We start from the raw sequence: 57,671 nt of genomic DNA on the forward strand, positions 1-57,671 counted from the left end.
CCGGGCGCGTCTATCTGGGCGGACTCGCGCTGTCGGTGTTCACGTCCTTCGGGCTTTCCAGCGTCGTGGGCGTCAATCCCGGTCATGTGCTGGGCGTGCTGGCGCTGCTCGCGGCCTTCGGCGGCACGCTGCTGGTGCCGCGGCTGCGCTTCCTGGGCAAGCTGGGGCCGTATCTGAAGACCTTCGGGCTCTCCTTCAGCTTCTTCCTGCTGCTGGTGCCCGGCATCAACGAGACGCTCACCCGCCTGCCCGCCGCCCATCCGCTCGCGGCCGGCCCGGAGGACCCGGTGGTGAAAACGGCGTTGCTGGGATGGCTGCTGCTCTTCATCGCCGGATTCGTGGCGCAGAGCGTGCGGCTTCGCCGGGCGCGGCCTCAAGGAGACGGCGCCGGCGATGCGTCGGGGCGGTGAACCGCCCCACCGATCAGAACCGCGAGGGGTTCTGGCATGCGGACTGCGGAGGCGCTTGATCAGCGGACCGGATGGGTACGCCCGTCCTCGTCGCGCCAATAGCGGCCGCCGCGGCCGTCGGAGTAGACCTCGCGGTCCTTGCCTTCGATGAACAGGCGTCCGATGACGGCGCCTGCGACCGCGCCAATAGCCGCGCCGGTCAGCGCGCTGCCGCCGGTGGCCGCACCGACGACCGCGCCGCCGACGGCGCCGACCGCCGCGTTGCGCACGTCTTCATGGCGATGGCGGTCCGACGCACAGCCGACGGCCATGGCCGCGCTGGCGACGACCACGAGCGTGGCCCGGGAGAGAGAGGTGGTGAGAGAGGTTGTCATGATGTCCCCTTCGTTGGTTGATGGGTCAAACAACGTTGCACCGGGGCCTTCGGCGCGCAGCCGAATCGATTGACGCTGGAGCAACGCGGGAGCGATGGCTGGCATCGACCAGAGAGCGGCAAGCGCCATGCCCGCGCGTCCGTTCCCTGAACCGACACAGATCGGAATTACGCTTGGCCCCATGACCAAGCCCTGGACCCCGTCCCGCCGCGGCCTGCTGCAGGCCGCCCTTGCCGCCGGCTGCCTGCCGGCTTTCCTGCGCCGTGCCGATGCCGCCAGCGAGCCGCTCTTCGGGCTTGGGGTCGCCTCCGGCAGCCCGAGGGCGGATCGCGTCGTGCTGTGGACCCGATTGCTGGGCGACGCGCTGCCGGCCGAGGCTGACGTGCAGTGGGAAGTGGCCGAGGACGAGCACTTCAAGTCCATCGTCGCGCGCGGCACCGAGCGGGCCGAGCCCGGAACCGCGCACAGCGTGCACGCCGAGCCGGCCGGATTGCGTCCCGACCGCTGGTATTGGTATCGCTTCCGCGCCTTGGGCCAGCAAAGCCCCGCGGGCCGCACGCGCACCACGCCGGCCGCGGACGCGATGCCCGCCTCGCTGCGTTTCTCGATCGCGTCCTGCCAGCGCTGGGACCACGGCGAGTACGCCGCCTGGAGCGACATGGCCGGACAGGACCTCGACCTGGTGCTCTTCCTCGGCGACTACATCTACGAATCCGCCACCGCCATCGACAGCAAGGCGCCCCGCCGCCACGCCGGCGGCGCCTGCCACACGCTGGACGGCTACCGCGGCCGCTACGCCCAGTACAAGAGCGATCCGCGTCTGCAGGCGATGCATGCCAACGCGCCGTGGATCCTCATCTGGGACGACCACGAGGTCCAGAACGACTGGGCCGGCGATGTGCCGGAAGACCTGGCCCCGGACTTCCATCAACGCCGCATCGCCGCCGCGCAGGCGTACTGGGAGCACCAGCCATTCCCGAAATCGATGCGGCCCAAGGGCGTGGACATCGCGCTCAGCCACCGCGTCGATTGGGGCCGCCTGGCGCGGCTGATCACCATCGACGACCGCTCCTGGCGCGATCGGCAGGTCTGCCCCAAGCCGGGCCGCGGCGGCTCCAACACCGTGAAACTGAAGGACTGTCCCGACCTGCTGAACCCGCGCCGCACGCTGCTCGGCGCGCCGCAAGAGCAATGGCTGCGCGACAGCTGGGACGCGACCCGCCCCTGGAACCTGCTCGCGCAGCAGACGCTGATGGCGCGCTTCAACGCGCAGGACCCGGCCCAGGGACCCGGCCGCTACTGGACCGACGGCTGGGACGGCTACCCCTTCGCCCGCGAGCGCCTGCTGCGCGATCTCGCGTCGCGGCGCGTGCCCAACGCGGTCGTGCTCGGCGGCGACGTCCACGCCAACTATGTCTCCGACCTGAAGCTCGACTGGGACGACGAGAAGGCCGCGGTGCTCGCGAGCGAGTTCTGCGGCACCTCGATCTCCAGCGAAGGCCGCGCGCAGTCGCACGTGGACAAGGCCCTGCCCTTCAACCCGCACATCCGCTACGGCCGCAGCGACCAGCGCGGCTACATGCGCTTCGAACTCCGGCCCGATCGATTGGATGCCGAATTGCGCAGCGTGCGATCGCCCTGGGATGCGGACAGCCCGTCGTTCACCGCGGCGCGCTTCGCGGTCGAAGCGGGACGGCCGGGACCTCAGCCGGCTTGAACGGCTCCCGACCTCCCGCGGCGTCGATGGCCCCATGAGCGGCCCGTCATTCCTCGTCGCGCGAAACAAACTCGCTACACTTCGCGCCTCGTGACCTGGGAGCGCTACCAGCGCCCTGCCCCTTGGTCACGAGTCCCTCCGCCCTTCCCCGCGGAGCGCGAGCCAGCAGGTCCCCGTCCTTCACGGGTCTTCGCCTGCCGCCAGCACCCTCGATTCCCATGCCTCCGGCGCCGCCTCGCGGATCCGGTCGATCTCGCCGTGCCTTGCTCGCCGTCGCCATGCAACGCGGATTCCTTCACCCCGCGCCGCGCGCCTTCCCGCGCCGGCGCCGCGTTGTCTTCGATGTCCATGCCCTCGCGCGCCCTTGCCCGCCCCCCTTCCCTCACCGCCATCGCCATCGCCATCGGCCTGTCGAGCCTGTCCACGGCCCACGCGCTGGAGCCGCCCGCCGCGCCGGACGATGGCCCGCGCCAGATGGACGCCGTCGTCATCTACGGCAGCGTGCAGCGCGACACCGGCTTCGCGCCGACCCAAGGCATCACCGCCGGCAAGGCCGAGATGCGCCTGCTCGAGACCCCGCGCGCCATGAGCGTCGTGACCCGCGAGGTGATGGACTCGCGCCAGATCACCAACCTGCAGCAGGCGCTGCAGACCGTGCCCGGCGTGAGCCCCGTGAACTTCGGCCGCCGCGGCTTCGACGACATCAACATCCGCGGCTTCCGCTCGACCGAGTCCATCCTCATCGACGGCCTGGTGCAGAGCCCCGGCATGTGGACGCGGCTCACCAGCTACGCCTATGAGCGCTTCGAGGTGCTCAAGGGCGCGTCCTCCATCCTCTACGGCCAGGTGCAGCCCGGCGGCCTGGTCAACGCGGTCAGCAAGCGGCCCGAGGCGGTGCGCCGCCTCGACGGCGGCATCGACCTCGGCAGCTTCAACAGCCGCACGCTGTCCGCCGACCTCAACGAGCCGCTGTCCGCGAATGGCCGCACCGCGCTGCGCGTCACCGCGCAGACCTCCGACGGCGACGATGCCACCGACCAGGTCTGGCGCAAGGACCGCTGGATCTCGCCCTCGCTGTCGATCGACTTCGGCCGCGACACCGACTTCGTGATCTTCACCAGCTACTCGAACAGCCGATGGATCCGCCAGCAGGGCACCACGCCCTACGGCACGCTGCTGGCCAACCCCAACGGCACGGTGCGCCGCACGATGTTCACGGGCGACGCCTCCTTCGGCGGCTATGACGTCGAGCAGAAGACCCTCGGCTACAGCCTCGAGCACCGCTTCAATCCGGCGCTGACGCTGCGCCAGGGCGTGCGCTACGAGGAGGAATCGGGCACCGGCAACTTCGTCGCGCTGCAGGCCTTGCAGGCCAACCGCCGCTTGCAGAACCGCTCGGCGACGCGCCAGTACCTGGACTACGACATCCTCGCCACCGACACCTCGCTGCTGGCCAGGCTCGACACCGGCCCGATCGCGCATCAATTCGTCGCCGGCCTCGACGCGCGGCGCGGCCACAGCCGGCAAGGCTCGCGCTCCTGCACGATCGCGCCGCTGGACCTGTTCAACCCGCAGTACGGCGCGCCCGCCACCTGCCCCGCGAACCTGAGCGCTTTCGCTCCGTCGACGCTGACCGCCGCCGGCCTCTACCTGCAGGACCAACTCAAGTTCGGCCAGGGCTGGACCGCGCTGGCGGGCGTGCGCCGCGACCTCTCGCGCGAGCGCATCGAGGACCGCGTCCGCAACACGCAGTCGCTGAAGAACGACGCGGCCACGGTCGGCAGTGCCGGCCTGGTCAAGGAGTTCCTGCCCGGCTGGTCGGCCTACGTCAGCTGGTCCGAATCCTTCCTGCCGGTCAGCGGCCAGGACGTCGATGGCAAGGGCTTCGTGCCCGAGACCGGCAAGCAGTGGGAATGGGGGCTGAAACACGAGTCGGCGGATGGGCGGCTCACCGGCTCGCTCGCGATCTTCGATCTCAAGCGCCAGAACGTCACCACGGCAGATCCCGTCAACGCCGGCTTCAGCGTGCAGACCGGCGAGCAGCAGTCGCGCGGCGTCGAACTCGAGGTCGGCGCGCGCCTCAAGGACGGCCTGAGCCTGACCGCCGGCTATGCCTACACCGACGCCCGCGTCACCCGGGACAACAACGCCGCGATCCTGGGCAAGCCGATCAATCTGCAGCCCCTGCACGCGGCGACGCTGTGGGCGCTCTACAAGCCGACCTGGCTGCCGAACTGGACGCTGGGCCTGGGCGGCCGCGCGGTGAGCCGCCAACGCGGCAGCCTGCCGTTCACGCTGCCGGGCTACGCGGTCGTCGACGCCAGCGTTGGCTACGCCGGCCCGGCCTGGCGCGTCAACGCGGGCTTGAAGAACCTGCTGGACAGGGACTACTTCGACGGCGCGATCAACGCCAACGTCGTGTCCCCCGCGCTGGGCCGCACCTGGACGCTCAGCCTGCAGCTGAGCTACTGAGCGCGCGCGGCGCGCCGGCGGCCGTCAGATCCAGCTCCCAGGTCTCCCCGACCAGGTCGAGCCCGAAGCCGCGGTACGGCTCGCTGCCGGTGAGCTGGTATCCCGCCTTGCGATAGATGTGCTTCGCCGCGTCGAGCTGGCTGTTGGTCCACAGACGCACGCGCCGGTAGCCGGCCTCGCGCGCGAAGCGGTGGCACTCGGCGACCAGGCGATCGCCCAATCCCAGCCCGCGGGCCGAGGGCTCGACCAGCAGCAGGCGCAGCTGCGCGACGCCCTCGACCGGCGCGCGGGTCTGGTCGTCGCGCGCCTGCACCAGCGCCACGCTGCCGATGTTCAGGCCGTCGCGCTCGGCGATCCAGCAGGCCTCGCGGCGCGGATCGAACTGCTCGAGGAAATCGGCCGCGATGCGCGCCACCAGCGCCTCGAAGCTCATGTCGAACTGGTACTCCCGCGCGTACAGCGCGCCGTGCCGCGAGATCACCCATCCCATGTCGCCCGGGCGGTGCGGCCGCAGCAGGAAACCGCCCTTCCCCGGCTTCGCGCCGGGATCCTCGAGCAGCCCCTGCACGCGCCGGAAGGCTTGCAGCAGCTCGGACTGCTGCGCCTCGCCGAGCTGATCGAGCAACTCGCCCACCTGCTCGCGCGAGCGGCGGTCCAGCGGCTTGAACGCCCTGCGGCCCGCAGGACTCAGCGTCAGCAGCGACTGCCGGGCGTCCGTCTCGCTGCGGGAAGCGCGGACCAGGTCGCGCTCCTTGAGGTCGCGCAGCAGCCGGCTGAGATAGCCCGGGTCAAGATCCAGCAGCCGTCCCAGATCGGTCGCGGTGATGCCCGCGCCGCCCTCCAGATGCGCCAGCTCCCAGAGGATGCGGCACTCGGTCAGGCTGAATTCGGAGTCCAGCAATCCCTCGTTGAGCACGCCGATGCGGCGCGTGTAGAAGCGATTGAAGCGGCGGACGGCCTCGATGCGGTCACTGTCGGTCATGGCGCGCATGCTGCGCCATATGCTTGCTTTTGGCAATCAATTGATTGCCTGAAGCGATGGTCGGGAAGTCCGTCTCAATGCCGCTGCGTGCGATTCCCGTACGTCGGGCGCGAGGGGCGGATCGCCGGCGCGTTGTTGCCCGCCACGAAATTGCCCGGCCTTGCCGCCAGCAATACCGCCAGCAGATCGGTCACCTTCAGCGGCTTGTAGAGCAGCCGGTTGAATCCGGCCGCGCCCGCGATCTCATCGGTGATCTCCGGCCCGCCGCCCGTCAGGCACACGTACATCACATGGCGGCCGGCCTCGGCATCGATCAGCTTGGCTTCGGACACCACCTCCAGCCCGTTCATGTCCGGCATGTCGAAGTCGACGAACACCAGCTCCGGCTGGAACAGCTTGGACAGCCGCAATCCGACCCGGCCGCTGTACGCCACCGCCGTCGCGCAGCCATAGCAGCGGAACAGCTCGCTGAGACTGCGCGCGCCCTCGGGATCGTCATCGATCACGAGGACCCTCAGCGCTTGCGACGATGATTCGGACACGGGGCGTTCTCCCTGAATGCAACACGACGCAACAGCAGTGCGCGCGCGACAAAGCCCGGGCGGCATCAGCCGTCCGTCGGCCTTGTCACTCGGCAAGCGGCGTGCCCGCCCCGCCCCTCCAAAACCCAGGGCCCACGGATTTGGCGGCGCGGCTAAAGTCGCCCGGTTGAGCCGCGATCAGACGGCCGGGAGTCGCTTCATGAGCGTCTTGGAAGAAGGGGTGGCCGTGGTCCCGGCCGAGCATCTCAACGCGATGTTGCTGGCGCTGCATGCGCTGCGCCGGGGCGATCCGGACATCCGCCTGCCCTTCCACTGGACCGGCGTGGCCGGCAAGCTCGCCGATGCCTTCAACGAGGTGGTCGAGCAGAACGCCTCGATGGCCGCCGAGCTCGCCCGCCTGCGCCAGGTCGTGGGCAAGGAGGGCCGCCTGAAGCAGCGCGCCGCCCTGCCCGAGATGCGCGGCTTCTGGGGCCAGCAGATCGAGTCGATCAACGCGCTGATCGACGACCTCGTCCACCCGACCAGCGAGGCGGCCCGCGTCATCGGCGCCGTCGCCGAGGGCGACCTCACCAAGTCCATGGCGCTGGAGGTCGACAACCGCCCGCTGCAGGGCGAGTTCCTCCACACCGCCAAGACCATCAACCGCATGGTCGAGCAGCTCGGCGACTTCTCCGCCGAGGTGACCCGCGTCGCGCGCGAGGTCGGCACCGAGGGCAAGCTCGGCGGCCAGGCCAAGGTCAAGGGCGTGGCCGGCACCTGGAAGGACCTGACCGACTCCGTCAACTCGATGGCCGGCAACCTCACCGACCAGGTCCGCAACATCGCCGACGTGACCACCGCCGTCGCGCAGGGCGACCTCTCCAAGAAGATCGAGGTCGACGTCAAGGGCGAATTCCTGACGCTGAAGAACACCATCAACACGATGGTCGACCAGCTGCGCTCGTTCGCGTCGGAAGTGACGCGCGTCGCGCGCGAGGTCGGCACCGAGGGCATCCTGGGCGGCCAGGCGCGCGTCGAGGGTGTGTCCGGCACCTGGAAGGACCTGACCGACTCCGTCAACTCGATGGCCGGCAACCTGACCTCGCAGGTGCGCAACATCGCCGACGTGACCAAGGCCGTGGCCGCCGGCGACCTCTCCAAGAAGATCACCGTCGACGTCAAGGGCGAGATCCTGGAGCTCAAGAACACCGTCAACACGATGGTCGACCAGCTGCGCTCCTTCGCCGCCGAGGTGACCCGCGTCGCGCGCGAGGTCGGCACCGAGGGCAAGCTCGGCGGCCAGGCCGACGTGCAGGGCGTGGCCGGCACCTGGAAGGACCTGACCGAGTCGGTGAACTTCATGGCCGGCAACCTGACCTCGCAGGTGCGCAACATCGCCGAGGTGACCACCGCCGTGGCCGCCGGCGACCTGTCCAAGAAGATCACCGTCGACGTCAAGGGCGAGATCCTGGAGCTCAAGAACACCGTCAACACGATGGTCGACCAGCTGCGCTCCTTCGCCGCCGAGGTGACCCGCGTCGCGCGCGAGGTCGGCACCGAGGGCAAGCTCGGCGGCCAGGCCGACGTGCAGGGCGTGGCGGGTACGTGGAAGGACCTGACCGACTCGGTCAACTCGATGGCGTCCAACCTGACCTCGCAGGTGCGCAACATCGCCGACGTGACCAAGGCCGTGGCCGCCGGCGACCTCTCCAAGAAGATCACCGTCGACGTGCTCGGCGAGATCCTGGAGCTCAAGACCACCATCAACACGATGGTGGACCAGCTCTCGTCCTTCGCCGCCGAGGTGACCCGCGTCGCCCGCGAGGTCGGCACCGAGGGCCGACTCGGCGGCCAGGCGACGGTGCGCGGCGTGTCGGGGACCTGGAAGGACCTGACGGACAACGTGAACTTCATGGCCGGCAACCTGACCGGCCAGGTGCGCGGCATCGCCAAGGTCGTGACCGCCGTGGCCAACGGCGACCTGGCGCAGAAGCTGACCGTCGAGGCCAAGGGCGAGATCGCCGCGCTGGCCGACACCATCAACTCGATGACCGACACGCTGGCCATCTTCGCGGACCAGGTGACCACCGTGGCGCGCGAGGTCGGCGTGGAGGGCAAGCTCGGCGGCCAGGCCAAGGTGCCGGGCGCGTCGGGCACCTGGAAGGGCCTGACCGAGAACGTCAACGAGCTCGCCGCCAACCTGACCACCCAGGTGCGCGCGATCGCGGAGGTCGCCACCGCCGTGACGCAGGGCGACCTGACGCGCTCCATCACGGTCGAGACCCAGGGCGAGGTCGCGTCCCTCAAGGACACGATCAACGAGATGATCCGCAACCTGAAGGACACGACGCAGAAGAACACCGAGCAGGACTGGCTCAAGACCAACCTGGCCAAGTTCAGCCGCATGCTGCAGGGCCAGAAGGACCTGGTCACCGTCGGCCAGCTGATCCTGAGCGAGCTGGCGCCCGTGGTCGGCGTGCAGCAGGCCGAGTTCTACGTGCTCAACATGCGCGGCGAGATGCCGCGCCTGAAGCTGATCGCCAGCTACGCCTCCGGGGGCCTGGCCACGCACGGCAAGGAGCTCTCGCTCGGCCAGGGCCTGGTGGGCCAGTGCGCGCTGGACCAGGAGAAGATCCTGCTGCCCAACGTGCCGGGCAGCGCCTTCCGCGTCGCCTCGGGCCTGAGCGAGACCGCGGCGATGGAGGTGCTGGTGCTGCCGGTGGTCTTCGAGGGCCGCGTGCGCGGCGTGCTCGAACTGGCTTCGCTCGAGCGCTTCAGCTCGACCCACCAGGCCTTCCTGGACCAGCTCACCGAATCGATCGGCATCGTGATCAACACGATCGAGGCCAGCACGCGGACCGAGGACCTGCTGATCCAGTCCCAGTCGCTGGCCGAGGAACTGCAGCGCCGGCAGCAGGAACTGCAGCAGACCAACGGCGAGCTGCAGGAGAAGGCGCAGCTGCTGGCCCACCAGAACCAGGAGGTGGAGCGCAAGAACACCGAGGTCGAGCAGGCGCGCCAGGCGCTGGAGGAGAAGGCCGAGCAGCTGGCGCTGACCTCGAAGTACAAGTCCGAGTTCCTGGCCAACATGTCGCACGAGCTGCGCACGCCGCTGAACTCGCTGCTGATCCTGTCGGACCAGCTCTGCAAGAACAGCGAGGGCAACCTCACGCTCAAGCAGGTCGAGTTCTCCAAGACCATCCACGCGTCCGGCAACGACCTGCTGATGCTGATCAACGACATCCTGGACCTGTCCAAGATCGAGTCCGGCACCGTGGCCGTCGACGTCAGCGAGCTGCGGCTGGACGAGCTGCAGCGCTCGGTGGAGCGCAGCTTCCGCCACTTCGCGGAATCCAAGCACGTGGGCTTCGCCGTCGAGATGGAGCAGCCGCTGCCCAAGTCGCTGGTGACCGACGTCAAGCGGCTGCAGCAGATCATCAAGAACCTGCTGTCCAACGCCTTCAAGTTCACGCACCAGGGCCAGGTGACCTTCAACGTGAGCGCGGCCGCCGACGGCTGGTCGGCCGATCACGAGGTGCTCAACCACGCGGGCCAGGTGATCGCGTTCTCGGTGACGGACACCGGCATCGGCATCTCGTCGGACAAGCAGCAGATCATCTTCGAGGCCTTCCAGCAGGCGGACGGCTCGACCTCGCGCAAGTACGGCGGCACGGGCCTGGGCCTGGCGATCAGCCGCGAGCTGGCGCGGCTGCTGGGCGGCGAGATCAAGCTGGTGAGCGCGCCCGGCCGCGGCTCCACCTTCACGCTGTACCTGCCGCAGCACTACACGCCGGCGCGCACCGCGCGGCAGCGCGCGGCGCCGTCCGAATCCCCGTCCACCCCCGCCGCCAGCGCCGACGCCGGCACCGAAGCGGCGGTCGGCGACGACACGAGGACCGGCACGCCGGCGTCGATCAGCGCGGCGGAGCTCGCCGAGGCCGCGGTCCAGCGCGCCGCGGCGCGCCGTGCGCCGCCCGCCGCCGCCGCGCCGCCGCCGGGCGACCCTTCGCGCACGCAATTGGAGACGGGGCCCGACAGCATCGTCTTCGCCAACGTGGCCAAGGACGACCGCGAGGACATCGGCAGTGGCGACCGGGTGCTGCTGATCGTGGAGAACGACTTGTCCTTCGCCCGCGTGCTGCTCGAGGCGGCGCGCCACGGCGGCATGAAGGGCCTGGTGGCGACGACCGGCGCGGGCGCGCTGGCGATGGCGCAGGAATTCCGGCCGGCGCTGATCACGCTGGACATCTTCCTGCCGGACATGCAGGGCTGGCGCGTGCTGGACCGGCTCAAGTCCGACCCCGACACGCGCCACCTGCCGGTGTGCGTGGTCTCGACGGACGATGCGCGCGAGCGCGCGCTGCAGGCCGGCGCGCTGGGCTTCCTGGCCAAGCCGCTGCAGTCGCGCGACGACGTCGACCGCGCGCTGCGCGATCTGCAGCGCTACCTCGACCGCCCGGTGCGGCGGCTGGCCGTGGCGATGCCCGACGGACCGGGCAGCCTGGCGCTGCTCGCACCGTTGGCGCATGACGTCGAGGCGGTGATCGTGCGCACCGCCGACGAAGCCCGCGAGGTGCTGCCCGGCGTGGACGCGCTGCTGGTGGACGCGGCCTGGTGCCCGTTCGGGCCGCAGGACGTGCTGGACGCGCTGGAACGCCGGCCGGGCACGCTGCCGCTGGCGGTGGTGGCGCTCGATGCGTCTTCCGCGGCCGCGCCAGGGGGCGCGGGCGGTGCCGAGGAGGCTGGCAGCGCGAACCGCTGGTCCAGGCCGCAGGGCCTGCCGGTGCGAACGGCCGCCGGCAGCGACGCGGCGCTGGCCGCGCTGGCGCTGGCGCTGCATCGCGCGCCGGCGGAGATGGGCGATGGGGAGCGGCAGGCGCTGCTCGACGCGCAGCAGGCGCGCTGTCCGCTGGCCGGCAAGAAGGCGCTGATCGTCGACGACGACATGCGCAACATCTTCGCGCTGGCGACGGTGCTGGACGGTCACGGCATGGTGATCGTCTCGGCCGACAACGGCCGCGAGGCGATCCGGCTGGTGCAGGAGGATCCGTCGATCGACATCGTGCTGATGGACATCATGATGCCGGAGATGGATGGCCTGGAGACCATGCAGCAGATCCGCCGCCTGCCGCGCGGCCGCGAGCTGCCGATGATCGCGGTGACGGCCAAGGCGATGAAGGGAGACCGCCAGAAATGCATCGAGGCCGGCGCCTGGGACTACCTCTCCAAGCCCGTCGATCCGGCCAACATGCTGACCGTGCTGCGGGGCTGGCTATGCCACTGAGCGCGCGCGTCCAGCCTCAGACCACTGGCAACCCGGCGCCCTGCGTCCACCCCTGCCCTGCGGCCGCTTCGATCGCCAGCTCCACCAGGGCGCGACGCGCCAGGTCTTGCGCGTTCCAGACCGCGCCATCGGCGAACTCGACGCGTTCGATACCGGCGCCGCCTTCCCCGGCGAACTGGCCTTTGATCAGGACGCTGTCGCTCTGGCTCCACCGCAGCACCAGGTCCTCGCCAAGACGCGTGGCGACGGTCCGCGACGCCGCAAGGGTGGCATCGAGCCGAAGCACGTCGATCTCCGCCGTTCCCGATCCCTCGGGTGAATCGCGAATGACGTCGTGCCCTTGTCCGAGCGCTCGGCAGTAGACATCAGCCCCGATGCCGCCTTCCAGGCGATCGTCGCCGGCGCCGCCCGAGAGCAGATCGTTGCCAGCGCCGCCGACCAGTACATCATCGTCCGCATCCGTGCTGCTTCTCGGGGGGACAAGTTCGTCCGGCGCCGGGGCGCGCAACAGCACCGTTCCAAACTGGGTATCTCGAACCACGATCCGCATCGCCGGCTTCTCCACCGCGGCGGGAGCCGCGTCCCCATAGAGTTGATCGTCACCGTCGCCGCCCATCAACTGATCGTTCCCGACGCCGCCGGCCAGGACATCGTCACCTTGCTGTCCGTACAGATGGTCCGCACCGCCGTTGCCGAACAGCAGATCATTTCCGGGACCGCCCCGGAGAAGGTCTGAACCATGGGGAGTCGCGACGAAAGGCAGTTCGTCGTCACCGAACAGCACGTCGCTTCCCTCGCCGCCGTCGACCACGTCGTTGCCGCCGTTGCCGAAAATCAGGTCGTCACCGCCCTCGCCGCTGAGCACGTCATCGCCGTGGTTTGCTGCAGTCGCACGCAGGAACCCCAGGTTGTCGCCGCTGATCTGGTCGTCCTGCGCCCCTCCATTCACGCGGTCATGCCCCTGCTCGCCATAGAGGACATCCGGGCCGTCGCCTCCTTCGATGTCGTCGTTCCCGCCGCCCGCCACGATCCAGTCGGCACCGGCACCGCCCGACAGGCGGTCGTCGCTGGGTGACGACATGACAGCGGCCGTGCCCAGGAGGCGGTGCACCGTCAATCCGCCGGGCAACACTGCCGGATCTACCCGTTCCACCTCACGGCCCAGCACCGGCGCCTCCCATGTCGGCACCTCATAGGGGCCGAACATGTCCCAGACCAGCCGGTGCCAGACGCGCCGGTTCATCTCAAAGTCCTTGATCAGAAGGTCGTCGCCCGCGCCGCCCTCGGGGGCTCCGGTCGAAGGCGGGACAGGCAACTCGATACCAAGCGGTCGCAAGGCTTCCCGAGGCGTCCGAACCTTGACATGCGCGCCGTCCAGACGGATCCACAACTCCGTGCCGACCCGTTGATAGATCTCACCGTGGCTGCCGATCCATCGGTCCGGCCCATCGACGCGGGCCAGGCCGCCGAGTTCACGCCCATCCAGCACGATGCGGCCCAGGCCATCGCTGTCAACGATCACGTCCCCGTCGGCAACCCGGTAGATATCACGGCCTTCACCGCCGATCAGCAGGTCCGCGCCCGCGCCGCCATCAAGCAGGTCGTCGCCCGTGCCGCCCTCCAGATGGTCGGCGCCACCAAGTCCGAACAGCCGATCCTCGCCATCGCCGCCGAACAGGCGATCGTCCCTCTGCTGCCCCGTCAGCTCATCCGATCCCGCGTCGCCAAACGCGGTGTGGTGCGTGATCGAGATCGGGCGCCTCGGGCGTCGAGCCCCGTCAAACTCGTGCTCAACAGCCGCAGAGCCGGGCGGACTGGTGTGAAAGTCGACACCACCCGCCAGATCCTGAAATCGCCGATACCCACCGGATCGAGTCGCCCCCTGCGTGTTGGCCTCGTTTCGGTCCATGAGCAGTGCCAGCATCTCGGATCGGGCCTCGATCCACTCGTCAGAAATCCCGCGGATGGCCTCGGAGCCGCGATCGGCGCGGTCCTGCTTCCACTCCTCGAAGCGTTCGCCCCAGACGGCGGACAAGGCTGCAGCGAGCGAAGACGAGGCGGCCAAGGCCGGCTCGAGATACAGCGTGAACGGGCTCAATCCGAAAAGCGCGGCGAAGGCGCCGAAGTCCTTGCGCGCCCCGGCCCCGGTGGATCGGTCCGACGCCTCCATCCGCAGATGGACCGACGCATGCGTCAACGCCTGATAGACGGGGCTGTCGCCGATCCGCTTCAGCAGGGCATGGAGCGCGTCCCGACCGCTGTAGCCTTCGGCGTCCTTGACCTCAGCCCAGGTACCGCCGGCTGGATTGCCTTTCAGCCGAGGAGCCTCGGCAGGCCCCAGGCACAGCGTCGCCAGCGCATTGACGATGTTCTCCAGGACGTCCCCTTCGGCACGGCCCTGACCCGATCCCATCAACAGACTGCCATCCTCGGTACGCAAGCTGGAGGCGCGGCGCATCACGGTGGACATCAGCGCCGGCGCGCCATCTTCCGCGGACTCGGGGAGCAAGGCACAGAGCATCCGTTGCACCGCGAGCGAATCGACGAGCAACGCCAGACTGTGCGTGTCGCCGAAGTCCTTGCGATCAAAGTTGTCGACCAGCAACTTGACGTCGCCGTTCTTGATCGACGTGTCGACGACGCTGCGCCCGATGCCGCCGCGGTACGAGGGCTGATCCTCCACGGGCACGCGGACCTCGCGGCCGTAATGCCATTGGCAGTTGGCGACCATCGAGGGCCTGGTCGCGCCGACGACGTCGACCTGGTTCCCCAACGCTGTGTTGCCGTCGGGCACTGCGAGCATGGCCTTCTCGCCGTCGCCCTGCTTGAGGTTCGCAGTGGTCGACGCGGACCTCGTCCGCTTTCCGGTCAGGCGTACGGCCATCCGGTAGTCGAGGTCCAGGGCCTCGATCTGGCTGGCCGGCACTTGTTCAGGCCGTAGCACGCCTGCCGACACGTGCTTCAGTCGCTCGATCTCGTCGCGCAGCGACTTCATGTCCTTCAGCGAGCCCCGCAGCGCGTCGACCAACTCCGACCGGTACGGCACCTTCAGCGATTGGCCGCCGGGCGCATGCACGCGCGAGGCCGGGAAGCGCAGGTTGATCTCGGCTCGCGCCTGCTCGATGGTCCAGCTGCCATCGGCGAGGTGATCGCGCAGATCGCGGTACAGGGCCGCCTCGCGCTCGGAGGCGGAAAGCCGCGAGAGGATCCGGTGTGGTGAGACGCGCAACTGCTCGAAGTCCTCGAGCGCCTGCGCCAGGGTTCCGGTCCTCACCTTGCCCACGCCCGCGCCATTGAAGGTCACGGTCTGCTTCGCCGCCGTCGGATTCATCATGTTGAACGCCGTGGCGAGATGTCCGCCCAGGCTGTAGCCCGTCAGCGAAAACTTGCCATCCTCGACGATCCCTTGCCGTTTCAGATCTCCGTACCACTTCTGGAGATCCGCCAGCTGACCCCATGCGAATCCGGTCTTGCGGATCTCCATGGCGTTGGTCGCCATGTTGTCCCGGACCGCGTCATCGATGAACTCGGTGGACCGCAGGGACATCACCGTCTCCCGTGTCTGCTGATGGCGGAAGACGGTGCCGGAGAAGCCGGAGCGATTACCGATCTCGTGAGCCACAACGCGCCAATCCCTGGCGAAGGCTGAAGCGTCGGCGGCGGGAAACTTGCTGGCCCAGGAGTTGCCGTTCAGCAGCTTCCGCTCCAGGTCTTCAGATGTCGCGTCGGCCGGCTTCAGCTCCGATAGCTTGGCCTCGGCCGCCATCTGCACACGGGACAAGCGGCTCAACTCATTCACGTTCATACGATCCACTCCTACTCCTGCGGTTTGGGAATCAAGACCTGTGCAGCGAACCGGAACGCCTGCCCTGGTTGCACGCTCTCCCCCCCTTCCCACGGGGGCATGCCAGGCAAGGGCGTGAACGGCGGGCAGGCGTCGCGCGCGGCCACTGCCCAAGGGGTTCGGCCGCCGGCGCGGTCACCTTGCCCGGGGTCCCAGAGATAGCCGATCCGCTCGGCGATCACCTCATCGCGCTCCAGGTCCACGACCTGCAACGAGCTGCCGGCAATCCAGTAGTCGCGGTCCTCGCGCGTGGAGAGGTCCTTGAAGCGCAGCCCATACCGCGGTCCAGGCCCGCAGACGCGCTCGCCCGCCAGCATCTGCCCGTTCGTCACGAACTGCTTGCTGTAGGAGCGGTCACCGTATATTTGGATTTCGTCGAGGGCCTGCGCCTGCGCCATGTAGCGGAATCGCCGCATGACGCCAGGATCCGGGAACTCGGCATGGACCGCCCGGTATCGGGGTTCGCGCCCCTTCGGCAATCCGCCCGTTTCCCACGCAGGCCGTTGGAGGAAGGACGCGATGTAACCCTCGCCCACGTGGTCATGGCCGTAGGGATCCCACAGCGCGAACTGCCCGACGGGATGCCACTCCGTGCGGACGTTGATCAGGCGGATTTCCTCGACGTCCCGGACGGTGCGATGGATGACGACACCGGCGCGCTTGCAGCGCTCTTGAAACATCGCCTCCGCACGCGCCAGACGTTGCGACAGGCGGTACGCCGGCAGTGCGATGTTCTTCACGTACAGATAGCCACAGACGCAGGCGCATCCCGCGCCGAGGACCAGCACCGCCGCCAGCCATGGCCGCCACGCCACGTGCCGTCTCGGTCCATCCGTCCCACCGTCCGGGGTCTCGGGTCGCTTCCGGTCCACTGCAGCCGCTCCTGTCGATCTGGAGCATGCTTGGTGAGCCCGCCCGCGCGCCGCGCCATTCGGCGCGCGCTGCACGGCGTCACAAGGTTTCGGAACGCCCATTGGCAACTGGCGTGCCCATGAAACCTCTCCAAAACCCGGGGTCGTTGTCACGGCCACGCAGCTAAAGTCTGCCGGTTGAGCCGCGATCAGACGGCCGGGAGTCGCCTCATGTGCGTCTTGGAAGAAGGGTTGGCCGCGGTCCCGGCCGAACGTCTCAAGGCCGTGCCACTGGCCTCATCGATTGCGTGGCAGGACGGGCCATGCCACTGAGCGCCCTCTTCGACGGCTACGCCACGCCGGACGCCGCCGAGCGCGCCAGCATCCTGATCGTCGACGACCTGCCCGAGAAGCTGCTGGTCTTCGAGACCATCCTGGCCGACCTCGATCAGCACCTGGTCATCGCGCGCTCCGGCAGCGAGGCGCTGCGCGAGGTGCTGCGCCAGCAGTTCGCCGTCATCCTGATGGACGTGAACATGCCGGGCATCGACGGCCTCGAGACGGCCCGGCTGATCCGCGGCTACCGGCGCTCGGCGCACACGCCCATCATCTTCGTCACCGCCTACGCCGACGAGCTGCAGACGGCGCAGGGCTATTCGCTGGGCGCGGTCGACTACATCCTCTCGCCGGTGATCCCCGACGTGCTGCGCAGCAAGGTGCGCGTCTTCGTCGACCTGTTCATCATGCAGCAGCGGCTGCGGCAGCAGGCGCTGGAGCGCATCGCCATCGCGCGCGCCGAGGCCGCGCAGCGCGCCGCCGAGGAGAACACCCGGCGCTCGATCTTCCTGGCCCAGGCCGGCCGCGAGCTGGCCGACTCGCTCGATGCCGAGGTCGCGATGCGGCGCCTGCTGGCGCTGCTGGTGCCGCGCTTCGCGCCGCGCGCGCTGCTGTGGCTGCGCGACGCCGGCCATGGCCACGAGCGCGTGCTGCGCTGCGACGCCCCCATCGCCGCCGGCGAGCCGCCGCTGTTCATCGAGGGCCGCGCGCAGATGCTCTCCGAGGTGCTCTACAACGCGACGCGCACCGCGCTCGAGCAGATGATCCCGTCGCTGCAGCCCGGCACCCAGCCGCCGGAGCCGCCCGGGCTGGACGAGGACAGCGCCGCGTCGCGCGCGCTGCTGCGCCGCGACACGGCCAGCGGCGTCGTGCTGCCGCTGGTGGCCGGCGAGCGCGCGCTCGGCGGCCTGATGCTGGCCGAGCCGCATCAGCCGCCGGACTGGCCGACGCTGGAGGAACTCGCCGGCCGCGCCGCGATCGCCTTCGAGAACGCGCGGCTCTACGGCGCGCTGCAGGCCGAGATCGTCGAGCGCCGCCAGGCCGAGGCCGGCCTGCTCGAGGCCAGCCGCCGCAAGGACGAGTTCCTCGCGATGCTGTCGCATGAACTGCGCAACCCGCTGGCGCCGATCCGCAACGCGATCGAGCTGATGCGGCGGCTGGCCGGCCCCGAGGCGCGGCGCACCGGCGAGGTCGACGACACGCGCCTGGCCAGCGCCGTCGCCGTGACCGACCGCCAGGTCAGGCATCTGACGCGGCTGGTCGACGAGCTGCTCGACGTCGCGCGCATCAGCCAGGGGAAGATCGTGCTCAAGACCGAAACGCTCGACCTGCGCGACGTCGTCCGGCAGGCCGTGGAGCCGGTGCAGTCGCTGATCGACACGCAGCGCCAGCAGCTGCGGCTGTCGCTCCCCGACCGCCCGGTGCCGGTGCGCGGCGACGCGGCGCGGCTGATCCAGGTCGTCACCAACCTGCTGCACAACGCCAGCAAGTACACCGCGCCGGAAGGCCGCATCGAACTGACGCTCGCGCCGGACACCGCCAGCGATGACGCCGGGACGGCCTTCCTGATCAGCGTGCGCGACAACGGCCGCGGCATCGAGCCCACGCTGCTGCCGCATGTGTTCGACCTGTTCGAGCAGGGGCCGCGCGGCCTGGACCGCAACCAGGGCGGCCTGGGCGTGGGCCTGACGCTGGTCCAGCGTCTGGTGCAGCTGCATCACGGCACGGTCCAGGCGCGCAGCGACGGGCCGGACCAGGGCTCCGAGTTCGTCGTGCGCCTGCCCGCCGCGCCCATGGCGGCCGCCGAGGAGCCGGCCGGCGCGTCGGCCGCGGCATCGGGACCGGCGGCGCAGGCCGCCGCCTTGGCGCCCCTCGCGCTGACCGGCGAGGACGGCTGCCGCGTCATGGTCGTGGACGACAACCGCGACGCGGCCGATTCGATGGCGGTGTTCCTTGAACTCGCGGGCCTGGCCACGCAGGTCGAACTCGACGGACCGGGGGCGATCGATGCGGCGTCCGCGCGTCCGCCGGACGTCGTGCTGCTGGACATCGGCCTGCCAGGCCTGGATGGCTATGAGGTCGCGCGCCGCCTGCGCGCCTTGCCCGGCGGCGATCGCTGGCTGCTCATCGCGCTGACCGGCTACGGCCAGCAGGACGACCGCCGCCGCGCGCACGAGGCGGGCTTCGACGTGCATCTCGTCAAGCCGGCCGATCCGGATGCGGTGGTCGAACTGATCCAGGAATGGCGCCAGCGCGACCGCGCCACGCGCCCCGCGGAGGCGTCGACCCGCTGAACAGCGAACGGAACAAGGCCTGACAACCAGGCACTACATCGGACCTTCACTGTTCAAGGACGATGACGATGGCCTGGGTTCTTCTCATCCTCCGCGCCGGCGCGGTCGCGGGCGGTGCCGAGTGACGGCGCTCTGCTTCGCGCCCGGTGGACGGCGCGACGCCGATCTCATCCCCCTGCTTCAACGCGACGAGGACGATCCGTCGGTCCAGGCCCCGGCGGATGTCCCGCGCCACGGCGGTGTGCTCTTCACCGCCCCCGAAGGCGACCCCGCCAGCGTGACGCTGGGCCGGTGCCGGCTCTCCTCCTTCCCGCGGGTGATCGACGACTTCTCGGGCACCAACGTGCCGTCGCTCCTGCGGCTCCTGGCCAAGGCGAAGAACATGGACGGCCCGGACGACATCGCGGGCGCGCTGCCCGCCGCCCTGTCCGGCGCCAGCCAGCACTATGTCGAGATCAGCGTGCTCCTTCTCCTGCTCCCGCTGGTGGGACGGGCGGCGAAGGAGGCGGTGAAGTCCGCCGTCGCGGGCTACGCGCGGGACTATCCCGGGCAGGTGCTGGCGTGCCTCGATGAGCAGGAGCTCATGATCGGCGTCCTCGATCCGGACAACACACGGGACGGTGGCACGCCGGATCCTGGACTTGAACGATTGAAGCAGCTGCACGACGAGGGCGCCGACCGTTTCGAGAAGCGCTCCAGCAAACGCCGGCAAGGCTTCTTTGCCCTGCTCAAGCACAACCTGGCGAACAAGCTGCGCCGCAAGCTGAGCAATGGCGACCTGCGCAAGGCGTTCGAGGACGAGGTGAAGGCGATCCTTGACCAGCGTCTCGAGCAAGATCCGCAGTCGGTGACCTGCGAACTCCTTTATCGCTTCCACCTCCTGAGCAAGGCGGAAACCGGATGCGAACTGGCCAAGCAGGCCCGCCCCGCCGCGCTGCTGACCGCCGCGGGCATGTCCGGCATGGTGGCCGGCATGGTGGAGTCCGTCGCCGCCGCCGCGTCCGACGCGGGCGCGGAGGCCTGCGGGGCCGCGGGGAACATCACCGGGCAGGCCATGGCCTCCGGCGCGGGCAAGATCCTCGAGACCACCGCCACGGGTCTCCTGCTTGGCGCGCAGCTGGCGCAGGGAACCTCGGGCATCTTGAACGGCCGCATCCACCACGCCCAGCGCCAGCAGCTCCTCGAGGACGCGGAGGCCGTGCGCGCGATCGCCCCGCAGTTGCCTGGAGCCACGGCCCGGGTCTTTGAGCAGGACTTCCGGTCGCGCTCGTCCGACGGTCTCCGAAGCCAGGTCTGTGATGCCGGATTGGCGGCCGGCCAGGCCATCATGGCAGGCACGGGCATCGCGACCCTCGCCACGGGCGGCCTGGCGGCGCCGGTTGCGATGCCGCTGGCCGCGTCCGGCGCCACGCTCACCGTGGCGGCCAGCGTGGGAGCGGCGGCCAACGAGACGCGCCAGGACCGCTACCTGGGTGAGGGCGCGGACGCGCCGGTCAAGGCCAAGCTCCGTCAGGGGGACTTCGGCGATCGCCTGCGCACCACGCCGATCGACACGGTCATCGGCGGCGTCTCGACCGACTACCTCAACCATCATCAGTTGGCGGTGCAGACGCGCTTGTGGCGCGACATCCTGAAGGTGCTCAAGGCCGAGCACAAGACGGGTGCCAACGCGCCCGTCTCCGCGGAGCAGCGCCAGCAGCGCGTGCGCGCGCGCAACGAGTCGCGCGGCGCAAAGCGGACGCTGCTCGGCGAAGGCGTCGGGCGCCTGCACGACCTGCGCGAGCAGAGCTATCCGCGGAGCTGGTTCCGGGGCTCCGCGCTGGAGCTCCAGGAGCGCTTGCACCTCCAGCTCCAGCGCCACCCGGCGGCGGCCCTCATCGACGCACTGCCGGGGTTCCGCCGCGAGGTGCTGTTCAAGACGGCCTCCGACCTGACCCGGAGCGCCGATCCCGAGGTCAAGGCCCTGTTCCACGGCGCGGACCGCCGCCTGCGGCCGCGCCTGCACGACGACGCCACCTTCTTCCGGCTCGTGAACGGGAACGCCGAGGTCTACGCGGCCTACCTGCGGCGGCACAACGAGGCCCTGGCGCGCCATCTGGAGCAGGCCAACCTGTTCGCGCGCGCCGACAGCGGCAACGCGCTGGCGGACCTGGCCCACACGAAGCGGCATCTGGACACGGGCCGGTTGTCCGGACGCGCGTCCGGACGCGCCAGGGGATGACGAAAAAGGGGCCGCCTCGCGGCAGCCCCTTCCGGTTCATCCCTCCCCGCTCGCGCGGGGACGCGCGCGGCGATCAGCCGTGCTTCGCGTCGAAGAACTGTTCGTCCTCCGTCGAACCCTTCAGCGCCGCGGTCGACGCCTGTGCCTCGATCGTGGTGGTGACCGCGTCGAAGTAACCCGTGCCCACCTCACGCTGGTGCTTCACCGCGGTGAAGCCCTTCTCGGCGGCGGCGAACTCGGCTTCCTGCAGCTCCACGAACGCGCTCATGTTGTTGCGCGCGTAACCGTAGGCCAGGTTGAACATCGAGTAGTTCAGGCTGTGGAAGCCGGCCAGCGTGATGAACTGGAACTTGTAGCCCATCGCGCCGAGCTCGCGCTGGAACTTGGCGATGGTGGCGTCGTCCAGGTTCTTCTTCCAGTTGAAGCTGGGCGAGCAGTTGTAGGCCAGGAGCTTGCCCGGGAACTTGGCGTGGATGGCCTCGGCGAAGGCCTTGGCGAAGGCCAGGTCGGGCTTGCCGGTCTCGCACCAGATCATGTCGGCATAGGGCGCGTAGGCCAGGCCGCGGCTGATCGCCTGGTCCAGGCCGTTGCGGGTGCGGAAGAAGCCCTCGACGGTGCGCTCGCCGGTGCAGAACGGCTTGTCGTTGTCATCGACGTCGCTGGTGACCAGGTCGCCGGCCTCGGCGTCGGTGCGGGCCAGCAGCACGGTGGGCACGCCCATGGTGTCGGCGGCCAGGCGCGCCGCGACCAGCTTGGCCACCGCCTCCCGCGTCGGCACCAGCACCTTGCCGCCCATGTGGCCGCACTTCTTCGCGGCGGCCAGCTGGTCCTCGAAGTGCACGCCCGAGGCGCCCGCCTCGATCATGGCCTTCATCAGCTCGAAGGCATTCAGCACGCCGCCGAAGCCCGCCTCCGCGTCCGCGACGATCGGCGCGAAGTAGTCGATGTCGCTCTTGCCTTCGCTCCACTGGATCTCGTCGGCGCGCTTGAAGGTGGCGTTGATCTTCTTGACGACCTTCGGCACCGAGTCCACGGAGTACAGCGACTGGTCGGGATACATCTCGCCGTTGCTGTTGGCATCGCCGGCGACCTGCCAGCCCGACAGGTAGATCGCCTTCAGGCCGGCCTTGACCTGCTGCATGGCCTGGTTGCCGGTCAGCGCGCCCAGCGCGTTGATGAAGGGCTCGGTGTTGACCAGGCTCCAGAGCTTCTCCGCGCCGCGCTTGGCCAGCGTGTGCTCGATGGGCAGCGAGCCGCGCAGCCGGACCACGTCCGCCGCCGTGTAGCCGCGCTGGATGCCCTTCCAGCGGGGGTTCTCGGCCCAATCCTTTTCAAGGGCGGCGATCTGCTGTTCGCGGGTCAAGGTCGTCATGGTGAGCTCCTGGTTCGAATGAAGTTGTTGAGGAAGGGGTCGGAAAATCAAAAACCGATGGGCTCAAATCTAGGCGCCTCGCCGCCGCTCGTGGGCGTGAATGTCTTATATAAGACTGATTTTTTAATCCTTACAAATCAACGAGTTGCGAATCAAAAACCGGATCGTGAGAGTAGCTCTTCCATCATGAGAAATCTTGCGGCGGTGCAGCACGCGATGTTTTTGCATGCCGCGAGGCTCTTTTCATGATTTGAAATTCGGCCGGAAATCGAGGCGGTGGCGGAGCTCCCGCGCTTTCACGGCATGAAATCACTGGCCAGCCGCTCATTGGAGTCACTTGCGCCGCCATCGCCGGCAATTCGCGGAGCGATTCGGAACGCCCCGGCCACCGCACTACCGCCTTGTGCCGCGACCTGATTCCAGGCCGCCGCGTGCCGGGACCCGGCCGTGCGTCGCGGCACCGTGGCGATGTCCCGGCACATGCGGCGGCCCTTCCTAGGAGAAAACAATGTTTGCATTGCTTGGCGGTCTGGCTTCCAACGTGGCCGGCAAAGTCGCCACCGACGCGGTGGGTTCCGCGACGAACAGCGTGTCCAACGGCATCAGCGGCCTGGCCCACAAGATGACCGGCGGTCTGATGAACGGCGTGATGGGAACGCTGCGCAAGATGCTCGGCTGATCCCGCATCGCCATGACAAAGGGGCGTCCCACGGGACGCCCCTTTTTCGTTGGCCCGATCCGAAGCCGGATCGGCGGATCTCAGTCGAGCTTGAGCTTCTGCGTCTCGACGACCTTCTTGTAGACCGCGTACTCGGCCTTGATCTGCTCGGTGAACTGCTCCGGCGTGTTGCCGATGACGATGGAGCCGGTCTCCTCGATGCGCTTGCGGACCTCGGGCATCTCGACGGTCTTGCGGGCGGCGTCGTGGATCTTGGCGACCACGTCCTTGGGCAGGTTCTTCGGCCCGAGGATGCCGTAGTACGCCATGCGGTTCACCGGCTCCAGGCCGAGCTCCTTGAAGGTCGGCACGTTGGGCAGCACCGCCAGGCGCTGCGGCGCGGCGACCGCGATCGCGATCAGGCGGCCGTCCTTGATGAAGGGCAGCGCCGACGGCAGGTTGTCGAAGATCATCGGCACCTGGCCGGCGACCGTGTCGTTCAGCGCCGGGCCGGCGCCGCGGTACGGGATGTGGGTGACGAAGACGCCGGTCAGGCTCTTGTAGAGCTCCATCTGCAGGTGGCCGATGCCGCCCGTGCCGGAGGTGGAGTAGCTGTACTTGCCGGGGTTCTTCTTCAGCTCGGCGACGAAGGCCTTGTAGTCCTTGGCCGGGAAGGACGGATGCACCGCGATCACGTTGGGCGTGGCCGCCAGGTTGATGATGGGCGTGAAGTCCGTCAGCGGGTTGTACGGCGTCTTGGGATTGATCGCGGGGTTGGTGGCCGTCGTCGAGACGGTGGCCACGCCCAGCGAATAGCCGTCCGGCGCCGACTTGGCGGTGTCGTTGGCGCCGATGATGCCGCCGCCGCCGGCCTTGTTCTCCACGATCATCGTCTGGCCCAGCGGCCCGGCGATGTGCTGCGCGACGACGCGGGCGACGATGTCGGTGGTGCCGCCCGGGGCGAACGGGACCACCAGCTTCACCGGCCGCGTGGGGTACGACTGGGCGAGCGCCGCGGCGCACGACAGCGAGAGCGTGCCCAGCATCAGGCCGCGTTGAAGGATCGAGCGACGGTTCATGTTCTCCTCGTCTTCCGGAAATGGGATGGATCGATCGGGACAGCTTAAGTATCTCGTCGGTAACAGCGCGCTAGCGGAACTACGTAGAGACCTCACCGGCCGCGCGGCCACCCGCGCTCGCGCCGGAGCCGGCGCCGCGGTCCTGGGCCAGCGCCCAGTCGATGTGTTCGGCCAGCAGCGGCGACGCGTCCGTGCGGGCCGCGGTCAGCGCCGCGGTCATCGCGGCCCGCAGCGCCGGGGCCAGGTCTTGCCGCAGCGCGTTCCCCATGGCCACCGCGAGATTGCGGCGCCAGCGCGCGTGCCCGATGCGGCGGATGGCGGAACCCTCGGTGCGGCGCAGGAAGGCCGCCTCGTCCCAGGCCCAGAGCTCGAGCAGCGTGGCATTGCCCAGCGGCTCGCGCCAGTCGAAGTCCGGCAGCGCGTTCCTGCGCGCGAACTTGTTCCAGGGACAGGCGAGCTGGCAATCGTCGCAGCCGTAGATGCGGTTGCCGATCGCCTCGCGGAACTCGAGCGGGATCGGCCCGTCCTGCTCGATCGTCAGATAGCTGATGCAGCGCCGCGCGTCGAGCCGGTACGGGGCGACGATCGCCCCGGTCGGGCAGGCGTCGAGGCAGGCGCGGCATTGGCCGCAGTGCGCGGTCACCGGCTCGCTGGGCGGGAGCGCGAGGTCCAGGTAGATCTCGCCGAGGAAGACCATCGAGCCGCTGTCGCGATGCAGCGTCAACGTGTGCTTGCCGCGCCAGCCGATGCCGGAGCGGCTCGCGAGCTCGACCTCGAGCACCGGCGCGGAGTCGGTGAACACGCGGTGCCCCGTCGGCCCCAGGCGCTGCTGCAGACGGTCCGCGAGCTGCTGCAGCCGCTGGCGCAGCACCTTGTGATAGTCCCGGCCCCGCGCGTAGAGCGACACCTGCGCGCGCGCCGGCTCGCGCATCGCGGCCCATTCGCGCTCCTGCCAGTGGGGGCCGGCGGCTTCGGGCAGGTAGTCCATGCGCGCGGTCAGGATGCTGATCGTGCCGGGCACCAGCTCGGCCGGACGCGCGCGCTTGAGCCCGTGCGCCGCCATGTACTGCATCTCGCCATGGAAACCGGCCGCCAGCCAGGCCTGCAGACCGGCCTCCGCATCGCTCAAATCGACGTGGGCCACCCCAATCTGTGAGAATCCGAGCTCATGCGCCCAGGCGCGGACCTCGACCATCAGCGCGGCCAGCGCGTCGGGGTCTCGGGAGGGGCTCGGGGTCGCGTCGCCGGACGCGCCGGGCCGCGGGGTGTTGATCAAGGAATTCATCGCTGTTGAGCATTCTAGAAACCCGCCCATTCCGTTGGCCCGACGAGGCCGCCTGCGAACGCTTCGCGCAGGCGCTGGCCCGCTGTCCCCAGATCGCAGACCTGAGCATCGAACTCGATGGCGGACTGGGCGCGGGCAAGACCAGCCTGGTGCGCCACCTGCTGCGCGCGCTGGGCGTCACCGGCCGCATCAAGAGTCCCAGCTACGCCGTCGTCGAGGACTATGCCCCGCCGCTGCTGGGCGGGCTGCCGGCGCACCACTTCGACTTCTACCGCTTCAGCGATCCGCGCGAGTGGGAGGATGCGGGCTTCCGCGACCTGTTCGCGGCGCCGGGGCTCAAGCTCAGCGAATGGCCCGACAAGGCGGCCGGCATGCTGCCGCCGCCTGACCTGAAACTGGTGCTCGAGGTCAACGGCGACGACAGCCGCGACGTTCGAGCCCAAGCCCACACGCCGCGCGGCCGGGCGCTGCTGGAGGAGCTCGAGCGGCAACTGACCGCTGCTCCCGGCCCTGCCGCCGCTTCCGATTGATCCGCACGCGACCGCCCCGCCCCACATGAACGGAGCCATGACCGGACTGCCCTCCCCGCCCCTGGACGATCCGGCGAACCCGCCGGGCGATGCCGCGCCGCCCTCGCGCGACCGCCGCAAGGCGCTGCGGCGCATGGGCGCGGTGGTCTTGAGCTTCCCCGTCCTGCCGGCCGTGCCGGCGCTGGCGGCGAGCGCCGCGAACATCGTCGCGGTGCGGGTCTGGCCCGCCTCGGACTACACCCGCGTGACGATCGAGTCCGACCGCCAGCTGGCCGCCAAGAGCTTCATGGCCGCGAATCCGGACCGCCTGGTCATCGACATCGACGGCCTGGAGCTCAACGCCGGGTTGAAGGAGCTGCTGGGCAAGGTCAAGCCGGACGATCCGTACATCGCCGGCGTGCGCGTGGGCCAGAACCAGCCGCGCGTGGTGCGCATCGTGCTGGACCTGAAGCAGGCGGTGGCGCCGCAGGTGTTCACGATCGAGCCGGTGGCGGCGTACCAGAACCGGCTGGTGCTGGACCTGTATCCGACCCGGGAGCGCGACCCGCTGCTGGATCTGGTGCGCGAGAAGGAAGCCGCCGAGACGGCGGCGGCGCAGTCGGTCAATGACGCGCTGGGCGAGCTGATCGGCCGCATCGACCGGCCGCAGACGGCGGCCTCCGCCGCGGCGACGGCCGCGAGCGCCGCCGCTGTAGCCCCTGCGAGACCGGCCAGCGCCGTCGCGAAGATCGAGACGCCGCCGCCGCCGGCGCCGCCGCTGAAGGAGGTCGCGCCCGAGATGAGCCAGGCGAAGCTGGACCGGCTGATCGTCATCGCGATCGATCCGGGGCATGGCGGCGAGGACCCGGGGGCGATCGGCCCGTCGGGCCTGCGCGAGAAGGACATCGTGCTGGCGATCGGCAAGAAGCTGCGCGACCGGCTGAACTCCAACCCGCGCATCCGCGTGATGATGACGCGCGACGCGGACTTCTTCGTCCCGCTGGGCGAGCGGGTGCGCAAGGCGCGTCGGGTGCAGGCCGATCTGTTCGTGTCGATCCATGCGGACGCCTTCATCACGCCGAAGGCGCGGGGCGCGTCGGTCTTCGCGCTGTCCACGGGCGGCGCGAGCTCGACGGCGGCGCGCTGGATGGCGGACAAGGAGAACGCGGCCGACGTGATCGGCGGCGTCAACAGCAAGGCGGTGAAGGACGAGGGCGTGCTGCGCGCGATGCTGGACATGAGCACCTCGGCGCAGATCAAGGACAGCCTGAAGCTGGGCGGCGAGGTGCTGGGGCAGATCGGCAAGCTGGCCAAGCTGCACAAGGGCAGCGTCGAGCAGGCCGGCTTCGCGGTGCTGAAGGCGCCGGACGTGCCGTCGATCCTGGTGGAGACGGGTTTCATCTCGAACCCGGAGGAGGAGTCGCGGCTGCGCGACCCGGACTACCAGGACGACCTGGTCAAGGCGCTGGCGACGGGCATCGCGCGCTACTTCGCGAAGAACCCGCCGCTGGCGGCGAGGCATCGGGCGCTGTGAGCGCGCTCAGGCGCGGCGGCGCACCTTTGCCTTGCCGGACTTGACCGCCGAGGGCGCGCCATCGGGCGACAGCGTTCCCAGTCCGTCCAGGACGATCACCACACCGGCCGCCGTGCGGATCGTGAGCTGAAGTTCCGCCCCCATGGCGGAGACGTACTTCCGCAGCGTGGACAAGAGCATGTCGCTCCGCTTCTCCAGTTGGGTCACCGCGTTCTGCTTGATCTGGAGCACATCCGCCAGCTCGGTCTGGGTCTTCTCCAAGGCCCGGCGGGCATCGGCCAGGGTGTCGGCATAGCGGATCATGTCGTCCGCCATTTCCCGCCCCTTCGCCTCGACCCATGCCCGTTCGTCCGGCGGCAGGTCCGCGATGATGGTTTTCAAGCTACGACCCATCTTCAACTCCTTTGCAGCTTCGTCAGGCCATCGACCGCACGAGCCAGCAACTCGGCGAACCGGCGATCCGCCACCTGGATGAGTTGCTTGTAGAACGCAGCCTGACTCCTGCCCTGCTTCGCCCCGGCCACCAGGACGCAAGCGCGCCGGTCCGGATCGAAGGCAAAAGCCGCTCGCCAGATTTCCCGTCCCGCCCTCGCGGTGAAGCGCAGTTCCTTCATGTTGGCGAATTTCGAGCCATGAAGGACATCGGCGTGCGGCCTGCCAGTACGCGGTCCTGCATGTTCGACGGCGCGCATCGCGCCGATCAGTCCCACGCGGACCTCTCGGTCCAGCTGCTCGAACTCGACATCGAACTCGTCGTGGAGGTAGACCTCCCAGGCTTGCCTTGTGCAGTCAATCGAAGCGCTCACCATAATCCTTGCGTGATATCACGTCAAGGTGATGGTAGAGGGCTCGATGCCGCCCGACGGCATCTCTCCCCCAACACGGCGGTCATTCCACCCGTCAGGGGGCTGACGTCAGCTTGCCGCAAGCGGCAATCAGTCCATGGCGACGATTCGTGCCTTCGGCCACCGCTCCGCGTACCGCTTCGCCGCGATGCGGTCCCTGAAGTTCTGTTCGCTGGCCCGCGTCGGATTGCGGCGCACCACCATGTCGAAGAGGTCATCGAGCCCATGGGGCGCGATCACCTGGATCGCGTCATCGGCATCGAGCCAGAGCGCGACCGAGGTCGCGTACTCCGGCCAACTGCCGACAGCTTCCTCGAGCGAGCGCAACGGCGCCACGGCATGGCCGAAATACGACTCGAACCAGAGATGCACGGCCGCCTGGTTGGTCACCTCCCACGGCAGGCCGGGGAGACGGCCGGACAGCTGACGCTGGAGTTCAGCGTCGCGCTCGGCACGCAGGTCGGCGGGATCGAAGAACGCGACGTCGACATCGGACAAGGCCGATGGCCGCTCATGCCCGCTCAGCGCATCCCACACGAGGTTGCGGATGGCGCCGGCACCGATGCACCAGGACTCGAGGCCCAGCGAGCGCACGGCGCGCAGCGCATCCATGAGCCAAGGAGTGCCGCGCGCGAGCTCGATGAGCCGCGCGCGATGATCGGCGATCACTTGCCCAGCTGCGTCGGCATCGGCGGCGCCGCGGTGCGCTGGATCGGCTTCCACGACTTCAGCCGCTCCAGCACGTTCGCCACCGCCGCCTCGAGCTGGACATCCCGGCCCGCGTTCACCGCCACCGGATCCAGGTCCACGTCGATGTCCGGCGAAACGCCTTCGTTCTCGATGCGCCACTCGCCTTCCGGCGTGAAGAAGCGGAAGAACGGCACCACCAGGAAGCCGCCATCGATCAGCCCCGGATTCGCCGAGATCCCGATCAGCCCGCCCCAGGTCCGCTTGCCGATCAGCGGCCCCAGCCCCGTGCGCTTGAACGCATACGGCATGAAGTCGCCGCCCGAGCCCGCGTCCTGGTCGATCAGCATCGCCTTGGGCCCATAGATCGCGCCGGCCGGCGTGTCGTAGATCAGGCCGTCGCGGTCCTTCCAGCTGCCCAGGTAGCCGCGGTTCAGCAGCTCGATCACGTAGTTCGCCGCCTGGCCGCCGCCATTGCGGCGGTCATCGACGATCAGCGCCGGCTTGTCGACCTGCGCGAAGAACATCCGGTTGAAGTGCTGGAAACCCGGACCCGCCGTGTCCGGCATGTAGACGTAGGCGATCTTGCCGCCGCTCAGGCGATCCACTTCCTCGCGGTTGTGATCGATCCAGGCCCACTGGCGCAGCCGGCCCTCGGTGGCGATCGGCTCGACCGTGACGCGCCGCGCGCCCTGCCCGTTCGCGCTGGCCGACACCGTCAGCTGCACCTGCTTGCCGACCGTGTTCTCCAGCTGCTGGTACAGGTTGTGGGCGCCATCCACCGGCTGGCCGTTGACCGCCAGCAGGTAGTCGCCCTCCTTCACGCCCACGCCCGGCGCGGCCAGCGGCGCCTTCAGGTAGGGATCCCAGCGATCGCCCTTGAAGATCCTCTTGATGCGGTACTTGCCGCCATCCACGCTGAAGTCCGCGCCCAGCAGACCCACCGGGACCTTGGCCTCCTGCTGCACGTCGCCGCCGCCGATGCGGTTGTGGCCCACCTGCAGCTCGCCGATCATCTCGACCAGCAGATCGTTCAGGTCCTCACGGCGCTGCACGCCGGCCACCAGCGGCGCGTAGCGCTTGTACACGCCCTGCCAGTCCAGGCCGTGCAGCTTCGGGTCGTAGAAGAACTCCTTCTCCATCCACCAGGTCTCGTCGAAGATCTGGCGCCATTCCGCGCGCGGATCGATGCGCGTGCGCAGGCCCGACAGGTCCAGGCTCTTGGTGTCGAGCTTCTCGCGCGCGTCGGCCACCTCCAGCCGTCCGCCGCCCAGGTTCAGCAGGATCTTCTTGCCGTCGGCGCTGAGGCTGTAGTCCTGCACCTGCGGCTTGACCAGCTTGGCCTTCTTCTCCTCGAAGTCGAAGCGGTACAGCTCGCCCTTGCCGCCGTCGCCGCCCTCGGCGTCGATCGACACGCCGGGCTGCCGGCGCTCGATGTAGAACAGCGCGCCGTCGTCCGCGACGCCCAGGTTGTCGTAGCGCGCCGTCGCCACCGGCAGGCCGACGATGCGATCCTTCAGGCCCGCGAAGTCGATGCGCACCGGCTTGGCCTTGGGCTTGGCATCCTTGCCGTCGTCCTTGCCGGACTTCCCGCCCTTCTCTTCCTTGCCGTCCTTGGCGTCCTTGCCGTCGCCCTGGCCCTTCGCGTCCTTGTCGCCGTCCTTCTCCCCGTCCTTGCCCTTGCCGGACTTGTCGGCGTCGCCGTCCTTCTTGTCCTTGCCGTCCTTGCCGTCTTCATCGCCGGCCTTGGGCTCCAGCGGCGACTTGCCGTCGGCGCGCAGCACGGCGGCGTACAGGCCCATGCGCAGCGAGCGCTCCTGCGTCGACATGTCCAGGCCCACCTGCGCCGGCCCCGAGTTGACCGACGCGGCGAAGAACAGCAGGTCGCCCTTGGTCGAGAACACCGGCAGGTTGGCGTGGCTCAGGCCATCGGTGACCAGGTGCTGCTGACCGGTCTGGAAGTCGACGACCTTGATCTGGCTGAAGAAGTTCCTGCCCACCACGGTGTAGGCCAGGAAGCGGCCATCCGGCGAGAAACTGACGTCGATGCCGGCGCGGCGCTCGCTGGTGTCGATCTTGACGAGCTTGCCCGCCTGCGCGCCCTGCAGCGGCAGCTGGTACAGGTTGAGGTGGTTGTCCTGCAGCACCAGGCGCGCGCCATCGGGCGCCCAGTCGAGCAACGTGTAGTAGCCGGTCTCGGGCAGCAGCAGCTTGCGGGTGGGCTTGTCGGCCTGGTCGCCGAGCTGGTCGCGGATCACGACCTGATGGCGCATGCCGGGCTCGTCGGAGACATAGGCGACCTGCTGGCCATCGGGGCTCCAGATCGCGTCCTTCTCGCGCACGCCCGAGGTCTGCGTCAGGTTGCGCACGACGCCGTCCTTGACGGGCACCGTGAAGACCTCGCCGCGCGCCGTGATCACCGCGCGCTTGCCGGTGGCCGACAGCGCCGAGCTGGTGATGGTCTTGGACGCGTCCTTCCACTGCACGCGGGCCTGGTTGCCGGACTCGTTCAGCGCGACGCTGATCACGCGCGCCGTGCCCCCTTCGAGGCCGATCTCCTTGAGCTGGCCGCCCGCCTCGTAGACGATGCGCCCGTCGCGGCCGTCGGCGCTGCGCACGTCCCAGACGGTTTCCTTCGTCAACTGGCGCAGCGCCTTGGTCTTCGTGTTGAACGCGAAGAGGTTGGCCGCGCCGTCGTTGCGATCGGAGATGAAGACGACCTCGTCGCCCATCCAGATCGGGTTGTTGTCGGTGGCGTTGACATGCGGGATCTGCTCCCAGGTCTTGCCCTTGGGATCGAGGATCCAGATCGGCGGCGTGGTGCCGCCGCGGGTCTGGCGCCAGCCGCTGGTGCCGTTGTAGGCGGCCTGGTAGGGCCGGTACGCGAGCCGCGTGCCGTCGGGCGACCAGGCGCCCTCGTAGGCGACGGCCTCCATGACCTTGTGCTCGAAGCCGCCTTCCAGCGCCACCTCGAACAGCTGCTTGCTGCGGTTGTTCAGCACCTCGCGGTTGGAGGCGAACAGCACGCGCCTGCCGTCGGGGCTCCAGCCGGTGACCTGGTCGGCGGCGGGATGCCAGGTCAGCCGGCGCGGTTGACCGCCGGCCGCGGCGATCACGTAGACATCGGTGTTGCCGTCATAGCCCGCGGAGAACGCGACCCACTGGCCATCCGGCGAGAAGCGCGGCGCGAACTCGGGCGCGGCGTTGCCGGCGAGGCGGCGCGGCTGGCTGCCATCGCGATTGGCGATCCACAGGTCGCCGCCGTAGACGAAGGCCAGGTGGCGGGCCGAGATGGCGGGCTCACGCAGCAGCATCGTGACGGCGGGGGCGGGAGCCGCTGGAGCGACCTGTGGGGCCGGTTGTGCCGGTTGTGCCTGTTGGGCTTGGGACGGCGCCGCCGCGATCGCGGCGGTCAGGCTCAGGGCCACGGTGATGGCCTGGCTGAGAGTGCTGAGTTGCATGGGCTTTGTCGGCGGTGAAAAGCAGCGGGCGAGGATAGCCCTCCGATGTCACCGTGACGAAACGCACCCCAGGGGTTTGCGCGCTTGGCGGGTCGGTGTTTTCCCTTTGCGGACCACCCCGTACTGCGCCGGCCGGAGCGTTGGCCGCCGGGGCATGGGGCCGCAGGCGTCAAGCGCCTGAACCCCAAGCCCCACCGTCCCCGACCGCTCGTGGTGCACGTCCATTCAGACCGCGGGTTTCGCGCGGGAGGCGCGCCAGCCGCCGTAAAGAGCGATCAGGCCGGGGATCAGGATCATGGCCCAGATGATCTTGGACAGATGGGTCTGGACGAACGGGATGTTGCCGAACAGGTAGCCCGCGAGCGTGAGGCCGATGACCCAGATCGCGCCGCCGGCGACGTTGTAGGCGGTGAAGCGGCTGCGGGTCATCGCGGCGACGCCGGCCACGAAGGGCGCGAAGGTGCGGATGAAGGGCATGAAGCGGGCCAGGACGATGGTGATGCCGCCGTGCTTCTCATAGAACTCGTGGGCGGCGTCGAAGGCGCGCTTGTTGAAGAAGCGCGACTGCTCCCACTGGAAGACCTTGGGCCCGAAGTGACGCCCGATCGCGTAGTTGCACTGGTCGCCGAGGATCGCCGCCGCGAGCAGCACCGCCATGGCGAGCGGCAGGTTCATCATGCCGGCGCCGCACAGCGCGCCGACCACGAACAGCAGCGAATCCCCGGGCAGGAAGGGCATGACGACCAGGCCCGTCTCGACGAACACGATCAGGAACAGCAGCGCATAGACCCACACGCCATAGGCGGTGACGAACTCGGCCAGATGCTTGTCGACGTGCAGGATGAAGTCGAGGAGGAATTGCAGCAGATCCATGGGCGCGGATTATGGCGGCCGGTTCCTTATGCACTCGTGAAGAAACGTCGCCCGCGGTGACTGGGAAATGCTGTGTGGCCGACCGCACCGAAAGCCGTCCCGCGCGGCGCCGGTTGGCCGACCCTTCTACAATCCGCCCCCATGGACGACACCCTCGCCCCCACGGCGAACGCCGCGGCCGACCCCGCCGCCTCCGCGACGCGGCGCGCGATCCGCGAACTCCCCGATGAACTGATCTCCCAGATCGCCGCCGGCGAGGTCGTCGAGCGCCCGTCCTCCGTCGTGCGCGAACTCGTCGACAATGCCCTGGACGCCGGCGCCGGCCAGATCCAGCTCAAGCTCGTCGCCGGCGGCATCCGCAGCCTCATCGTCGAGGACGACGGCCACGGCATCCCCGACGCCGAACTGCCGCTCGCCATCAAGCGCCACGCCACCTCCAAGATCGGCAGCCTCTCCGACCTCGAGGCCGTCGCCACCATGGGCTTCCGCGGCGAGGCCCTCGCCGCCGTCTCCTCGATCGCCGAACTGGCCATCGTCTCGCGCCACCACGGCGCCGCGCATGCCTGGCGCCTGGAGGCCCGCACCGGCGAGCTCAGCCCCGCCGCCCGCGCCCGCGGCACCTCCGTCGAGGTGCGCGAGCTGTTCTTCAACACCCCCGCCCGCCGCAAGTTCCTCAAGAGCGAAGGCACCGAGCTCGCCCACTGCCTGGAGGCGCTGCGCCGCCACGCGCTGGCCCGCCCCGACGTCGGCTTCGCGGCCTGGCACGAGGGCAAGCTGGTCGACCAGTGGCGCTCAGCGCCACTGCCGCAGCGCATCGCCGAAGTCCTCAACGAGGAATTCATCGCGCAGAGCCGCGAGGTCTTCGCCGAGGTCGGCCCGATGCGCATCCACGGCCGCGTCGGCCTGCCCGAGGCCGCGCGCAGCCGCGCCGACATGCAGTACGTCTACGTCAACGGCCGCTACGTGCGCGACAAGCTGATCGCCCATGCGATCCGCTCCGCCTTCGACGACGTGCTGCACGGCCACCGCCAGCCCAGCTACGTGCTGTTCCTCGACGTCCAGCCCGAGCTGGTCGACGTCAACGTCCATCCGACCAAGATCGAGGTCCGCTTCCGCGACGGCCGCGAGATCCACCAGCAGGTGCGCCGCGCCGTCGAGGCCGCGCTCGCGCTGTCGCGCAGCGAGCAGGCCCAGCAGGCCGCCGCCGCGCCCGCCGACGCCGGCGGCCGCCAGCGCTGGACCGGCACGCCCGCCTGGGAGCGCCCGATGGCCGGCGCCGAGCCGTCCGCCACCGGCACCCCGCCCTCGGGCACCGCGGCCTACGAGCCGCCGGCGCCCTATCTCGCGCCGTCCGCGCGCTTCGCCGGCCCCGAGGGCTGGCGCGCGCCCATCCCGACCCGCGCCCAGACCGCGCTCGCGCTCGAACAGGCCGAGGCGCTCTACGCGCCCGCGCCCGCCGGCAGCCTGCCGGCCGCCCCTTCCGCCACCCGGTCGATGCCCGGCGCCGCCCCGGCGATGCCGCTGCCCGCGAGCCAGGCCGGCGAATGGCCGCTGGGTCGCGCCATCGCGCAGATCCAGGGCATCTACGTGCTGGCCGAGAACGCGCAGGGCCTGGTCATCGTCGACATGCACGCGGCGCATGAGCGCGTCGTCTACGAACGCCTGAAGGCCGCGCTCGGCGAGACCCGCATCGACGCCCAGCCGCTGCTGATCCCCGTGACCTTCGCCGCGACGCCCGCCGAGATCGCCACCGCCGAGGCCCACGCCGATACGCTGCGCCGCCTCGGCCTGGACATCGCGCCGCTGTCGGCCAAGGTGCTGGCGGTGCGCGAGCGCCCGGCGCTGCTGGCCGGCGGCGACGTCGTCGAACTGGCTCGCGGCGTGCTGGCCGAACTGGCGCAATTCGACGCCAGCCACGCCATCGAGCGCGCCCAGCACGAGATCCTCGCCACGATGGCCTGCCACGGCGCGGTGCGCGCCAACAGACAATTGACGATCGACGAGATGAACGCGCTGCTGCGCGACATGGAACGCACCGAACGCGCCGATCAGTGCAACCATGGCCGTCCGACCTGGCGCCAGCTCACGATCCGCGACCTCGACGCGCTGTTCCTGCGCGGCCGCTGAGTTCAGGCACTCACCGCGCTCGACCCGTCCGTCCCCGTCATTCCGTCGCCGACAGCGACCCCTTTCACCAGAAGCAGTACCGACATGGCCACGCTCAAGCTCAACAAGAAGAATCCGGCCGGCGCCAAGTCCGCGGGCGGCAAGACCGACGCCGGTCCCCGGCGCGCCCCGCTGCGCGGCCAGGGTGTCAACAAGCCGCGTCCGACGCTCGCGCAGGCGCAGGCCGACCGCGCCGAACGCGAGGCCGCGTTCCAGCAGCGCCGCGCCGAGGAAGGCCGCCACGAGCACCGCGGGCCGCAAGGCCGCGACGAGCGCCGCGCCGGCCCCGGCGACCGTCCGCCGCGCGAAGGCGGCTACGGCGACCGTCAGGACCGGGGGCCGCGCGAAGGCGGCGACCGCCGCCCTCACGGCGACCGTCCGCGCTTCGAGGACCGTCCCCGTTTCGAGGACCGTCCCCGCTTCGAGGACCGTCCCCGCTTCGAGGGCGACCGGCCGCGCCGCGATGACCGGGGCGGCGACCGCTACGGCGATCGCCCCGCCCGCCCGCAGGGAGACCCCCAGCGCGGTGACCGTCCTTACGGTGACCGTCCTTACGGTGACCGTCCTTACGGCGACCGGCCCTACGGAGACCGGCCGCCGCGCGATCGCGCGCAGGGCGACCGGCCGCGGGGTGACCGTCCCTTCGGCGACCGGCCGCGCCGCGATGACCGGGGCGGTGACCGCCAGGGCGACCGCTACGGACGCGGTCCCGAAGGCGCCCGATACGGCTCGGACGGCGGGGCCCGCCACGGCGACGAGCGCCCCCGCCGCGCGCCGGCCGGCGACCGTTACGCGCCCGCCTCCAATGTCCACGCCCGCGCCGAACGCGAGGAGCGCGCCGAGCGCACCGACCGTCCTCGCCACCCGGACGCGCCGCGCCAGCCCGCGCCCGTGCGCCTGGCCGATCCGGACGCCGGCGAGCGCCTGTCCAAGCGCATGAGCGAACTGGGCCTGGCTTCGCGCCGCGAGGCCGATGAATGGATCGAGGCCGGCTGGGTCAGCGTCGACGGCCAGCCGGCGACGCTGGGCCAGCGCGTCGGCCCGGACGCGGTGATCGCCGTCGATCCGGCCGCCCGTGAACAGCAGGCGCAGCGGGTCACCATCCTGCTGAACAAGCCGATCGGCTACGTCTCCGGCCAGGCCGAGGACGGCTATGAGCCCGCGTCGGTGCTGGTCAAGGCCGACACGCACTGGAGCGAGGATCCCGCCAAGATCCAGTGGGCGCCGGGCCACGGCCGCCAGCTCGCGCCCGCCGGGCGCCTGGACATCGACTCCACCGGCCTGCTGGTGCTGACGCAGGACGGCCGCATCGCGCGCCACCTGATCGGCGAGGACTCCGATGTCGAGAAGGAGTACCTGGTCCGCGTCGCCATCGAGAACGGCGACCCCGAGCAGCATCCGCAGCATCAGCTCGACCCGAAGGCGATCGCGCTGCTGAACCACGGCCTCGAACTCGACGGCGTGCAGCTCAAGCCGGCCAAGGTCAGCTGGGCCAACGAGGACCAGTTGCGCTTCGTGCTGCGCGAGGGCCGCAAGCGCCAGATCCGCCGCATGTGCGAGCTGGTCGGCCTGAAGGTGCTGGCGCTCAAGCGCGTGCGCATCGGCCGCATCCCGCTGGGCCAGCTGCCGCCGGGCCAGTGGCGCTACCTCGCGCCCTGGGAACGCTTTTGAGCGCACCCGCCGGGGACCTGCGCCCGATCTGTCTCGCCGGCCCGACCGGCTGCGGCAAGACCGCCGCGGCGCTGGCGATCGCGCGCCGCCAGCGCGTGGAGATCATCAGCGTGGACTCCGCGCTGGTGTACCGCGGCATGGACATCGGCACGGCCAAGCCGGCGCCCGATGAACTCGCCGAGGTGCCGCATCACCTGATCGACCTCCTCGAGCCGACCGGCAGCTACTCCGCCGCGCAGTTCGTGCGCGACACGATGCGCCTGGTCCCCGGGATCCAGGCCCGCGGCGCGCGGCCGCTGCTGGTCGGCGGCACGATGCTGTACTTCAAGGCGCTGTTCGACGGCCTGTCCGAGCTGCCCCAGGCCGACGCCGCGCTGCGCGCGCGGCTCGATGCCGAGGCCGCCCGCGAGGGCTGGCCGGCGATGCACGCGAAGCTGGCGGCGCTCGATCCCGAGACGGCAGCGCGCCTGGCGCCGCTGGATTCGCAGCGCATCCAGCGCGCGCTGGAGGTCTGCCTGCTCAGCGGCGAGCCGATGTCGGCGCTCTACCGCCGCCAGCGCTCGCAGGGCGTGGACTGGCCCTTGATCTCGCTCGAGCCCTCCGACGCCGCGCGCGCCTGGCTGCATGAGCGCCTGGCGCAGCGCTTCGCGCTGATGCTGGAACAGGGCTTCGTCGACGAGGTGCGCCGCCTGCGCGCGCGGGGCGACCTGCACCTGGGCCTGCCGTCGATGCGCTGCGTCGGCTACCGGCAGGCGTGGGAACTGCTCGATGCGAACGAGGGCTCGCCGGACCTCGCGGCGCTGCAGGAACTCGGCACCGCGGCGACGCGCCAGCTCGCCAAGCGCCAGATCACCTGGCTGCGCGGCATGCCGGCCCGGCGCATCGTGCCGGCCGAGGCGCCGGATGCGCTCGATCGCGTCATGGACGCCGTGCGCTCCGCCCCCTGAGGCGACCCGGCGCGGGCGCACGCCACAATCGCCGGATCGCCCGCCACCCGCGCCCTGCCCGACGATGGACGTTCCCCTCCTGACTGCCTCCGGCCTGACCAAGCGTTACGGCTCGCAGACGCTGTTCGAGCATCTGTCGCTGACGCTGCATCGCGGCGAGATGCTGGCGCTGCTCGGCGAATCCGGCAGCGGCAAGTCGACGCTGCTCAACGGGCTGGCGGCGCTGGAACCGCTGGACCGGGGCCAGGTCGTGCTGCAGGGCCGCGATGTCCTGGCGCTGGACGAGTCCGGCCAGGCCCGCTTGCGGCGCGAGCAGCTCGGCTTCGTGTTCCAGGCCTTTCACGTGCTGCCCCACCTCACCGTGCACGACAACATCGCGCTGCCCTTGCTGCTGCAGGGCCGGCCTGATCCGGCGCGGGTCGCCGCGATGCTCGAGGCCGTCGGCCTGACCCCTCACGCGCGGCATCTGCCGCGCCAGCTGTCCGGCGGTCAGTTGCAGCGTGTGGCGATCGCCCGGGCCCTCGTGCACCGGCCGGTGCTGGTGCTGGCGGACGAACCCACCGGCAACCTCGATCCCGCGCATGCCGACCAGGTGATGCGGCTGCTGCGGCAGCAGTTGCGCGAACAGAACGCCGCCTGCCTGCTGGTCACCCATTCCGCCCATGCCGCCGCACTCGCCGACCGCCGCCTGCGGCTCGAGAACGGCCGCCTCATCGAGGCCTGACGGAAGCGCCGCGCGATGACCAGTGCCGCCTCCCGCTCCCCTGCCCCGCCGGTCGCGCTGCGCCAGGCCTGGGGCTGGTGGTGGCAGCTCTCCTGGCCGGCGCTGCGCCTGCAATGGGGGCGTCAGCTGGCGGCCTTGCTGACGATCGCGCTGGGCCTGGCGCTCGCGGGCGCGGTGCACTGGATCAATGCCTCGGCGCTGGCGCAGTTCGAATCCGCCGCGCGCCAGAGCAGCGCGCAGGCCGACACCGAACTCAGCGCCGCGCCCGGCTCGGCGCCGCTGTCGGACTTCTTCTACGGCACGCTGGCCGCGCGCGACGACATCGCCGCGCTGGCGCCGCGGCTCGACGCCAGCATCCGGCTGCGGACGCGCGACGGCCAATGGCAGCGCGTGCGCCTGATCGGCCTGGACCTGCTGCAGCTGGGCGCCTTCCATCCGCAATGGCTGCCCAGGATCGATGGCACGGACCTGGGCCGCGCGCTGCGCGAGCCGGCGCTGATGGTGAGCGACGCGGCCTGGCGGAAGCTGGGCTACGAGGGCGGCAGCGGCATGCCCGCGGCCTTGCGCGTCGACCTGCCGGACGAGCCCGCGCCGCTGCCCGTCGCCGGCCGGGTGCCGGACCGCCAGCAGGCGCTGGTGATCATCGACATCGCCTGGGCCCAGCAATTGCTGCACCGGCCGGGCCAGCTCGACGCGATCCTGCTGCGCATGGCCCCGGGCCGCGCGGTGCCGGCGGCCTGGCCGCCGGGCGTCGCCGCCCGCGCGCCGCAGGACCAGGCCCGCCAGCAGGCCGACGAAGCCCGCCGCCTGACCCGCGCCTACCGGCTGAACCTGGGCGTGCTGTCGCTGATGGCGCTGTTCGTGGGCGCCTTCATGGTCTTCGCCGTGCACAGCCTGTCGGTCGCGCAGCGGCTGCCCCAGCTGGCCCTGCTGGGCGTGCTCGGCATGAGCGCCCGGCAGCGCCTGGCGCTGCTGGTGTCGGAGGCGCTGCTGCTCGGGCTGGCGGGCGCGCTGCTCGGGCTGGCGCTGGCCGTGGGCCTGGCCGAACTGGGGCTGCATGCGCTCGGCGGCGACCTGGGCAGCGGCCTCATCGGGCTGGACGGCGGCCGGCCGGCCCTGCAGGCGACGCCCGCGTCGATCGCGGGACTGCTCGCGCTGGGACCGCTGGTGAGCCTGGGTGCCGCCGCGCTGCCGCTGGCGCGCTTGCGCCGCCTCCCGGTGGCCCAGGTGCTCAAGGGCCTGGGCAGCGGCGGCGACGCGGGACGCTGGTGGTGGCTCGGCCCCGTGCTGCTGGCCTCGGCGCTGCCGCTGACCTGGATGCGGCCCATCGAGGGCATCCCGCTCGGCACCTACGCCGCGATGGCGGCGCTGCTGCTGGGCGCGCTCGGCACGGTGCCCTTCGCGCTGCGCGCGATCACCGGCCTGCTGCGCGGCTGGGCGGCGCGCCGGGCGCTGCCGCTGCTGGCCGTCGAGCGCGCCCGCGATCAGGCGGGCGAAGCCGGCCGGCTCATCGCCGGCGTGCTGGTCGCGCTGGCGCTGGCCGTGGCGATGCTCGTGATGGTCGCGAGCTTCCGCGCCTCGCTCGATCAATGGCTGAGCGACATGCTGCCGGCCGACCTCTACGCGCGCCAGACCGCGCGCGACAGCGCCCAGCAGGGCCAGCCGATGCCGCCGGGACTGGCCGCGTCGGCCGCGGCGCTGCCGGCCGTCGAGCGGGTCGCGGCGCAGCGCACGCGCGCGATCGGCGTGACGGTGCGGGGCATGTCGGGCAGCACCACGCTGCTGGCGCGCCCGCTGGACCACCGCCTGCCGCTGCAGGGCGAGGCCGTGACGCTGCCCGCCGGCGTGCAGCCGGTCTACATCAACGAGGCGATGCGCGATGAACTGCGCCTGGCGCCCGGCGACCGCTTCATGCTGCGGCTCGAGGGCCGGCAACTGCCGGTGGCGGTCAAGGCGGTCTGGCGCGACTACAGCCGCCAGACCGGCGCGGTGCTGATCGAGCGGCGCGAGTGGGAGCGCCTGAGCGGCGACGCGGCCATCACCGAGCTCGCGCTGTGGCTCAGGCCGGACGCCGATCCGGTGGCGGCCCAGCAGGCGCTGCGCGAGGCCTCGGGCGCGCCGGAATCGCTGGAGATCGCCTCGGCCGGCGAGCTGCGGCGCTTCTCGCTGGCGATCTTCGATCGCAGCTTCGCGATCACCTACTGGCTGCAGGCGGTCGGGCTGGGACTGGGGCTGTTCGGCGTCGCGGCCAGCCTGTCGGCGCAGCTGCTGGCGCGGCGGCGCGAATTCGGCCTGCTGCTCCACCTCGGCCTGACGCGCGCGATGCTGCGCCGGCTGGTGCTGGCGGAAAGCCTGCTGCAGGCCGTCGCCGGCGCGGTGATGGGGCTGCTGGTGGGGCTGGCGATCAGCGCGGTGCTGGTGTTCCGGCTCAATCCGCAGAGCTTCCACTGGAGCATGGACTGGTCCATTCCCGGCTGGCGCGTGGCCGCGCTGCTGGCGGCCAGCCTGCTCGCGACCGCCGCGACGGCGGCCTGGGCCAGCGCGCGCGCGCTGAGCGCGGGCCAGGGCGAGGCGCTGCGCGCGGTGCGGGAGGACTGGTGATGATCGGACGCCGTCCATGGCTGGCGGGACTGGGCGCCGCGGGGCTGTCGATGGCGCAGGCCGGTCTCGCGCCGCGCGCCGCGCTGGCGCAGACGCGCACGGGCGATGCCGCGGACCCGCCCGCCGGCGCGGAGCCGCTGTCCGCCGAGCCGCTGCGTTTTCCGCGCGACCACGGCGCGCATCCGCAGACGCGCGTCGAGTGGTGGTACGTCACCGGCGTGCTGCGCGAAGCGGCGTCGACATCGCCGGAGCACGGCCCGCGGGGCCGCCCCGATTTCGGCGTCCAGCTGACCTTCTTCCGGGTGCGCAACGAGCTCGCGCGCCCGCTGACGTCGGCGTTCGCGCCGGGCCAGATCATGCTCGGCCATGCGGCGGTGTCGGACCTCGGCCGCCAGCGGCTGCTGCACGATCAGCGGGTGCTGCGCCATGGCTTCGCCAACGCGCGGACCGAGACCGGCGACACGCGCGTGCGCCTGGGCGACTGGCAGTTGCGCCGCGTCGACGCGCCGGGCGGCCTCAGCCGCTACGTCCTGCTGATGCCCAGCGAGCCTGGCGGCTTCGCGCTCGAGCTGACGCTGGACGCGCCGCAGGCACCGCTGCTGCAGGGACAGGCCGGCTGGTCGCGCAAGGGACCGGACGCGCAGCAGGCCAGCCGCTACGTGAGCGAGCCGCAGCTGAGCGGCCTTGGCCGGCTCGCGCTGCGCGACGGCGGCACGCGCGAGGTGCGCGCGCGGGCCTGGCTCGACCATGAATGGAGCAACCAGTACCTGGGCCGCGGCGCCGACACCGCGCCGGATCGCGCGGCCGGCTGGGACTGGCTGGGGCTGAACCTGGACGACGGCAGCGCGCTGACGCTGTTCCAGATGCGCGCGCGGGACGGCCGCATCGTCTGGACCGGTGGCAGCTGGCGCGAGCCGGCCTCGCGCGGCGGCGCGCAGACGGACTTCCAGCAGCAACTGGCCTTCGAGCCGCTCGCCTTCTGGCAGAGCCCGGTGAGCCTGGCGCGCTATCCGGTGAAGTGGCGCATCCGCACGCCCAAGGGCGTGTTCCTCGTCGAGGCGGCCTATGCGGCGCAGGAGATCGACGCGCGCCGCAGCACCGGCTTCCCCTACTGGGAAGGCGCCGCGCGGCTGACCGACGAGACCGGCCGCGCGCTCGGCTGGGGCTACCTGGAGATGACGGGCTACGCCGGCCGCGTGCCGCTGTAGCGATTGCGCCCCGACGGGATCGCGGCATAGGCGCGCACGCAGTTGCAGCCGGCGCCGCGCGCCATCGCCAGCGCCTGCCGAGCCTGCTGCAGCAGCTGGTCGGCGCCCTGCTGCGGCTCCCGCCGCCAGTCCTGCCAGTGCGCCAGCCCCAGGCTCGCGCTCAGCGGCAAGGCCTGGCCCTGCCAGCGGTAGTCCAGCGTCGCGACCCGCGCCCGCACGCGGTCGGCTGCGTCCAGCGCGCCCAGCGGATCGGTGCAGGGCAGATACGCGGCCCAGACGCCGCGCGGCAGCGGCAGCAGCCAGTCGCCGCCGCGCAGCTGCTGGCGCACCAGCTGGTCGAGCCGCTCGTCCAGCGCCTGGATGCAGTCCTGGCCGTACTGCTGCTGCATCCGCGCCCAGGGATCGAGCTCCAGCAGCATCAGCACCCCGTCGTGGCGGTGCCGCTGGGCGCGGGCGGCCTCCCGTTTGAGGCCCTCCATCAGCTGTGCCTCGTCGGCCGCGGCGACACGCGCCGGCGGATCGCGGCGCGCCTGCCAGCGCCGCCGCAGGGAGTGCCACCAGGCCCCTGGGCCCTTGTCCGAGTCTTGAGCCATACCGCCGCCTCGCCGGAGATGAATCTGGATTGCAGCACAGGAGCAAGCCGCGCGCCGCCCCCTGTTGCCCGGGGCCGCCCCCTTGACCGAGGGAGGATAGGCCGCCGCGCCCGCGCGCGTCACGCCAGATGTAACGAATCCGGACCGCCCGCAGGGATGCGTGCGGCGGCGCGGGCGCTGGCCTACAGTTGTCAGCTGTGTTCCGAGCCCGCGGCCCCGCCGCACCGCCGATGAACGCCTCTTCAGGGATCCCCCTCGAGCCGGCCGCAGAGCCCGCCACCGACCCGGCGCCGCCCGGGCCGGACATGCGCGCCGCCCCGGAGCTGCCGATGACGGCGGTCGTCGGCGCGCTGCTGGTGCTGATCACCGGCATGGTGCTGACGCTCAGCGCGATGCTCTGGAACCGCAACCATGTCGTGGCGGAGGCCGGCACCGTGCTCGACGCCCAGCTCGACCGCCTGCAGCGGGACGTCGTCCAGCGCTTCGTGCCGCCGGTGTACGGCCTCAAGGGCGCCCGCGGCACGATCGCCGCATTGCGCGGGCGGATCAGCCGGCAGGCCTTCCGGACCTACGTCCAGAGCCGCGACCTGATGCACGAGTTCCCGGGCGTGCGCGGCTTCGGCTTCGTGCCGCGCGTGCCGCGCGAGGAGCTGCCCGCGTTCATCGCCGCGCAGCGGGCCGATGGCGCGCCGCAGTTCACCGTGCACACGAGCGGCGATGCGCCGGACCTCTTCGTCGTCGCCCACATCGAGCCGCTGTCGCAGAACTACCCCGCCTGGGGCTACGACCTGGGCGCCGAACGCGTGCGCCGCGAAGCCATCGAGCGCGCCATCGCCTCGGGCGAGGCGGCGCTGTCCGCGCCCGTGCCGCTGGTGCAGGACCATGCGCAAGGGCCCGGCATGCTGCTGCTGGTGCCGGTGTTCCGCGACGGCGCCGACCCGGTCACCCCCGACCAGCGCCGCCAGGCGCTGCTGGGCATGCTCTACGCGCCGCTGGTGGCGCAGGAGATCCTCGCCGGCCTCAAGGAGGGCCTGGGGGCGGCGCCGCTGGACTTCCGGCTGCTGGTCGACGACCACACCGGGACGGAGGACCTGCTGCTCGACTCCGCCACCGGCATCCAGCCGCTGGACACCGCGCCGGACATGCGCCCCGGCTTCGCCAACCGGGTGGTCAGCGATGAACGCCGGCTCGTGATCGCGGGGCGCGCCTTCCGCGTCGAGGCCGCGCTGACCCCCGCCTATGAGCGCGCCGTGATCGACGCGGCCGGCTGGGGGCCCGGGCTGTTCGGCACGCTGCTGACGCTGCTGCTGGCGGCCACCACCTACCTGCTGGCCGCCGGACGGGTCCGCGCGCAGGCCCTGGCCGACGCGATGACGGAGGACCTGCGGCTGCTGATGCTGGACCAGCAGGCGATGCTGGACACCGAGATCATCGCCATCGCCAAGCTGCGCGAGCGCCGCATCGTCTGGCAGAACCGCGTGCTGGGCCGGATGTTCGGCTACAGCGCGGACGAGATGCTCCATCTGGCCGTGCGCGACCTCTACGTCGACGAGGCCACCTACGACGCCCTGGGCGAGAACGCCTATCCGGTGCTGGTGCGCGGCGGCCACTACCGCAGCCAGGTGCAGATGCGGCGCAAGGACGGCGGGCTGTTCTGGGTCGATCTGCACGGCGTGGCGCTGCCCGGCGAGCGCGAGCCCGGCACCACGCTCTGGATGATGGTCGACATCACGCAGAGCAAGGCCCACGAGGCCAGCGTCGAGCATGCCGCCTTCCACGACGCGCTCACCGGACTGCCCAACCGGGCGCTGCTCGCCGACCGGCTGCGCCAGGCGATGGGCGCGATGCAGCGGCAGGGAGGGACCGTCGCGGTGGCCTTCCTGGACCTGGACGGGTTCAAGGCCGTCAACGACACGCACGGGCACGAAGCCGGCGACGAGGTGCTCCAGGCGGTGGCGAGGCGGCTGTCGGACGGGATCCGGGCCTCGGACACCGCGGCGCGGCTGGGCGGTGACGAGTTCGTCGTGCTGCTGACGCCGCTGGCCGGCCCCGACGCGAGCCGCGCCATCTGCGAGCGCCTGCTGCGCGCGATCCTGGAGCCGGTGCGGCTGGCCTCGGGCGCCGTCGTGCAGGTGGGCAGCAGCATCGGCGTGGCGCATTTCCCGCTCGACGGTGTCGACGCGGAGGTGCTGCTCAGCCGCGCCGACCAGGCGATGTTCGAGTCCAAGCGGGCCGGACGCTGCCGCATCCGCTGGCTGGACGGCGCGTCGCCGCCGCAGGAACTGGACCTGTCCGCGCTGCGCGTGGCGCCCGGGCCGTCACGCGCCTGGCCCGCGCCGTCCCCGGAGGACGGGGCGCTCCGGGATGACCGGAGTCATGCGCGCTGAGCCGTCATACAGTCGCCGGATGACCATCCTGCTCACTCCCCGGCTCCGCCTGGAGCCGATGACCGACGCGCACCTGGCGGGCCTGTTCGAGATGAACCGCGACCCCGACGTGATGCGCTACATCACCGGCAAGCCCGACACGCTGGCGGACACGCAGGCGATGATCGACCGCGTCAAGGCGCGCTGGGCGGAATGGGGCTACAGCTGGTGGACCTTCCTGGAGCGCGATGGCGGCCAGATCGTCGGCGCCGGCTGCGTGCAGCACATCGGCCGCGATCGCGCCAATCCGCATGAGCTCGGCTGGCGGCTGCGCCGCGACCGCTGGGACCGCGGCTATGCGTCGGAGGCGGCGCGCCGCATGGCGGCCTTCGCGATCGACGACCTCAAGGCGCCGCAGCTGGTCGCGTTCTGCGACCAGGCCAACAGCGGCTCCGCGCACGTGATGCAGAAGCTGGGCATGCGCTTTCGCGCGATCGAGCACTGGTACGACTTCGACGGCGCGCTCTACGGCATGACCGCCGACGAGTGGCGCGCCTGGCCGGCCTCGGCCCAGGCGGCGGCGGAGATCGCCGCCTGCGCCGATCAGAGCCCGCCGACGAAGTAGCGCTTCAGGCCCGACAGGATCATCTCGACCGCGATGGCGGTCAGCACCAGTCCCATCAGCTTCTCGAGCGCCGAGACGACCGAGTCGCCCAGCAGCTTGCGGATGCGGTCGGCCAGGATCAGCGCCAGGAACGAGATCACCATCGCGGTGAACAGCGCGCCTATCCACTCGGCGACGCGGTCCGGCTGGCGCGAGGCCAGCAGCAGCACCGTGGCCATCGCCGACGGACCGGCCAGCAGCGGCACGGCCAGCGGGAAGATGAACGGCTCCTTGCCGGTCTCCATGCCGTAGGCGGACTCGCCGGCATGGCTGAAGATCATCCGGATCGCGATGATGATCAGGATCACGCCGCCGGCGACCTCGAGCGAGCGCTCGGACAGGTGCATCAGGCGCAGGAAGCCCTCGCCCAGGAACATGAACGCGAGCAGCACCGCGAAGGCGATGCCGACCTCGCGCAGCGCAACCTTCAGGCGGCGCTCGCGCGGCACGGACCGCATGATGGGGATGAAGATCGGGAGGCTGCCGAGCGGGTCCAGCACCAGCAGCAGCAGGATGAGGGCGGAGAGAAAGCTGTGATCCATGGGGCGCGATTCTCGCCGAAGGCGGCCTTCGCCGGCTTGATGCTGGCGGCCGGCCACGCACGCTTTGTTCATTCGATTCCATAGAATCGCAATGATTCCTCGCCACGATCCCGCTGATGAACAAGATGGACAAGAAGGCCTTCCCCGCGCTGGACGCGATCGACCTGCGGATCCTGCAGGAGCTGCAGCGCGACGGACGGATGTCCAACGTGGACCTGGCGGCGCGGGTGCATCTGTCAGCGCCGCAGTGCTTCCGCCGCGTGCGGGCGCTGGAGGAGCGCGGCGTGCTGCGCGGCTACCGGGCCGACGTCGCGCCGCTGGCGCTGGGGCTGGGGGTGACGGCCTATGTCAGCCTGAACATCACCGCCCAGGCCTTCGCCCGCGTGCGCGAGATCGAGTCGCTGATCCGCGACTTCCCCGAGATCCTGGAATGCCACACCGTGTCGGGGGACTCGGACTACCTGCTCAAGGTGGTCGCGCGCGACCTGCAGGCGCTGTCCAAGTTCCTCACCGACAAGCTGATGCAGCTGGACGGGGTGGCGGACGTGCGGTCGATGATCTGCCTGGAGGAGATCAAGCCGCCGGCGGGGCTGCCGGTGGCTTAGGCAGGGGCTCGCACGGCGTGCATCAACGCTTCGATCGTGTAGCTCAGCGCCTCCTGGCGGCGAGAGGCGGCGGCGTAGGCCGGATCCTCCAGTGTTCTGTCCGACAAAGTGAACGAGTGCATCACCGCAAGTTGTGCATCTCTCGATTGCTGCACTGCCTTGATGACGCCGCTCTCCTCACGGAACGCCCGCTGGATCCGAAGCCTCGTCTCCGGCGGCAGTTCATCGAAGGCGTTCCTCGCCGCCTTCGCCAGATTGCGGATGATGTACTCCCCGTCCCCTCCTATCAGATTTCCTCCCCGCGCAGCGTAGGCGCGTCGAACATCGGCAATGAGCAACATGGTGCTGTTGATGACCACGTCACCCAAAGGATCCTTTGACGTCCTGCCAAGGACGCGCCCGACCGCTGCCCGCCGAGTCAAGGCCCCGTCCATCGTAAGGAACAGTTGCTTCATCCCATCCTTCAATGGCCTGCGTTGATCAATATTCCGGAGATCGGACTCGCCTCGAATCTCTTCGAGACGCCGTGTCAACGAGCGCTGGTCGGCGCTGACACTGGGCATCGACTCGGAGGGAAGCGGCGTGCTCGGGACATTTGGCATGCGCTTGACCCTCAAATTATTGGCATCCATCAGGAACCGCTGCCCCCGGCGAGCCTGCTCCGCCCTTCTCCTCTGAACCAGCTCCGCATTGCTGCTCTCGATCCGAGGGCCGGAGCGCGGGCGCGCGTCCGGCAGAGGCTTGGGCTTGGGAGCCACGGGCAGTTGCACCGTCGGCGGTGTCTGCGGTGTCTGCGGTGTCTGCGGTGTCTGCAACGCCGGTGGAGGCGTTGATGGCGCGGGCGGCGCGGGCCGCTTCGCGGGTGCGGGCGATGGAGACTCCTCGGAACTGCGCTCCGTTTGCGTGCTGATCTCGCTCACCGCTGGACGAAGGTAGGAATGCCGCAGCTCTTCCATGTCCGACTTCAGGTCCGACACAAGCGCCGTCAGGCTGGGATTGTCATCCCACGTGAGCTGCTCCTCCTCGCCGTTCACCGATGAGAACTCCGAATCGGCGTCATGACCGGCATCGGGCGGCTCCTGTCGCCGTCCTGAAAGAGGGGGCGCGTCGCAGCCGTGAAGCGGTGGCAACTTGGAGCCGCCCTTCAAGAATGCGGTGACTGCATCGATGGCCCCTTCGCCATGGAGGCCTGCAAACAATTTTGCATACGCGAGGGCCTGCGGGGACAAGGACTGCGACTCATCACGCGTCCAGGGACCTTCGTCGCGGCCCTGCTTTTCTCGCGACCGCTGTTGCTCATCGTGCGCGAACGCCTCAAGCACGACTGAGCTCGAGTCGGAGACGCCATCATTGCAGCCCACGACCAACTGGGGGGCTTCGCCAAGATCTTCAAGACGACGCATTGTCCCAAGGGCGCTTGCGATGGCGCCGCGGGCCTCCCGCGGCCGGCTCAGATCTGCCTGATGCACCTGGACGAACGTCGAGGCAATTTCCCGCGATCCGTCCAGGATTTCAGATTGCAGCAGCCAACTGCCGTCATCGGTCATCCCATCGTGCCGGCGGAAAAGCGCCGTCAGGACCCGGCCATCATTGCCCTGGACCTGCCACTGCACCGTCTGACCGGATCTCTGCAGTTGAGCCAGCAACGCGCTGGGCACCTTGCCTTCGGCAACGATCAGGTTGGTGGCACGACGTTCCTTCAGCATCTCGACGAAGCCAAGCGCGGCAGCGGCATTTGCCTGGTCCAGGTGCGGGTTCGGGCCCGGCAATGCTGGCAGCCGTGCCTGTATCACCGATGGAAAGCTGCCAAAGGCCGGCGTGATCCATGCATGGATGAACGGGTGAACGATGCCTTCCAGCACGCCTCCGCAAGCCGCCGCGGCGAGGGCGATCGGCTGGGCCAGCGACGGATTCACGCCGGGTGGCCAGGGCTGGTACGGGACACCGCCAAACCCGAGGGGCGCTTGGCCAAACGGAACCAGATTCGGCATCACGCTGAACGGATGCAGGTACGAGGAGTGAGCCATGCGAACAATTGGCAACCCTTCGAGGGTCGCGGCGAGGTGCTGGGATGGACCTTGTGTGTCCCCCCGCCCCACCGGGGTTCGGGCACCGGTGCTCCGCGTTCAGCCGCGCGGATGATGCGCCGCGTGCAGCGCCTTCAGGCGCTCCCGCGCCACATGCGTGTAGATCTGCGTCGTCGACAGGTCCGCGTGTCCCAGCAGCAGCTGCACCGCCCGCAGATCGGCGCCATGGTTCAGCAGGTGGGTGGCAAATGCATGCCGCAGCGTGTGCGGCGAGATCGGACTCGTGATCCCGGCGATCCCCGCGTACTTCTTGACGATGCGCCAGAAGCTCTCCCGCGTCATCGCCTGTCCGTGCCGGCTCAGGAACAGATCGTCCGTGCCGCGCGCGCTCAGCAGCTGCGGCCGCGCCTCGCCCAGGTAGCGCATCAGCCACGCATGCGCCTCCTCGCCGAAAGGCACCATGCGCTCCTTGTCGCCCTTGCCGGTCACGCGCAGCACCGCCTCGCGCAGGCCGACGTGCACGCTCTTGAGCGTCACCAGCTCGGTCACGCGCAGACCGCTCGCATACATCAGCTCCAGCATCGCGCGGTCGCGCAGGCCGTGCGCGGTGCCGACATCCGGCGCCTCCAGCAGCCCCTCCACCTGCTGCTGCGTCAGCGTCTTGGGCACGCGCATCGGCTGCTTGGCGGTGATCAGCTTGAGCGTCGGATCACGCGTGATGCGGTGCTCGCGCAGCGCCCAGCGGAAGTAGCGCTTGAACACCGACAGCCGCCGGTTCGCCGAACTCGCCTTGCCGCCATCGTGGCGCGCGGCGGCGTAGCCCATCAGGTCGAGTTCCTCGGTCTGATCGAGCGCGCGGCGGCGCGGTTGGGCGGCCAGCCAGTCGGCCAGCAGCTGCAGATCCCGCCGGTAGGCGAGTTGCGTGTTGCTCGACAGGCCCTCCTCGATCCACAGCGACTCGATGAAGGCGTCGATGGCGCGCTGGCTTTGCTCACGCTCGGGCGAGCGCGCGGGCGAGCCGCCCTCGCAGGACATCGAGGCGTCGTTGGCGGCGCGGCGGGACGGAGACGGCATGGCGCGCATGATGCCAGCGCGAGGTCCCGGCGGCGGCGGCGCGAAAAAAAAGGGGCCCGCGCCACCACGCGCGGGCCCCGCGGAGCAACCGCCACAGGCAGCGGTTGGTTGGGAGCAGGAAGAAGGGGGAAGGCAGGCGCTCGATCAGCCGATGCGCACCGGCACGAAGATCTTGTCGCTGCCGCGCTGCACCAGCAGCGCGACGGATTTCTCCGCGCCCTGCACCGCGCCGCGGACCTGATCGACCGACTGCACCGGCGTGCCGTTGATCGCCAGCAGCACGTCGCCCGGCCGGACGCCGGCGCGCGCCGCCGCGCTGCCCTCGCCCACTTCCTCGATCAGCAGGCCCTCGCGGGTGCCGAGCTGGCGCCGTTCCTCCGGCTGCAGCGGCCGCAGGGCCAGGCCCAGCTTGCCGTGCGCCGACTCGGCATTGCCCTCGCCCTTGGCGAGCTTGGCGCCCTTCTCGTTGGCGTCGCCCAGCGTGACGGTCAGCGTCTCGCGCTTGCCGGCGCGCCACACCTCGACATCGGCCTTGTCGCCCGGCAGCGATTGATCGACCAGCGCCGGCAGGTCGCCGCTCGAGACGATCTTCTGGCCCTTGAAGCCCAGGATCACGTCACCCGAGCGCAGCCCCGCGCGCGCCGCCGGCCCGCCGTCCTCGACGTTGGCGACCAGCGCGCCCTCGGGGCGGTCCAGCTTGAAGGAGTCGGCGAAGCCCTGGTTGACCTCCTGCACCATCACGCCGAGCTTGGCGTGCTGCACCTTGCCGCCCTTCTCGATCTGGGCGCGGACCTTGCTGGCCACCTCCACCGGGATCGCGAACGACAGGCCCTGGTAGCCGCCCGAGGCGCTGTAGATCTGCGAGTTGATGCCCACCACCTCGCCGCGCGCGTTGAACAGCGGGCCGCCGGAGTTGCCGGGGTTGATCGCGACGTCGGTCTGCAGGAAGGGCACGCGGCTCTCGTCCGGGCCCAGCGAGCGCCCCTTGGCGCTGATCACGCCGGCGCTGACGCTGTTCTCGAAGCCGAAGGGCGAGCCGATCGCCAGCACCCATTCGCCGACGCGCAGGTCGCGCGTCGCGCCCAGGCGCACCGTCGGCAGGTTCTTGGCGTCGATCTTCAGCACCGCGACGTCGGTGGACTTGTCGCTGCCCAGCACCTTGGCGCGGAACTCGCGGCGGTCGGTCAGCTTGACCACCACCTCCTGCGCGTCCTGCACCACATGGGCGTTGGTCAGGATGATGCCGTCGTTGCTGACGATGAAGCCCGAGCCCTGGCCGCGGATCTCGCGGCTGCCGCCATCGCCGCCATTCGGACCGCCGGGCATGCCCGGCACGCCGAAGCGGCGGAAGAATTCGTAGAAGGGATCGTCGGGATCGATCTGCGGCGCGCGCGCGGCGCGCGTCTTGACGGTGCCCGACACGCTGATGTTGACCACGGCCGGCCCCTGCGTCGCGGCGATCTGCGCGAAGTCGGGCATGCCGGCCGGGGGCGGCGTGTAGTTCGCGGCGGGTGCCGCGGCGTTGGCCGCCGGCGTGGTGACCGCGGCGACCTGGGTGTCGCCCGGCGCCGCCGCGGCCGGCTGCGTGCCCGTCACTTGCGTCGCCTGCGCCACCGGCGTCACCTTGGCGTTGCGCATCGCCAGCGCGCCGCCAGCGGCCCCCAACACGCCGGCCGCGGCCAGCGCCCACACGAGCTTCTTCACCGGAATCATCTTCTCCACTTGCTGAGCCATCTGAACCTCCAGATTCGCTGCGACCGGCGGGACTGAACAGGTCCCCGCCGATCCGATGGCTTGAAGTGTGAGCACCTTGGCTTAGGTCGCTCTTAATCCTTCGTGGCGGGCCCCGGCGCCGGCTTCGGGCGGCCTTCCTCCTCCATCGCGCGCAGGATGGCCAGCGTGACGCGATCCTTCTCGCCCAACCAGGGGGCCGGACCGCGGCTGCTGCTTGAGTTCCGCGCCTGCACGCGGCGCAGCGCCTTCGCGAACGCCCCGCGCTTGTCCTGCGTCCGCCTCCTCCAACGGCTGCGCCCTCGCTCGTCCAGCATGAGGAAAGCCATGCTCATCAACAAGGCGCCGATCCGCGCGGCGATGTCATGACGAAGCGCGGGATCCATGGCGGGCGGCAAACGGGCCAGCGACATCACCGCCAGCGACCACGCCAGGTTCTCGATCGACCGCCACTTGGGCGTGATCAGGCGCTGGAACCATCCCGAGACGCCCGTCGGCTTGGCCATGCGCTGCGCGAGCGTCCTCGCCATCGCGTTGGCATCCTTCGCACCCAGCCCTTCGCCGACGCGCTGATGGAACTCCATCAACTGGAGCGCCCTGGCCAGGGATGTCACTGCGGGCGCTGGCGCCGGCGCCGGCGCTGTTGCCGGTGTCGTCGCCGCGACCGTCTGCGAAGCGCTCAGCCGCCGGCGGCCGAAGTCCCGGGCCGGAGGCGGTCCGGCCGGCATTGACGCCACGGCGGCCGCTGCCGAGCCTCGCGGCGGCTCATCCGCCCGCGCCACCGCATCGGCCGTGACACCGGCGCAGGCGGATGCGTTCACAGACGTTTTCACGGGCATTCCTTCCGAGGCGATGCATCCTGGGTTGGAGTTGTCCGCTACGCGGTTCCTCGGCGCCCGTCACCCTCCGCCGGCCGGCGGCGCCGGCAGCGCCTTGGGCGGATTGGCCCGCGACAGCGGCAGCGTCACCTCCACCCGCAGGCCTCCCAGCGCCGTGCTGTGCCCCAGCCGCAGCGCCGCCCCGTGGTCATCGGCGATGCTGCGCACCAGCGCCAGCCCCAGGCCGCTGCCCGGCGCCTGCTGCGCCTGCGCCTCGGAGCGGTAGAAGCGGTCGAACACCCGGCCGCGCTCGGCGTCCGGGATGCCGGGGCCGTCGTCCTCGACCACCAGCAGCGCCATCCCGCCGCTGCGCTCCAGGCTCAGGTCGACGCGGCTGCGGCCGTACTTGATGCCGTTGTCCAGCAGGTTGCGCAGCAGCATGGTCAGCGCCTCGCGATGACCGTCGACCAGCGCCGGATCGCAGCGCCCCAGGCCCAGGTCGACGCCGCGCGCCTGCGCCAGCGTCGCCGCGTCGACGACCGCGTCGCGGCACAGCGCGTCGAGCGCGATCGGCAGCGACGGCGCCTGCGCCTTGGCGCTGTCCTGGCGCGCCAGCGCGAGCAGCTGCTCGATCAGGTGCGACGCGCGATCGATGCCCAGGCCGAGCTTCTCCAGCGCCTGCGCGCGCGCCGCGTCATCCGGCGCGCGGCGCAGCGACTGCAGCTGCAGCTTCAGCGCCGCCAGCGGCGAGCGCAGTTCATGCGCCGCATCGGCGACGAAGTGCTGCTGCTGCTCGAAGGCCTGCCGCACCCGGTCCAGCAGCGCATTGAGCTCGGTGACCAGCGGCTGGACCTCGGCGGGGAGGTCCTCCTCGTCCACCGGGGCCAGGTCCTGCGCGACGCGGCGCGACAGCTGCTGCCGCACGCGCTCCAGCGGCGCCAGCGCGTGCGACACCACCCACCACACGACCAGCGCCAGCATCGGCAGCATCAGCGCGGTGGGCAGCACGGTGCGCCAGGCGAGCTGGCCGGCCATGCGCTGGCGCACCGCGATGTCCTGCGCCACCTGCACGACCTGGAAGCGCCCCTGCACCGCGAAGACGCGATAGCGCTTGCCGCGCAGCGCGACATTGGAGAAGCCCAGCACCGCGCGCTGCGGCAGCCAGTCCGGGCCCGCCGAGCGGTACAGCGGCGTGCCGTCCAGGCCCCAGACCTGCACGATCAGGTCGATGCTCTGTTCCTCGCCCAGCGGCAGCGGCAGGCCCGTGCCCATGCCGGCGCGCAGCGACAGCGCGACCTGCTGCATCTGGTAGTCGAAGATCTCGTCGGTCTCCATGAGCGCGTTGCGATAGGCGCTCATGCCCTGGATCAGCGCGCTGCTCAGCATCGCGGCCAGCAGGAACAGCAGCAGCCGGTAGCGCAGCGAGCGCGGCAGCAGCGTGAACCGGTTGCGCCGCGGCGCGCCGTCTCCGGGCGCCGCGTTCATTCCTTGGGCACGCGGTAGCCGACGCCGCGCACGTTCTGGATCAGCTCGGCGCCCAGCTTCTTGCGCAGGCCGTGGATGTAGACCTCGACCGCGTTGCTGCTGATTTCGTCCTTCCAGCCGTAGAGCTTCTCCTCGAGCTGCTGGCGCGACAGCACGATGCCGGGCCGCGCGATCAGCGGCTCCAGCACCGCCCATTCGCGCTGCGACAGCGTGACCGGGTGGCCATGCGCGGTGACCTCGCGCGTGGCGGGATTGATGCTCACGCCCATGTGCTCGTAGACCGGCTCGGCGCGGCCGGCGGCGCGGCGCAGCAGCGCGCGGATGCGGGCCAGCAGCTCGTCCAGTTCGAAGGGCTTGAGCACGTAGTCGTCGGCGCCGGCGTCCAGGCCGGCCACGCGCTGGGCGGTGGCGTCGCGCGCGGTGGCGATCAGGACCGGCACGGTCTGCTTGCGGCCGCGCAGCGCCTGCAGCACGCTCATGCCGTCGCGCTTGGGCAGGCCCAGGTCCAGCAGCACCAGGTCGTAGGTCTGGGACTGCAGCGCGGTGTCGGCGATCTCGCCGTCACGCACCCAGTCCACCGCATAACCCTCGGCGCGCAGCAGCTCGAGCAGCTGCTCGCCGATCATCAGGTCGTCTTCCACCAGCAGGAGTCGCATGGGCGCGATTGTGCATGCGCCGGGCGATCCGCGGCCGTCAGCCCGCCGCGGCTCGCAGCGCTTTCAGCACCATGAACGCGCCGACCTCCTCGTCGACGGTTTCCCGGGACGCCCGGGGATCGTGCAGGACCTCGTAGAGCCGATGCCCCTGCGCCTGCCACGCGGCGCGGAAGGCACCGGTCCCATCGCCATGAACCCGGCTGGCCCATCGCTTGCGCGAGCGCGGGGCCGAGGCTTCGAAACTTTCGCGGAGCAGTCCGCCGCACCAGTGGCGGAACTCGCTGTGCAGGACGGTCACATCCTGCCCCTTGCAGCGGTCGCGCCACTGGGCCATCGCCGGACGCGCCAGCGCCCGAGCGAGCTCGACGACCTCGTCAGGCTTGGCCTTGGGCCCGAAGGTCCGGCGCCACCAGCCCTTCACGCCGGTCGGCGCCTTCATCCGCCCTAGCAGCTCGGTCAGCGCGGCGAAGTCCGGCTTGGGCGGAGCGGACGGCACCGCCGCGCGAGGCACGGATCGAGGCGGCGCGATCTGCACGGCTCGTGGGGTCTGCACGGGCCGCACGGCCTGATCCTCCGGACAGCGGATCACCGGCGACGGCTCGACCCTTCGTGTCGCCATCCTCGTTGGCGCCCCATGGATCAACATCGCCGATTCGAAACGATGTCCGTTGAAGTTGACGAGGAGCTCGATCGTGTCCGCGCCCGACTCCGAACGTCTCGGTCTTGGCCGGCTCTCGATCCTGAGCGTGTCTCCGCCGGCGTCGTCGTAGGTGAAGATGCGTGCCGAACGTTCTTCCGAGAGCAGCCACTGCGCCACCGTCTGGCCCTGCGTGGCCGCCGTCGAGTCCGGTCCGGGCGTCGGCAGGGCCATGCTGGCCACCCCGTGAACGAGCATCGTCTCAGCCAGACGCGCAAGCCGTTCGCCGCCCCCCATGTCCGTACGCCCGAGATCGATGATCGGCGGCTTGCCGGACGGCGGCGCGGCCCGCTTGACCGCCTCGGCGTCCTTCAACGGCTGCAGGACGGTGGCCAGACACCGCGCCAGTCTGGCGCGGACCTCCCGGGGGCAACGGGCGGAGCCGGCATCGGGCGGGTTCCGCTCCGGCACGGAGGACGCGTGCCGGAGCGGATTGGCGAAGTTCGCGGTCGACGGGGTCATGGCAAGCCTCCTTTCCCGAAACCGGCACGGAACTGCCGGCACGCCCGATCAGTGCCCGCCCGCAACCTCGCCACCCGACAACCTCCGCGGGCCGATTCCATGACTACAATGCGCGCCAGTCAGGAGAGAGCTCCCTCGCGGGAGCCGCCGAAGGCGCAGTGGCACTGGTGATCCCACGCTGCGAACGCTCAGGCAAAAGGACTGACGAAACGCCCGCGATGCCGGGCGTTCCTCACTGGAGAGAGGCGGGGCGGACCACCGGTCGAGCCCGTCCACCGAAGGGGCAAGCCGCCGGTCAACCGCCGACGGCCAATCTCTCAGGTAAAGCGGACAGCGAGGGCATCTCCCCCACCCGGATGTGATCGGTTCACAGTCGGGTGGTCATGACGAATGCCCTCGGAGCGAGACATGTCCGCCGACCAGACCCTGAACACGCCCCTGCTCAAGACCCCCCTGCACGCGCTGCACCTCGAACTGGGCGCCAAGATGGTGCCCTTCGCCGGCTACGACATGCCGGTCCAGTACCCCGCCGGCGTGATGGCCGAGCACAAGCACACCCGCGCCAAGGCCGGCCTGTTCGACGTCTCCCACATGGGCCAGGTGCTGCTCGCCGGTGACGATGCCGCCGCCGCGCTCGAGACCCTGGTGCCGGTCGACATCGTCGACCTGGAGATGTTCAAGCAGCGCTACGCGCTGTTCACCGCCGACGACGGCGGCATCCTCGACGACCTGATGGTCGCGCGCCGCACCGACGGGCTGTTCGTGGTCGTCAACGCCGGCTGCCGCGACCAGGACATCGCCCACATGCAGAAGCACCTGGCGGGCCGCTGCGAGGTCCGCCCGCTGCCCGACCAGGCGCTGCTGGCGCTGCAGGGCCCGCAGGCCGTGACCGCGCTGTCGCGCCTGAACCCCGGCGTGGCCCAGCTGGTCTTCATGACCGGCGGCTTCTTCGACCTGGACGGCATCCCCACCTTCGTGACCCGCTCGGGCTACACCGGCGAGGACGGCTATGAGATCTCCGTCCC

Annotated in this window: 41 protein-coding genes and 2 riboswitches (2 of these 43 running past the window's edge); of the genes, 19 read left to right on the top strand and 22 right to left on the bottom strand. The window is 70.5% G+C overall.

The features are described from left to right. Positions 1–410: the 3' portion of a hypothetical protein gene (locus ACEN96_RS17985; RefSeq protein WP_495584441.1), read on the top strand. The gene continues 115 nt to the left of window position 1, outside the view; 410 of the gene's 525 nt are visible here — the last part of the coding sequence; its start codon lies beyond the left edge, outside the window; its stop codon occupies positions 408–410. A gap of 59 nt (positions 411–469) precedes the next feature. Here the strand turns inward: ACEN96_RS17985 and ACEN96_RS17990 are convergent, their stop codons facing one another. Then, positions 470–913, bottom strand: a complete 444-nt coding sequence (locus ACEN96_RS17990; RefSeq protein ID WP_495584442.1) for a YMGG-like glycine zipper-containing protein — start codon at positions 911–913, stop codon at positions 470–472. Between the two features lie 52 nt (positions 914–965). Here ACEN96_RS17990 and ACEN96_RS17995 point away from each other — a divergent pair, with 52 nt between their 5' ends. Together ACEN96_RS17995 and ACEN96_RS18000 are read left to right on the top strand one after the other, a co-directional pair. Continuing rightward, positions 966–2,501, top strand: coding sequence for an alkaline phosphatase D family protein (locus ACEN96_RS17995; RefSeq protein ID WP_495584443.1), 1,536 nt, complete (start codon positions 966–968; stop codon positions 2,499–2,501). Between the two features lie 348 nt (positions 2,502–2,849). Further along, positions 2,850–4,973: a TonB-dependent siderophore receptor gene (locus tag ACEN96_RS18000; RefSeq protein WP_495584444.1), complete on the top strand. Its 2,124-nt coding sequence runs from the start codon at positions 2,850–2,852 to the stop codon at positions 4,971–4,973. Here the strand turns inward: ACEN96_RS18000 and ACEN96_RS18005 are convergent. Together ACEN96_RS18005 and ACEN96_RS18010 are read right to left on the bottom strand one after the other, a co-directional pair. Continuing rightward, a complete protein-coding gene (locus ACEN96_RS18005) occupies positions 4,951–5,955 on the bottom strand; it encodes a bifunctional helix-turn-helix transcriptional regulator/GNAT family N-acetyltransferase (protein WP_495584445.1) in 1,005 nt (334 codons plus the stop codon). The genes ACEN96_RS18000 and ACEN96_RS18005 overlap by 23 nt on opposite strands. Before the next feature lie 74 nt (positions 5,956–6,029). After that, positions 6,030–6,497: a response regulator gene (locus ACEN96_RS18010; protein ID WP_495584446.1), complete on the bottom strand. Its 468-nt coding sequence runs from the start codon at positions 6,495–6,497 to the stop codon at positions 6,030–6,032. Positions 6,498–6,696: 199 nt separating this feature from the next. Here ACEN96_RS18010 and ACEN96_RS18015 point away from each other — a divergent pair, with 199 nt between their 5' ends. Continuing rightward, positions 6,697–11,760: a hybrid sensor histidine kinase/response regulator gene (locus ACEN96_RS18015; protein ID WP_495584447.1), complete on the top strand. Its 5,064-nt coding sequence runs from the start codon at positions 6,697–6,699 to the stop codon at positions 11,758–11,760. A gap of 16 nt (positions 11,761–11,776) precedes the next feature. On the opposite strand, the gene ACEN96_RS18020 is transcribed toward ACEN96_RS18015, so the two are convergent. Then, the gene (locus tag ACEN96_RS18020) at positions 11,777–15,565 is read right to left on the bottom strand and encodes a calcium-binding protein (RefSeq protein WP_495584448.1); all 3,789 of its coding nucleotides are present in this window, start codon (positions 15,563–15,565) and stop codon (positions 11,777–11,779) included. Between the two features lie 11 nt (positions 15,566–15,576). Next, positions 15,577–16,392, bottom strand: a complete 816-nt coding sequence (locus ACEN96_RS18025; RefSeq protein WP_495584449.1) for a hypothetical protein — start codon at positions 16,390–16,392, stop codon at positions 15,577–15,579. A 386-nt stretch (positions 16,393–16,778) separates the two neighbouring features. On the opposite strand from ACEN96_RS18025, the gene ACEN96_RS18030 reads away from it, so the two are divergent. Further along, the gene (locus ACEN96_RS18030; protein ID WP_495584450.1) at positions 16,779–19,085 is read left to right on the top strand and encodes a response regulator; all 2,307 of its coding nucleotides are present in this window, start codon (positions 16,779–16,781) and stop codon (positions 19,083–19,085) included. A gap of 121 nt (positions 19,086–19,206) precedes the next feature. Further along, the gene (locus ACEN96_RS18035; RefSeq protein WP_495584451.1) at positions 19,207–21,306 is read left to right on the top strand and encodes a hypothetical protein; all 2,100 of its coding nucleotides are present in this window, start codon (positions 19,207–19,209) and stop codon (positions 21,304–21,306) included. A 73-nt stretch (positions 21,307–21,379) separates the two neighbouring features. On the opposite strand, the gene aceA is transcribed toward ACEN96_RS18035, so the two are convergent. After that, positions 21,380–22,678, bottom strand: a complete 1,299-nt coding sequence (gene aceA, locus ACEN96_RS18040) for an isocitrate lyase (protein ID WP_495584452.1) — start codon at positions 22,676–22,678, stop codon at positions 21,380–21,382. A gap of 508 nt (positions 22,679–23,186) precedes the next feature. On the opposite strand from aceA, the gene ACEN96_RS18045 reads away from it, so the two are divergent. Then, positions 23,187–23,357 (top strand): hypothetical protein, encoded by a 171-nt coding sequence (locus tag ACEN96_RS18045; RefSeq protein WP_495584453.1) that lies wholly within the window; start codon positions 23,187–23,189, stop codon positions 23,355–23,357. Positions 23,358–23,437: 80 nt separating this feature from the next. Here ACEN96_RS18045 and ACEN96_RS18050 read toward each other — a convergent pair whose 3' ends face one another. Together ACEN96_RS18050 and queG are read right to left on the bottom strand one after the other, a co-directional pair. Then, on the bottom strand, positions 23,438–24,382 hold the full coding sequence (locus tag ACEN96_RS18050; protein WP_495588638.1) for a tripartite tricarboxylate transporter substrate binding protein BugE: 945 nt from the start codon (positions 24,380–24,382) through the stop codon (positions 23,438–23,440). A 112-nt stretch (positions 24,383–24,494) separates the two neighbouring features. Further along, positions 24,495–25,610 (bottom strand): tRNA epoxyqueuosine(34) reductase QueG, encoded by a 1,116-nt coding sequence (queG, locus tag ACEN96_RS18055; RefSeq protein ID WP_495588639.1) that lies wholly within the window; start codon positions 25,608–25,610, stop codon positions 24,495–24,497. A gap of 95 nt (positions 25,611–25,705) precedes the next feature. Between queG and tsaE the strand changes: the two genes are divergently transcribed. Next, on the top strand, positions 25,706–26,230 hold the full coding sequence (tsaE, locus tag ACEN96_RS18060) for a tRNA (adenosine(37)-N6)-threonylcarbamoyltransferase complex ATPase subunit type 1 TsaE (protein WP_495584454.1): 525 nt from the start codon (positions 25,706–25,708) through the stop codon (positions 26,228–26,230). Between the two features lie 37 nt (positions 26,231–26,267). After that, the gene (locus ACEN96_RS18065; RefSeq protein WP_495584455.1) at positions 26,268–27,743 is read left to right on the top strand and encodes an N-acetylmuramoyl-L-alanine amidase; all 1,476 of its coding nucleotides are present in this window, start codon (positions 26,268–26,270) and stop codon (positions 27,741–27,743) included. A 6-nt stretch (positions 27,744–27,749) separates the two neighbouring features. Here ACEN96_RS18065 and ACEN96_RS18070 read toward each other — a convergent pair whose 3' ends face one another. The 5 genes from ACEN96_RS18070 to ACEN96_RS18090 all read right to left on the bottom strand — a co-directional run bounded on the left by ACEN96_RS18070 (position 27,750) and on the right by ACEN96_RS18090 (position 33,609). After that, positions 27,750–28,124, bottom strand: a complete 375-nt coding sequence (locus ACEN96_RS18070) for a helix-turn-helix domain-containing protein (RefSeq protein WP_495584456.1) — start codon at positions 28,122–28,124, stop codon at positions 27,750–27,752. A gap of 14 nt (positions 28,125–28,138) precedes the next feature. Further along, positions 28,139–28,549 (bottom strand): type II toxin-antitoxin system RelE/ParE family toxin, encoded by a 411-nt coding sequence (locus ACEN96_RS18075; RefSeq protein WP_495584457.1) that lies wholly within the window; start codon positions 28,547–28,549, stop codon positions 28,139–28,141. Positions 28,550–28,678: 129 nt separating this feature from the next. Further along, positions 28,679–29,200, bottom strand: a complete 522-nt coding sequence (locus ACEN96_RS18080; RefSeq protein ID WP_495588640.1) for a nucleotidyltransferase family protein — start codon at positions 29,198–29,200, stop codon at positions 28,679–28,681. Positions 29,201–29,253: 53 nt separating this feature from the next. Then, entirely contained in the window at positions 29,254–32,736 is a 3,483-nt protein-coding gene (locus tag ACEN96_RS18085; protein WP_495584458.1) for a S41 family peptidase, read from the bottom strand. A gap of 225 nt (positions 32,737–32,961) precedes the next feature. Then, positions 32,962–33,609: a DedA family protein gene (locus tag ACEN96_RS18090; protein WP_495584459.1), complete on the bottom strand. Its 648-nt coding sequence runs from the start codon at positions 33,607–33,609 to the stop codon at positions 32,962–32,964. Between the two features lie 141 nt (positions 33,610–33,750). Between ACEN96_RS18090 and mutL the strand changes: the two genes are divergently transcribed. From mutL to ACEN96_RS18120, 6 genes are all read left to right on the top strand, one after another. Then, entirely contained in the window at positions 33,751–35,736 is a 1,986-nt protein-coding gene (gene mutL / locus ACEN96_RS18095; RefSeq protein ID WP_495584460.1) for a DNA mismatch repair endonuclease MutL, read from the top strand. A gap of 84 nt (positions 35,737–35,820) precedes the next feature. Further along, positions 35,821–37,446, top strand: coding sequence for a pseudouridine synthase (locus ACEN96_RS18100; RefSeq protein ID WP_495584461.1), 1,626 nt, complete (start codon positions 35,821–35,823; stop codon positions 37,444–37,446). Next, positions 37,443–38,393 carry a tRNA (adenosine(37)-N6)-dimethylallyltransferase MiaA gene (gene miaA / locus ACEN96_RS18105; RefSeq protein ID WP_495584462.1) on the top strand — a complete coding sequence of 317 codons (951 nt, stop codon included), beginning with the start codon at positions 37,443–37,445 and terminating at the stop codon, positions 38,391–38,393. The genes ACEN96_RS18100 and miaA overlap by 4 nt, the downstream gene beginning before the upstream one ends. 64 nt (positions 38,394–38,457) lie before the next feature. Further along, positions 38,458–39,117: an ABC transporter ATP-binding protein gene (locus tag ACEN96_RS18110; protein WP_495584463.1), complete on the top strand. Its 660-nt coding sequence runs from the start codon at positions 38,458–38,460 to the stop codon at positions 39,115–39,117. 15 nt (positions 39,118–39,132) lie between these two features. Next, entirely contained in the window at positions 39,133–41,718 is a 2,586-nt protein-coding gene (locus ACEN96_RS18115; protein ID WP_495584464.1) for an FtsX-like permease family protein, read from the top strand. Next, complete coding sequence (locus ACEN96_RS18120; RefSeq protein WP_495584465.1) at positions 41,718–42,926, top strand: lipocalin-like domain-containing protein; 1,209 nt, start codon at positions 41,718–41,720, stop codon at positions 42,924–42,926. Before ACEN96_RS18115 ends, ACEN96_RS18120 begins: the two co-directional genes overlap by 1 nt. On the opposite strand, the gene ACEN96_RS18125 is transcribed toward ACEN96_RS18120, so the two are convergent. After that, positions 42,902–43,519 carry a GGDEF domain-containing protein gene (locus tag ACEN96_RS18125; RefSeq protein ID WP_495584466.1) on the bottom strand — a complete coding sequence of 206 codons (618 nt, stop codon included), beginning with the start codon at positions 43,517–43,519 and terminating at the stop codon, positions 42,902–42,904. The two genes, ACEN96_RS18120 and ACEN96_RS18125, sit on opposite strands and share 25 nt — an antisense overlap. 230 nt (positions 43,520–43,749) lie before the next feature. Between ACEN96_RS18125 and ACEN96_RS18130 the strand changes: the two genes are divergently transcribed. Both ACEN96_RS18130 and ACEN96_RS18135 read left to right on the top strand, forming a co-directional pair. Further along, positions 43,750–45,906: a CHASE domain-containing protein gene (locus tag ACEN96_RS18130; RefSeq protein WP_495584467.1), complete on the top strand. Its 2,157-nt coding sequence runs from the start codon at positions 43,750–43,752 to the stop codon at positions 45,904–45,906. A gap of 19 nt (positions 45,907–45,925) precedes the next feature. Next, the gene (locus tag ACEN96_RS18135) at positions 45,926–46,510 is read left to right on the top strand and encodes a GNAT family N-acetyltransferase (RefSeq protein WP_495584468.1); all 585 of its coding nucleotides are present in this window, start codon (positions 45,926–45,928) and stop codon (positions 46,508–46,510) included. On the opposite strand, the gene ACEN96_RS18140 is transcribed toward ACEN96_RS18135, so the two are convergent. Continuing rightward, positions 46,489–47,091: a MarC family protein gene (locus ACEN96_RS18140; protein ID WP_416763415.1), complete on the bottom strand. Its 603-nt coding sequence runs from the start codon at positions 47,089–47,091 to the stop codon at positions 46,489–46,491. The two genes, ACEN96_RS18135 and ACEN96_RS18140, sit on opposite strands and share 22 nt — an antisense overlap. Before the next feature lie 116 nt (positions 47,092–47,207). Here ACEN96_RS18140 and ACEN96_RS18145 point away from each other — a divergent pair, with 116 nt between their 5' ends. Further along, complete coding sequence (locus tag ACEN96_RS18145; RefSeq protein WP_495584469.1) at positions 47,208–47,696, top strand: Lrp/AsnC family transcriptional regulator; 489 nt, start codon at positions 47,208–47,210, stop codon at positions 47,694–47,696. Here the strand turns inward: ACEN96_RS18145 and ACEN96_RS18150 are convergent. The 7 genes from ACEN96_RS18150 to ACEN96_RS18180 all read right to left on the bottom strand — a co-directional run bounded on the left by ACEN96_RS18150 (position 47,693) and on the right by ACEN96_RS18180 (position 56,646). Further along, entirely contained in the window at positions 47,693–49,723 is a 2,031-nt protein-coding gene (locus tag ACEN96_RS18150) for a hypothetical protein (protein ID WP_495584470.1), read from the bottom strand. The genes ACEN96_RS18145 and ACEN96_RS18150 overlap by 4 nt on opposite strands. Before the next feature lie 99 nt (positions 49,724–49,822). Then, entirely contained in the window at positions 49,823–50,758 is a 936-nt protein-coding gene (gene xerD / locus ACEN96_RS18155; protein ID WP_495588641.1) for a site-specific tyrosine recombinase XerD, read from the bottom strand. Between the two features lie 183 nt (positions 50,759–50,941). After that, the gene (locus ACEN96_RS18160; protein WP_495584471.1) at positions 50,942–52,531 is read right to left on the bottom strand and encodes a DegQ family serine endoprotease; all 1,590 of its coding nucleotides are present in this window, start codon (positions 52,529–52,531) and stop codon (positions 50,942–50,944) included. Between the two features lie 92 nt (positions 52,532–52,623). After that, positions 52,624–53,367: a hypothetical protein gene (locus ACEN96_RS18165; RefSeq protein WP_495584472.1), complete on the bottom strand. Its 744-nt coding sequence runs from the start codon at positions 53,365–53,367 to the stop codon at positions 52,624–52,626. A gap of 60 nt (positions 53,368–53,427) precedes the next feature. Then, the gene (locus ACEN96_RS18170; protein WP_495584473.1) at positions 53,428–54,831 is read right to left on the bottom strand and encodes an ATP-binding protein; all 1,404 of its coding nucleotides are present in this window, start codon (positions 54,829–54,831) and stop codon (positions 53,428–53,430) included. Further along, the gene (locus ACEN96_RS18175) at positions 54,828–55,487 is read right to left on the bottom strand and encodes a response regulator (protein ID WP_343639106.1); all 660 of its coding nucleotides are present in this window, start codon (positions 55,485–55,487) and stop codon (positions 54,828–54,830) included. Before ACEN96_RS18175 ends, ACEN96_RS18170 begins: the two co-directional genes overlap by 4 nt. Before the next feature lie 37 nt (positions 55,488–55,524). Continuing rightward, positions 55,525–56,646: a hypothetical protein gene (locus tag ACEN96_RS18180; protein ID WP_495584474.1), complete on the bottom strand. Its 1,122-nt coding sequence runs from the start codon at positions 56,644–56,646 to the stop codon at positions 55,525–55,527. A 110-nt stretch (positions 56,647–56,756) separates the two neighbouring features. Further along, positions 56,757–56,860, top strand: a riboswitch (glycine riboswitch). An 11-nt stretch (positions 56,861–56,871) separates the two neighbouring features. Then, positions 56,872–56,990, top strand: a riboswitch (glycine riboswitch). A 64-nt stretch (positions 56,991–57,054) separates the two neighbouring features. Here ACEN96_RS18180 and gcvT point away from each other — a divergent pair. Then, positions 57,055–57,671, top strand: the 5' portion of a protein-coding gene (gcvT, locus tag ACEN96_RS18185; RefSeq protein ID WP_495584475.1) for a glycine cleavage system aminomethyltransferase GcvT. It continues 517 nt past the right edge of the window; only the first 617 of its 1,134 coding nucleotides appear in the window; its start codon is at positions 57,055–57,057; its stop codon lies beyond the right edge, outside the window.

The sequence above is a fragment of the Roseateles sp. Mitsp63 genome (assembly GCF_059491535.1).

Coding starts and splice junctions, on each gene's coding strand:
- ACEN96_RS17990 (WP_495584442.1), bottom strand. CDS start 913: ATGGCGCTTGCCGCTCTCTGGTCGATGCCAGCCATCGCTCCCGCGTTG.
- ACEN96_RS17995 (WP_495584443.1), top strand. CDS start 966: ATGACCAAGCCCTGGACCCCGTCCCGCCGCGGCCTGCTGCAGGCCGCC.
- ACEN96_RS18000 (WP_495584444.1), top strand. CDS start 2,850: ATGCCCTCGCGCGCCCTTGCCCGCCCCCCTTCCCTCACCGCCATCGCC.
- ACEN96_RS18005 (WP_495584445.1), bottom strand. CDS start 5,955: ATGACCGACAGTGACCGCATCGAGGCCGTCCGCCGCTTCAATCGCTTC.
- ACEN96_RS18015 (WP_495584447.1), top strand. CDS start 6,697: ATGAGCGTCTTGGAAGAAGGGGTGGCCGTGGTCCCGGCCGAGCATCTC.
- ACEN96_RS18020 (WP_495584448.1), bottom strand. CDS start 15,565: ATGAACGTGAATGAGTTGAGCCGCTTGTCCCGTGTGCAGATGGCGGCC.
- ACEN96_RS18030 (WP_495584450.1), top strand. CDS start 16,779: ATGCCACTGAGCGCCCTCTTCGACGGCTACGCCACGCCGGACGCCGCC.
- aceA (WP_495584452.1), bottom strand. CDS start 22,678: ATGACGACCTTGACCCGCGAACAGCAGATCGCCGCCCTTGAAAAGGAT.
- ACEN96_RS18045 (WP_495584453.1), top strand. CDS start 23,187: ATGTTTGCATTGCTTGGCGGTCTGGCTTCCAACGTGGCCGGCAAAGTC.
- ACEN96_RS18050 (WP_495588638.1), bottom strand. CDS start 24,382: ATGCTGGGCACGCTCTCGCTGTCGTGCGCCGCGGCGCTCGCCCAGTCG.
- queG (WP_495588639.1), bottom strand. CDS start 25,610: ATGGTCGAGGTCCGCGCCTGGGCGCATGAGCTCGGATTCTCACAGATT.
- ACEN96_RS18065 (WP_495584455.1), top strand. CDS start 26,268: ATGACCGGACTGCCCTCCCCGCCCCTGGACGATCCGGCGAACCCGCCG.
- ACEN96_RS18080 (WP_495588640.1), bottom strand. CDS start 29,200: ATGGATGCGCTGCGCGCCGTGCGCTCGCTGGGCCTCGAGTCCTGGTGC.
- ACEN96_RS18085 (WP_495584458.1), bottom strand. CDS start 32,736: ATGCAACTCAGCACTCTCAGCCAGGCCATCACCGTGGCCCTGAGCCTG.
- ACEN96_RS18090 (WP_495584459.1), bottom strand. CDS start 33,609: ATGGATCTGCTGCAATTCCTCCTCGACTTCATCCTGCACGTCGACAAG.
- mutL (WP_495584460.1), top strand. CDS start 33,751: ATGGACGACACCCTCGCCCCCACGGCGAACGCCGCGGCCGACCCCGCC.
- ACEN96_RS18100 (WP_495584461.1), top strand. CDS start 35,821: ATGGCCACGCTCAAGCTCAACAAGAAGAATCCGGCCGGCGCCAAGTCC.
- ACEN96_RS18110 (WP_495584463.1), top strand. CDS start 38,458: ATGGACGTTCCCCTCCTGACTGCCTCCGGCCTGACCAAGCGTTACGGC.
- ACEN96_RS18115 (WP_495584464.1), top strand. CDS start 39,133: ATGACCAGTGCCGCCTCCCGCTCCCCTGCCCCGCCGGTCGCGCTGCGC.
- ACEN96_RS18120 (WP_495584465.1), top strand. CDS start 41,718: ATGATCGGACGCCGTCCATGGCTGGCGGGACTGGGCGCCGCGGGGCTG.
- ACEN96_RS18125 (WP_495584466.1), bottom strand. CDS start 43,519: ATGGCTCAAGACTCGGACAAGGGCCCAGGGGCCTGGTGGCACTCCCTG.
- ACEN96_RS18130 (WP_495584467.1), top strand. CDS start 43,750: ATGAACGCCTCTTCAGGGATCCCCCTCGAGCCGGCCGCAGAGCCCGCC.
- ACEN96_RS18135 (WP_495584468.1), top strand. CDS start 45,926: ATGACCATCCTGCTCACTCCCCGGCTCCGCCTGGAGCCGATGACCGAC.
- ACEN96_RS18140 (WP_416763415.1), bottom strand. CDS start 47,091: ATGGATCACAGCTTTCTCTCCGCCCTCATCCTGCTGCTGCTGGTGCTG.
- ACEN96_RS18145 (WP_495584469.1), top strand. CDS start 47,208: ATGAACAAGATGGACAAGAAGGCCTTCCCCGCGCTGGACGCGATCGAC.
- ACEN96_RS18150 (WP_495584470.1), bottom strand. CDS start 49,723: ATGGCTCACTCCTCGTACCTGCATCCGTTCAGCGTGATGCCGAATCTG.
- xerD (WP_495588641.1), bottom strand. CDS start 50,758: ATGTCCTGCGAGGGCGGCTCGCCCGCGCGCTCGCCCGAGCGTGAGCAA.
- ACEN96_RS18160 (WP_495584471.1), bottom strand. CDS start 52,531: ATGGCTCAGCAAGTGGAGAAGATGATTCCGGTGAAGAAGCTCGTGTGG.
- ACEN96_RS18165 (WP_495584472.1), bottom strand. CDS start 53,367: ATGCCCGTGAAAACGTCTGTGAACGCATCCGCCTGCGCCGGTGTCACG.
- ACEN96_RS18170 (WP_495584473.1), bottom strand. CDS start 54,831: ATGAACGCGGCGCCCGGAGACGGCGCGCCGCGGCGCAACCGGTTCACG.
- ACEN96_RS18175 (WP_343639106.1), bottom strand. CDS start 55,487: ATGCGACTCCTGCTGGTGGAAGACGACCTGATGATCGGCGAGCAGCTG.
- ACEN96_RS18180 (WP_495584474.1), bottom strand. CDS start 56,646: ATGACCCCGTCGACCGCGAACTTCGCCAATCCGCTCCGGCACGCGTCC.